Raw genomic sequence first — 57,671 nt, 5'->3', positions numbered from 1 at the left:
GCTGCTGTGATTCAAGAACACGGGGTCTGAGCGCTCTAAACCATTTACGTAATTAAAAAACCGACCTGTTCGCTAACGTGAGCAGGTCGGTTTTTTGTTTTTTCTTCATATGATGTCAGTTATACTCTTTTGCAAGGCCTAATGGAGTGGCTCGGTATAGCTGGTTGTTATCTACTGGAAGCTGTGGTAGAATAAAAATAGTGTTTTGCGTTAATTTCCGGCTATTTATAACATGATATGATCATGTTTTTATAAAAGAGGCTGTGTTGTTTTGCAAAACAGATGATTAGCTCAGGAGGTGGGATTTTTCATGGAAATCTTTTTGAAATTGCTGCTCATTGTATTCTCGATTGCTGTTATTGCGGTTGTTTTACTGCAAAAGGGGAGAAGCGCAGGCTTGTCCGGTGCCATCTCTGGCGGTGCTGAGCATCTGTTCGGCAAGACAAAAGCTCGCGGTATGGATTTGATTTTGCAGCGCGTGACTGCTGTTTTGGGTGCGGGCTTTATGATCGTTTCTGTTGTGGTTGCATTTTTTTCAAAATAAGTTAAATAATAACCTTAGGCCTTCGTTTCACGGGAAACGGGGGCTTTTTTGGATTTTAGACAGGCGGGGATGCCGTCGATTAAATACGTGTATACTAGGAATGAGTTATATGAAGAGCCTTGTATCACAAACAAGGACCATGCGGATTATTACTGAAAATTAAAGGTCACCCGAGGTGGACGATATTATGATAACAGAGCAACAATTACTTGATTTTATGCGCGAGACCGCATACAAACCTATGACTTACCAGGAGCTTGAGCAGCATTTTGAAATTAAGGACGCGGCCGATTTTCGCGAATTCCTTAAGCTTTTGAACGCGCTGGAGGAAGACGGTAAAATTCTGTTGACCCGCACAAACCGCTATGGTGTGCCGGAACGGATGGATTTGCAGCGCGGACGTTTGCAGGCTCATGCCAAGGGCTTTGCTTTTCTGATCCCAGAGGACCGGGAGCACCCGGATGTGTACATTCATGCTAATGACTTGAAGAGTGCAATGAATGGAGACACGGTACTGGTAAGAGTGACGTCGAAGGGACCTTCGGGTGGTCGATTGGAAGGCGAAGTCGTGCGGATCGTGAAGCGAGCAGTGCTACAGGTGGTAGGCGTGTTCCAGAGCCATGAAGCGTACGGTTTTGTTTTGCCGGATGATAAGCGCATTAACCGGGATATTTTTATTCCAAAAGCCAGCTCCAATGGAGCCGTAAACGGTCAGAAGGTCGTTGTGCGCATTGTGAGCTATCCAGAAGGACGAGCTGCGGCGGAAGGCGAAGTGTTGGAGGTACTGGGTCACAAGGATGATCCGGGCGTCGATATTCTGTCGGTCATTCGCAAGCACCAGCTTCCGGAAGCTTTTCCCGATGAAGTGACAGAGGAAGCGGAAAAGGCTCCCGATGCAATTACGGAAGAAGAAATCGTACGTCAGGGGCGGCGCGATCTGCGCGATAAAACGATTGTTACGATTGATGGCGAGGATGCCAAGGATCTGGATGATGCGGTTAATGTAGAGCGTCTGCCGAACGGTAACTACCGTCTGGGCGTTCATATTGCCGACGTAGGGTATTATGTGCGCGAGAGTTCCAAGCTGGATCAGGAGGCGTATAACCGCGGTTGTAGCGTGTATTTGGTCGACCGTGTTATTCCTATGCTTCCGCATCGGCTTTCGAACGGGATTTGTTCCTTGAATCCGCAGGTGGATCGACTGACTTTGTCCTGTGAGATGGAATTCAATGAGCATATGAAGGTCGTAAAACATGATGTTTTCACTAGTGTCATTAAAACGAAGGAACGAATGACGTACACCAACGTTCGCAAAATCCTCGAAGAGGAAGATGCTAAACTGATGGAACGGTACAAGGATCTGGTGGAAGACTTCCGCACGATGAAAGAACTGGCGTTGAAGCTGCGAGTTAACCGGATGCGCCGGGGCGCGGTTGATTTTGACTTTGATGAAGCAAAAGTGATTGTGAACGATGAAGGCAAGGCCGTGGATATCGTTAAGAGAGAGCGTACCATTGCCGAGCAGATTATCGAAGAATTCATGCTGGCAGCCAATGAAACGGTAGCCGAGCATTTTCATTGGCTCAAAGTGCCGTTCCTGTACCGGATTCATGAGGACCCGGACCCGGAGAAGCTGCAAAACTTTATGGCTTTTGCCGCCAATTTTGGACACCAGATCAAAGGTCGGGGCAATTCTATTCACCCGCGTGCACTGCAAACGTTGCTGGAAGATATTCAGGGTACGAAGGAGCAAACGGTGCTTAGCACCATGATGCTGCGTTCGATGAAGCAAGCGAAGTATGATGCGGAGTCGACAGGACATTTTGGACTGGCTGCGGAGTATTATTCTCATTTTACATCGCCGATTCGTCGTTACCCTGACTTGGTGATTCACCGTGTCATTCGTGAGGTATTGGAAAATGGCGGGGCTCTAACAGCGGAGCGCCAGGAGTATTTGACTGCACGGATGCCAGATATTGCGCAGCAATCTTCAGAACGTGAGCGTGTGGCTGTGGATGCAGAGCGCGATACGGAGCAGATGAAAAAGGCTGAATACATGCTGGACAAGGTCGGCGAGGAATTCGAGGGGATCATCAGCAGCGTAACCAGCTTTGGCATGTTCATTGAGCTGGACAATACGGTGGAAGGTCTGACACGCCTGAGTGCGCTTACGGACGACTATTACCATTTTGACGAGCAGCATATGGCGTTGATTGGTGAACGTACGTCCAAGGTGTTCCGCATCGGGGACGAAGTTAAGGTTCGCGTCGCGCGCGTGAATATGGAAGATTACACGATTGATTTTGAACTCGTCGATATGAAGCAGCAGCAACGCCGTGAGCGCACGGGTGGTTCAAAGCCAGGCGCTGGCTTTGCGCGTGGCGGTGAGGGCCGAGGTAAAGGAAAGCCCCATGAGGGGCGCGACCGTAAGGGCGGCAAGGGCAAGGCTGGCAGAGAGCGTAAAGGCGGTCGTGATGCTGCTGGGAAGCCTAAAGAAGCTGGCACAGGGGTTGTAGGCGGCGGAATTAGCACCGCAGGTCGTGTGGGCCGTAGCGGCGGAAATGGAGCAGGAGCGGGCTCAGCCAGCGGTTTCGGTTTTGGCAGCGGCAAGGGCGGTTACAATTCGCCAGCATCAGGTGCGAGTAAACGTAAGAAGAAGACGTCTGCCAGCGGTGTTTTTATCGGCGGAGCCGCTACACCAGGTAGTGATGCCAGCCCAAGCGGTGATGGCGCTGCACGCCGTAAGCGGAAGAGCAAGGGGAACGGTGGTGGCGGTAATAGCACCGCTGGATTTGTGCGGAAAAAGAAGAAGTAAGTGAAGGTAGCTTGCTTGTTGAATAGATGGAGCTTTTGAGTCAGTGTATTAAGCTGGTCGGGGGCTTGGGTTTTCGGCGGTTTCTGTCTGATGTTTTGGACGGAGGCCGCTTCGTTTTAAAGACTTGACCTTTCTTGCTTTTACCGTCTGGATTTTGTTACAATGTAGTTCTAAGCCGCTCATTTGCAGTTCTTTAGTGAACGGGCTGGAGTTTTCTTTTTACAAATAGATTACATTAGGAACAAGGAGTGGTATTCATGGGTAAGAAGGCAGACGGGAAAGTGCTCGCCCAGAACAAAAAAGCTTCCCATGACTATTTTATCGAGGACACCTACGAGGCGGGCATGGTGTTAACGGGAACGGAAATTAAGTCTTTGCGCAATGGTCGCTCTAATATCAGTGATGCGTTTGCTACCATTCGTAATGCTGAAATTCACATCCACAACATGCATATTAGTCCTTTTGAACAAGGCAATCGTAACAATCCGACCGATCCGACGCGTACACGTAAGCTACTGCTGCACAAAGAGCAGATTCGCAAGCTTATTGGTTTGTCCAAACAGGAAGGCTACACGATTGTGCCGTTAAAGATTTATGTTCGCAACGGCTATGCCAAGCTGTTACTTGGACTCGGTAGAGGTAAAAAGCAGTACGACAAACGTGATGCTGCGGCTAAACGCGATGCTCAGCGTGATATCCAACGCGTTTTGCGTGAGAAGCAGAAAATTGCGAGATAACGTAGCTTGAGTGGGCAGACGAAGTGAAGCCAGCGCGTGTTTGGGATAATTGAGCTAGTTTTATAGCAGATGCTTCGTTGTCACTTGAATTATAAGACATGGTACAAATTACGTGAATAAGCTACTTGTTCCTGTAATGGTGCTATTTTATACAGCTTTAATGGCTTCATTTCGTTTCGTTATAAAGTGTAATATGGTATACTAATGAAGTAGTAAGTTTTAATGTTTTTGTTCTTCTGAGTTTGTTCGACTGTTGAGTCTTAGGATTCAGCTTCCGATATAGTATCATGCATGCTTATGCTCCGGTATTTCCGGATTTATCCGTGGAGCCCTTTTATAATAAGGGGGCGTTTATGGATTCGACGGGGATAGTTCGAGCATGGGTAGCGGGTAGTGGGGACGCGTCCGCTTCATCAACGCTAAAGCCTATTAAACGGCAAACAACAAAACAACTACGCTTTCGCAGCCTAAGAAACTGTGTGCGTGCTTCTACCCAGCATCGTCCATGTGACTGGGATAGGGGCTAACAAATAGTGGAATACGCTGTCTCATCTCCGCCTGCGGTGAGCTGAAGAAGACAATCAGGCTGACCCGAAGGGAATCCGGTGACAGGGAGTTTCTAGGGTGACATCAAAACTGTCACTACACCCGTAGAAGCTTATGTGTCGTTATCTTCGGACAGGGGTTCGACTCCCCTCGCCTCCATTTAAAAAACCCGCTCACTGAGCGGGTTTTTGCTTTTTATTACGCAAAATTGCAGACCGAATGTAGACATGAAATGATTAAGTGTCAAATTGTACTAGGACTTGTAGACATTATGCCTACAAACTCGGCTTATAAATTTTATGCACTGGATACAAATCATTTGGTATTGACCTTTCATTTGTACAAGCTAAATTTGAAGGGGAATAGAGCAGGTAGAAAGAAGGCTTGGCAAGCAGGTTGACATGGTATTGACTCCATTTCTATAGAAAAATAGCGACGGTATCGACGTTGGCGTAGGATGACGCTTTCGTCGGTACCGTCGTTTTTTAAAGTTCAAGGGGTGTGATTATTTGCCCTTAAAGAGAAAAAGAAGCATCTGGTGTGTGCTCTACATGATGATTTCTTTTTTGGCTAAGACGGATTTAGTTTGATCGGTAGTCCGTTCCTATCCATCCTTTTTTCCATATTAATTTCAGGAATATACATTGAAAATAACGCATGGGATGGTTCTTTCTGTAAACAAAATCTCTATTCTGGCCGATACATACATAAGATGGGCTATTGTTAAATATGCCCTCTTACTTTTGTGTTTTAAAGTAAACTTTCATCTTTTCAAGAAGAAGGGACTACCTCTATGAACTATATGGACGAGCATATCCTAAGTCTCAAAAATAAGTTTAATCATGATGTAGCATCTAATAACGTAAATACGAATCGATCTCAAGCTGATGTACCCGATCAGGACAACTCCGCTGCTGAACAAAACAGGGTGCTGCGGATGGGGGATGAGCTGATCCCGTTGGAATGGAAAACGATTTTGGATGGACAAATGGCGGTTAGCATCCCCCAATTTTTTATCTTGATGCCACTGGAGCAAGCCCGATTTAAATATCCTTCGGAACATCGTCCACAGATCATTTATACCTCTTTGGACGGCACGGTAAATGTCACCTTTAATCCGACAGAATCAGCTTTGGAGGTGGACGGGCTTCCAGGGTTTGTAGAACAAATGGCGGAGGTACTGCGGTCTGTACAACCCATTCGTAACTGGATCGGTACGGAAATGATCGTGAATCGTTCCGGGCTGTCCATCGGAATCATCCGCTTTGTAGCCGCAGGTGTGGATACAAATTTGTACAATGAAATACTGCTGTTTATCCATAAAGGACAGGTGATGATGGGCACATTTAACTGTATGGAATCGGACTTGGAAGCGTGGTTGCCTGTGGTAGAAAATACAGTGCAATCGCTCCAGAGGCTGCCGATTCCCTCGAGTTCCACATTTGAGAAAGGAGTGGATTCGCTATGAGTCTGGGCTACGATAATATCCAAATTCACCCCTACGAGCTGGTTGATCTGGAGCAGCTTACCCTGATAAAGAAAATCAACGAGCATACCCGGCTTTATTTTACAGGAATCATCCCCGAGGATATGCAGGACAGCTATGTGGAAACGACGGAAAAGAACACCGTCATCGAGGTGAGCCAGCGGGATGAAACGGGCGAAAGCAAGCCGCTGTTCAGCGGAATGGCTCTATCGGTCGAAGTGAGGGTCGTTCGGGATGTGTACTATCTGGAGGTGGAGGCGATTTCCCATACCTACCGAATGGACATCCAACAGCGTACCCGTTCTTTTCAATATACGAAAATGACCATTCCTCAGATGCTGAAGCAGATTGGCAAGGATTACGAAGGGCTGGATGTGATTGATGGAGCGACAGGTGGAGAGCAAATCGGAAGGCTGGCCATCCAGTATCAGGAGACGGACTGGGCGTTCTTGAGACGTATGGCCTCCCGGTATCATACGAGCCTGATGCCTGTGGCTCGTTTTGACAGTCCTAAATTTTATTTTGGCATTGAGGATAGCCCTGCACAGGTCGTGCTGGATCATACTCGTTATACCGTGCGCAAGCACATGCTGCCTTTCCGTTATTTTCAGAAAAATGAGCAGGCGAAGGTGACGGAAAATGACTTTATTTTCTATGAGGTAGAAACGGACGAGGTACTGGATTTGGGAGCTCAGATGACCTTTCAGGGACACAGCTTGTATGTAGTGGAAGCCTATACCGAAATGAGGCAAGGGCTGCTGCGGCATCAATATGTGCTTGCCTCGTACAAAGGCTTACGGCAAAAAAGCTACTATCAGGAAAAGCTGGCGGGAGCCTCGTTAAGCGGTGTGGTTGTGGACGTGCGTCAGGATCAGGTGCGAATCCATCTGGATTGCGATAAAAAGCAGGAAGTCCCTAAGGCGCATTGGTTCAACTACTCGACGGTGTATAGTGCTGGAGGTCATACAGGCTGGTACGTCATGCCAGAAAAAGGAGACCCCGTATCGTTGTATTTTCCGGGCAGTCGTGAAGAAGATGGGATTGCGGGGAGTGCGGTCCGACGTGCAGGCAGAGGGAATGGACACAACAAGTTTTCCAATCCGCAAATGAAAATATGGCGAACTCCCCATGGCAAGGAGATTCGTTTGGGGCCGGATGAGCTGGTCGTGACGGGCAAGGATGGCGCTATTTTTATCAAGCTGGATGACAAGGAAGGTATTCATATCGTAAGCAGCAAGCAGGTAAGTATCTCGGCGGGTGGCAACTTGAATCTATCTGCTGGTAAAACGATGAGTCTGTCCGCAGGCAGTGAGCTGCGTATGAATTGCAACGGCAGTCATATTCAATTGAGTGGATCAGCGGATATGAAGGGTAGTGAAGTGAAGTCGAATTAGGCTGTGGTGTGGCGGCTGAATGGCGGCAACATGATGATACGAAATATGAAGAGTTTTAGGCGGTGGATGAAAGCAGATGGAGAAGCCCATAGATGAGCTGGACACGCAGCAACAACAAGCCATCTTGAAACAGGCGTGGTTTTTGATCCGTAGAGACTGGGCGCTGAAGTTCAAGGCGACGCAAGAACGACGGATTCAAGCGTGTGTTGAAGCGTTCCGAGGATACTGTCAGAAGATTCGTCAAGAGCAGCAGGAAGGAAGAAAAGGAAAGATCGGTTATATCACATACTCCATGCTACGCACCACATGGTTGGAGGAACAGCCTGCCTATTTGGTGGAGGCAGCGGACACCTTATGGATGCTTGATCCTGAACCGATTCGATTCGAATATGATGCAGAGTGGACGTTCTCTTATTGGAGCGATTTGCAGCGGAAATTGCGAACGGAGGTGGAGGAACAGCAAATCTCTCTATCAGAGCTAGAATGGGAGCAGGTCATGCTGGAAGCAGCGGTACATATTCATGCGCTAGTAGTGAATGTGATGCGTCTGGCGATGAAACAGGCGGTGTGTTTACCGGAGTTTCAGGAGCTGGAGCGGGAAGAAACATTTGAGATTCGTATTGGAGAGTATCTGGATCAGAGTGTGTCTGTGTATAAAGAAGACCGCAGACCGATGGATGCGAACGTAATCAAGACGTGGCTGAAGGAAAAAGAAGAACAAGCCTACAGCTATCAGGCGTTGGAGGGTAACCAGCTATCGGACGGGGATTATAGACAGTTGGATTTTCGATATACAGCCTTTCGCCAGATCGGGATGGAGCATAGTCGCTTGCATGGCTGTGTCTTGGTTGGAACAGTGTGGGAGGAAAGTCAACTCGATGGAACCGACTTAACGTACAGCTTGCTTCATGGAGCTGATTTTAGCCGATGCTCGATGAAAGGGGCGATATTGGATGTCGTTATGGGCAGCGCCGGATATGGCTCGGATGCTTCTTTAGATTGGGAGCCATTGGGGTTTGCTGGCGTAGATTTCACAGGGACGAGCTTGCAAGGGGCTCGTTTTCAAGATGCACAGTTGCGAGGAGCTGTATTTCAAGAGGCGTTACTACAAAGGGCGTTCTTGAACGGGGCGGATCTAACGGATGCCTGCTTTGCTGGAGCAGATGTGTCAGGTGCTTCCTTTGAGGGAGCTTGTTTGCTCCGGGCCGATTTTACAGACGCAAATGTGCAAGGGGTCATTTTTACCGATGAACAGCGCAGGGAGGCCATTGGATTGAAATTTGTATCCACTGAGGTATCCCATTCATGGGGGGAGCCTTCTACCTCTGCACAGGCGAGGGATGGCGTTAGGAAAAGGGGGTGGTTGCATTGAGATATTTCCGACTGATGATGGACGAGCGTGTGAAACATCGGGTGGAACCTGCTGCGCTGTCTCCCTTGCAGGTGGAGGCCATCCTGTCGAATGCCCCGATGAAGGAACCGCAGGATGCTCCTCTTTTTTTAGATGTACATACTGATCAACGAACGATATACCCAGATTTTTTGGAATTTCCTATGCCGCTGGTGTCGGATCGGCTGAAAGTATTATTGGAGAAATATATGCCGGGACTGGAATGGGAAGCCGCTATTCTCACTGATTTTCAGCAGGCCAGACAGGACGTGTACTGGGTGCTTCGTCCGCCGATGGTTGATTGCCTTTCCGCACAAACGGAGTGGTATCCCAATGATGTGTTGAAGCATTTGGTGCTCAAACAGGGGGATATCCCATCGCCTGTTTTTCGGATTGCGGGACTGATCGAACCCCATATCTATATCCATCTGTCGGTGGCAGAAAGTCTGCTGCGTCGATCTTTTACAGGCATTCGAGTACAACGAATCGAGATGGAGCACTAAGGAGGATGGAGCAAGGTGGAAGAAGCCCAAGTGAAACCGGGAACGGGTGCGAAAAAGAGCTATGTCGTGGCAGGAGCAATTTTAAGCTGTAGTTATGGCACGCAGCCAACCCGTTTGAAACGGCCTTTTAGCCATGGGGTCTACGTGAAAAACAAAGCACAAATGAACATTGGAGATTATGTACCGGGTGTGAACATCAAGTCTTTTGGGAACTGCTCCAGTCTATTAAACCCGGCTGTGCAAGCCAGTGAAATGGTGGACATCTATGGCGTGAAGAAAGCCCCGTGTGTTCCTGTTCTGACCATGCCATGGCTGAACGGGAAGAGCGACATGAGGATTGAGGGCCAACCTGCCTTGACACAAAACTGTACCCATCAGTGTCTGTATTGTGGTCATATCCGAATTGAAAATGACGGGCAGGAGCTGGATTAATGCCCGTTTCATGACTGCTATATTTCGGGCACCACCTCACGGCTTTATGCCGCCCGAAAGGAGAGATGGACTCATTTGAGTGTATTACAAAACGGAATCGGGTTCCACATACAATCTCGATGTGGGAAAGGATGTAATTTTTAGCTGGGCAAGTTACAACTATCATTTCATTGTATGCTAAATATGGAAAATTTACTATAACTACTATAATTATTATTGGGGTATGGATGAGAAAATGCCTACTCATATTTTTGGTTTATTAGAGCAAAAATCTACTTGTTTTTGCAGGGGAGAAATAACTTGAAAAGAAAAATTTATTTAAATAAGAATTGTTAGATGAAAATGAATGAGTTTACAAGAAAAATGGGTCTGTTGAAAATGGGGGATTATTATTTGGGAGAATGAATCCTCTCTGGGTTGAAATATATGACATATCGGATGCCGGGCCTAAAGCAATGAGGAGCAAGGAAATTTGCCCGTTTAGGGATTATCAGGCCACCTTTTCAAACAACCTAAGCATCACGTAGCGGCGGATTGTGGATTTACCGTGCCACGGTTCGCCTCCATCGATCAAATCCACAACTTGTAGCTTAAAGATGAATTCTACGTGTTCCTTGTAGACGATCACCTTTTCTACATAGCTGCCGATGAACTTCTTGATCTCAGGAAGGTTCCGGCTGGTGATGTGGTCCTGAAAGCCAGAAAGCAGTTGTCGCAGAGCATCCTCTGTATTGACTGCTTTTTCTTTTTCTCTGTAAGCAACCCAAGGGTTGATCTTCTTTTCTTTTGAATAAGTATTGACACGGATAGAAAAGTATTATATCTTTATATCAAGATAAACAAAATAAAGATATAACCGATCAAAAAAATTAAATATGGAGGTATAGATATGATTACAATTTTAAAAAGAATTAATCAGCTTGCAAAAAAAGAAAAAGAAATCGGGTTAACTGAAATTGAACAAATTGAACAAACTGATCTTCGCAAAGAATACCTTCAAATATTTCGGGGTTCTATAAAAAGCATTCTCCTGAATGCTACTATTTATGATCCGCATGGAGACGACATTACTCCTGAAAAACTAAAAAGAGAACAGGCTCAAATAGTACAGCAATGGACTTAATTTTATCAAATATCTTTAATTAAATAATCTTAAAATTAATAATAATATGGAGAGTGATTTTTATGTTGGCAAGTGGATTGTTACTGGTACGTTTGGTGGTTGGATTGTTGTTGGTCGGGCACGGAGCTCAGAAACTGTTTGGATGGTTTGGCGGCTATGGTCCAAAAGGCACCGGCGCTTGGATGGAATCGGTCGGAATTAAACCGGGAGTATTCATGGCCGTATCTGCTGGGTTGATGGAATTGCTGGGAGGAGCACTATTCGCTTTGGGACTACTCACTCCATTGGCTGCATTGTTCATTACGGTGACTATGCTCGGAGCGATTTTCAAAGTACATGGCCAAAACGGGATTTGGGCAACAGCTAATGGCTATGAATATCCGCTAATCCTCATTGCAGTCGTAGTTGGTATTGCATTGACAGGGGCGGGTCCATATTCCATCGATGCAATCCTTAAATAAAAGTTATGAACCTTTAGAACACAACATCCCCTATTCGCCGTATGTATCTCTAACTACTTAGACGAATAGGGGTGATTGTTTTGTTGTATGGTTATTCTGCCGAAGGTTTCTTTTGTACGTCTCCACTCGTTTCTTTCTCAGTGAAAAAGTAAAGTAAAGCTAGCAGCGGCAGGGCGACTCCAATGAGAGAGCTGAAATTCCAACCTCCTTGTGCATAGGACCAACCGCCTAACGATGATCCAATGGCTCCGCCTACGAAAAAAATAGACATGAAGAGTCCGTTTAGACGCCCCCTCGCTTCACTTCCTAAGGAGTAAATCACACGCTGCCCAAGTACAAGATTTCCCGATACGGCCATATCCAGTGTAATCGCTGAAAGAAAGAGCAGTATGAGAGCAACAGTCGAATGGTTTTGAAAAAGATAGATTAGCAAAAAAGACAAGGCGGCAATGATCATGGCTAGCCCGGTTAACAATCTGCTCCAGCCTTTATCAGCCAGTCTTCCGGCAATCGGAGCTGCTACTGCTCCGCCCACACCAACTAAAGCAAACAATGCAATACCTTGCTGGGACATTCCGAAATCATCTGCCAATCGTAGAGGAACAACAGTCCAAAATAAGCTAAAGGCTCCAAATAGACAGGCTTGATATAAGGCACGACGGCGCAATACGGGCGTTTGTTTTAAAAGAGTGCCTAGAGAGAAAATTAATTTTCCGTAAGATACCGTAGGCGCAGGCTTGCGCTCAGGAAGAGCTCGCGAGAGCAGAACCGTCAACAGCGTCACGACAATCGCTGACAAAATAAATACGGCTTGCCACCCCCAGATGCTGGTTATAAAGCTTGCCACCGGTCGTGCGAACATAATTCCTAGCAACAGTCCACTCATTACATTCCCGACAACGCGGCCGCGCTGCTCTTCAGAGGCTAAATAGGTGGCATACGGCACCAGGATTTGGGCTACCACAGATCCAATTCCAATGAACAGAGATGCGGTCAGGAACAACGGGGCATTGGAGGCGAATGCGGCTGTGAGCAATGCACCGACTGTAATGATTAGCGATACGACCATGAGGCGTCGATTTTCAATAATGTCACTGAGCGGTACGATAAATAGCAGCCCCACAACATAACCGATTTGAGTTAAAGTGACAATGAAGCCTGCCGTTGTGGAAGAAAGGCCCATGGCAACATGGATAGGTCCTACAAGGGTTTGAGCATAATAAAGATTGGCAACGATCAGGCCGCATGCGGCTGCCAACAGAAACATCATCCCATTTGAAATACGGTTACTTTCTATTGTTTGTTGTTCTCTTTGCATGATAATCCTCCTCGTAATTGTTTAGTAATTGTGCAACAACATTCATTATTTCAGTGCTACCAGCAAAAATAAATACTGAACGTATAGTTCATTAATTCGATAATCAAATATTATACTGAACGTTTGGTTTTGTAAATAGGTAAATTCGGTTTTATTTTTACTCGTCATTTGATATACTGAACGTACAGTTTTTTTGATTATCTATTAAAAAGGGGCATTCCAGTGCAGAGTAAAAGAGGACGTCCGCGTAATGTCGAGACGCAAAAGTCTATCCTTACCGCTTCCTATGATCTACTGTTGGAGCATGGCTTTGGAGCGGTTACGGTAGAAAAAATTGCTGAACGAGCCAAAGTTAGCAAAGCGACCATTTATAAATGGTGGCCTAACAAGGCTGCTGTGGTGATGGATGGTTTTCTATCAGCTTCCATAGCAAGATTGCCCGTGCCCGACACAGGTTCTGTATTAGATGATATTCTCATTCATGCCACGAATTTAGTACGGTTCTTGACAAGTCGGGAGGGTAAAATCATTACGGAGTTAATAGGTGAAGGGCAGCTTGATTCAGGATTGTCGGAGGCATACCGGACCCGATATTTCCATCCTCGGCGGCTTGAAGCCAGGCTTCTTATGGAGCGGGGGATTGAGCGTGGCGAATTGAAGAACAATCTTGATATTGAATTAAGCACAGATCTCATTTACGGACCGATTTTTTATCGATTGCTGGTAACAGGTCATCCATTAGACGATTCCTATGTGCAACAATTAGTAATAAATGCGTTCGAAGGAATTCGCTCGGACTGAATCGCGGAGTCCTCTGGGCCATGGTCATAGTATGCAGGAGAATGAAGAGATTGGAAAAATTGCTGCCGCCCATAGCAAAACCATTACACAAACGATTTTGCGTTGGCATATCCAACTGGGCGCGATTCCAATCCCGAAAAGAGCTTTGGATGAATGCAGAGCCGAGATCAAAAAGCTTCAGAATTATGCTATGAAGGCAGTGGAAGCTGGCAGTGACGAGGACGCTCGAAAGTTTCTGGAGAGAAAGGCAACGCAGGTGGAGAAACGGGAACAATTCGAAACGGCTTATGACTTGGCTTCCTCAAACGCCGCAAGTATGAAACAAATGCAGGATAAACTGGTGTCCGATATGGACCAATTGGAAGCACGGCGCATCAAACTAAAAGGAAAAATGGCGGTTGCCAAAGTACAGCAATCATTGAACGCCATGGGCGACAAGGATTTCGTTGTCGAAGCTATGGAAGAGAAGGTTAATCGGGTTTATGATGAAGCGATGGCTATAGCCGAGCTTAGAGCAGGGACGCAGGACGATCTGGATGATTTATTCGCACAAGTTGAGAAAAGCACGAACGCAGAGGACGAATTGGCTGCGATCAAAGAAAAAATGAAAGATCAGAAATAACAGTTCTTTATGATAGAGGTGAGCAGATGCCGGTTATCGAATACAAATGCCCAAACTGCGGCAGTGGCATGGTCTTTGACAGTGAAACAGGGATGTTATCTTGTCACAGTTGCGGAAGAAAGGACAATATCGAGAATTTTCCTGATCCTCTGACGAATCATGTTTTTCTAGAAGACGAGGCTCAGGAGTACCATTGTACTAGCTGCGGAGCAATTATTATGACCGAAGTAGAGACAAGCGCGACGGTTTGTAGCTTTTGCGGATCAGCGGTTGTGCTCGGCGAACGACTGACCGGGGAGCTGGCTCCGGCGCAGGTCATTCCTTTTTCGATCAGTAAGGAAGAAGCAATACAAGCATTCCGAAAATGGTGCAAGAACGGCCGTCTGACGCCAAGTCGGTTCATGACAGCAGACCGAATCAAGGGAATCACCGGGATGTATGTGCCCTTCTGGTTATATGATTTACATAATAAAATTGAGGTTCAGGGTCAGGGTACCAAGGTGAGAACCTATACGAGCGGCGACTACGAGTATACGGAAACGCAGCATTTTGATGTATACCGGAAAATCCGTCTGAATTATGTGAAGGTTCCGATTGATGCTGCTGAGAAAATGAACGACGAGCTGATGGATAAATTGGAGCCTTTTCCTTACGAACAGCTGAAAAGCTTTAAAACCCCGTATCTCGCCGGCTACATTGCGGAGAAATACAGTTATAACGACGAGGAGCTTTTCCCGCGAGTGAAAGAAAAAGTGAAGGAATATATGGATGCTTATATTCAGTCTTCGGTGTCAGAGTATACTGCTGTGGACTATACGGATAAGCAAATTGATACAGCATTAAAGAATGCCGATTATGTCCTGCTCCCGGTATGGGTAATTCACTATGACTACAATCAATTGGAGCATACGTTTGCCATGAACGGTCAGACGGGCAAGGTAGTCGGCAAGCCTCCGATTAGCAAGGTCAAAGTGACTGCCTGGTTTGCGGGTATTTCCGGTATCTCTTTCCTTTCATTGAAGCTAATCACTTGGGTGATCATGGGGGGGATGTTTTAATGAAAAGGGTTGGACTGATCCTGGCAATCTTGTTTTCCTTCGCTGCTTTTCTAGCTGTTCCGATGGAAGTGAAGGGCGAAGCGGCTACAACGGAATGGAAGTCATTGATTTATGATGAAGCGGGTCTGCTTCATCAGACAGAGTATGATGAGCTGAACACGATGGCTAATCAATACGGGGCCGAAAGAGGGACGGACATTATTATTTTTACCTCCAACAACCCCGACAATATGGATGTTATGAAAATGACGCAGGACTTTTATGATGATCATGGACCTGGATATGACAGGTCTCATGGAAATGCGATTATTTTAACGATGGATATGAGAAATAGAGAGATTTATTTGGCCGGTTTTTACAAAGCGAAGCGGTATCTGGATGACGACAGACTGGATAAAATACGTGACGAGATTAGCCCGTATCTGACGAGCGGTAACTATGAGCTTGCATTCCAAAAATATATTTTAAGTGCGCACAGGTATTTGGGAATCCGACCAGGAGTGAACCCGGACAGTATATTTTTTAGTACGGCGTTTCAATTGGTGGTTTCACTGGGATTGGCGGGGATTATCGTGGGTAAGATGGTTTCCAATTCCGGTGGCCGAGTTACGGTAAATCGGCAGACCTACGAGGATACGGGCAATTCAGGGATTCTGGAGCATCGGGACCAGTACCTTCACACCACGACAACGAAACGGAAGATTGAAAAGAGCAGCAGCAGTAGCGGCTCAAGCGGGGGCGGAACCACCAGTGGCGGTCATTCGCATAGTGGCAGCAGAGGATCATTTTAACTGAAGGGATGGATGCAGAGTGGGGTTCTTTAGAAATCAATTTGCGAATGTGGTAGAATGGGAAGAATTTAGAGATGATATGATTTTTTGGAAATGGAGCAATCGGGAGATTAAAAAAGGAAGTAAGTTAATGATCCGCTCCGGTCAAGACGCGATTTTCATTAATAACGGCAAGATTGAAGGGATTTTCGAGAATGAAGGATCTTACAATATAGATTCTGAGATTATCCCGTTCCTGTCTACGCTAAAAGGGTTTAAATTTGGCTTTAACAGCGGCATGAGAGTAGAGGTTTTATTCGTCAATACGAAGGAGTTTACTGTCAAATGGGGGACGCAGAATCCGGTTTTGATCCCGACTCCCCAGCTTCCGGGCGGTATGCCTATTCGTGCGAATGGCACGTTTAATTTTAAAGTGGACGATTATGTTAAGCTCATAGATAAGGTTGCCGGGATGAAAGACAGTTATCTGGTGGAGGATGTTAAAATCCGGATTACTTCTGTGCTGGACCAGTTGTTAATGAAGTGGATCAGTAGAGAAGGGAAGGACATGTTCAATCTGCAAGCGAATGCTTCTGATATTTCCAAAGGCATTCAAGAAGATCTGGATATGCAAGTGATGGACAACGGGATGACGATTACAGGCTTTCATGTGATGAGCTTCAATTATCCTCAAGAAATTCAGGATATGATTACGAAGACGGCTTCTCATGAAATGATCGGTAACTTGCAAAAATATCAACAGGTCACGATGACCGATGGTATTGCATCTGGCAACGTAAAAGGTGGCGGCGCTGCTTCGGATATGGCGGGTATGATGATGGGGATGAATATAGCGAATGAAATGATGAAAAATTTGAACCCCAACCAAAAGCCTTCGGTCGAGAACCAACCTGAACCTGCTGCTCCTTCCCCTTCTGGAGACCATACAAAGCTCAATTTCTGCCCTAACTGTGGCGTGAAAAACGAAGGAGCTAACTTCTGTCCGAATTGTGGTCAGAAACTATGATGGAAGCCAACGTTAAAAAAGCTTGAAAGGTACACGCTAATTTTCCAAATCGTATAGCGATTCGAAGATAATGCTTAATTCGATTGAAGAAACATTCCACCTCCGTGACGTTCTTTATAGAGCTACCCATCACAATCACGTTGAACTTTACGGGATTTTTACTGGGAATTACGGGGGTGGCGTTTTCTTCCTCAAGAAGATTCAGGATGGCATTCGTATCGTATGCTCGATTGTAAATAAAGGCGAGTGAAAAACATGCTAACATAAACCCCTGTGTAATCCAAAGGCAATTTAGTTCAAATGGCATGGAAAACGACAAAAAAGGCCGCCGAGAAGATCTCGACAACCTGAGTAAACCGGGCTACCTTTACCTTAAACGGTACCCCATGTCCGATCACCTGCCAAATATCTTTCCGTCAAAATAGATAGCAGTTGAATGCCAACCTCATTGTGTCCTCCCTCAGGGAGAATCAGGTCTGCGTATTTTTTGGAAGGCTCAATAAATGCCTCGTGCATAGGCTTAACGGTACTCAAATAGTGATCGTGGATCGACTGAATGGTGCGCCCTCGCTCCTCAATATCCCGAAGTACCCGGCGAAGTATACGCACATCCGGATCGGTGTCGACAAATACCTTGATGTCGAGCAGTTGACGTAGCTTTTCGTCGGACAGTACGTGCAGTCCTTCCAGCATGACGATATGATTGGGCAGAAGCTCTACCGTCTCGTCTGTAGAACGCGCATGAACTGTGAAGTCATATACAGGCGCATGGGTCGCTTGTCCTTCTTTCAGACAATGGAGATGCTCAATAAGCAATTCGTTGTCAAAGGCAAACGGATGATCATAATTGACCAAAGCACGTTCAGCATGGCTCAGATGTGAATGGTCTTTATAGTAGTTATCCTGAGATATGAAAGTCACTTTGTTTGATCCCAGACGTTCAACGACAGCGCGTGCTACCGTTGATTTACCGGAGCCCGTACCGCCGGCAATACCAATAATAAGCATGGCGTTTCACTTACCCTTCCCTGTATGTATCCCGATACAACTCAAGTATTGTAGCACAACGCGCACTTTTTTTCATCAATGCAGAGCTTTGTGTTTCTTCCATTGTGATTTTATGAAAGAGCATTTGCTGTGTTCGCGAAAAGGGATGAAAAATTAATAGAGAATTTAAGTAAAAAATAAGTAATTAGACATATTTTAATATTAAACCGTATAAAAGTAGTAGCTTCGAAAGCTGTAGAAGCGGTGGAAGATTCCGAATAAGTATATTGGACAAATGTCAGAAGAAAATAAAGTTCTAGACTGAAAAATAAAGTATTAGACTGCCGGTGTTTGATTAAGCTAACGGGCAGGTTTCTTCAATAAGCAAGATGGATTACTTTATAAATACAAGTTATTTTTTTGTTAAAATATTTATTCAAAAACTTATATGGGGTGAAACTTTTTGACAACATAATATACCGAGTGGTATATTGTAGGTATGAATACAAACAAAGCCGAAAAAACAAAAGCTTATATAATTAAAAAAACATCACCCATATTTAATAAGAAGGGGTATTACGGAACATCTTTATCGGATATAACCAATGCGACGAAGCTTACAAAAGGTAGTATATACGGTAATTTTAAAGATAAAGATGATGTTGCGGTGAACTGCTTTTTATTCAATGTCAACAATATAACAGACGAGATTTATAACAACATGCAAGGAGCTAAAAATTCATTAGAAAAACTGTTGTTTTTTCCTAAAATTTACAGAAAAATGTATAAGGATATTATTGCTAATGGTGGTTGTCCGATTGCAAATACTCTTATAGAATCTGATGATACACATCCTATGTTGTTAAAGCTCGCAATAGATACATTACATGGTTTGGAAAATTACTTGGTTTCTATAATCGAAGAAGGAATATTGTATGGGGAATTTATTGAAACCACAGAATCACATAAAACAGTACAAACTATTATAACTTTATGTGAAGGTGGAATGATTTTAACAAAATCAACGAAAAAAGAGAGCTATTTAATAAATGCAATCGAAACAATTGAAGAAATTATATACTCTCTGAAAAAGTAGCTTTTTTTGGAATAAAATATACCGAAAGGTATATTTTATATGTAAAAACTTAGGAGGATATTTAGAATGCCAATCGCAACTATTAAAACATTCAAAGGTGCGTTATCAAAGGAACAAAAAGTTGAACTTCATAAAAGGTTTGCTGACCTAATGGTTGAAATTGAAGGTAAGGGAAATGAAGAGTTTAGAAAATTTGTTATTTTAGCTATAGAGGAGGAAGAACCGATTAATATGGGCATTGGAGGTATTGGGGCAACAGAAGATATTGTAAAAAGAATAACTGGAATTAAAGAATAAAGTTGAATTTTCTTATCTTTTTTGACTACATAAAACGGAGTAGTTCAACTAACGGGGCAGGATAGTTCGATAATCACTTGGGTAAAATAACCAAAAATGATGGAGGTTATTTCTCATGTGATGGATATGATGACTATCTCATCGGCGGTGCTCATATCATATCGATTAGCAAATCCGATTCTTATCCTCGACAAGAGTTCGTACTTGAAGGGAAAGTTACGACATCAGATTCTACCTTGGATATAGTTCGAATTACTTTCAAAGCTAGTTCAGACGGATACAAAGTGAGTAATTTTCATGCTATCCGTAATGTAAATAACTAAAATTCAAACTTCCATTACGCTAACGAGAAACGTTAGTTCAATGAAACAGCGACAGTCTAGGACTTTATTTTCTGCTGACAACAAATAGCATTGGAATGAGAAGTAGCCAGGACAGATATACTCTGTTCCTGGCTGCTTCTTTTCGTATACACTTTCAGGACGCGTTCGGCAAGCACTTAACCGATAACGACAAACGAGGATACGCCGGCAGGTACTGATCTAATCCGGAATAACGTTCCGTCGTCTCTAAAGGTACGCAGAGTATAAGGCTGGTTCGTAGGTGTACGGACTCTGCTGAATCGGGCAGTACCAAAACTGTCGAAGCCTACAGCTTGCACAAAGCTTCCATCTGCACGCCGGAGTGTAGCAAAAAATCCGGTCGTGTTAAAAGGCACACCATTAGTATTAGCCCAGATGACTGTAAACCGACGAAGGGTTTGCGTAGGACTTACATTACGATATTTTGTAACAGGAACCTTTCTGCCCGTAGATTTCAGGGTTTGAGGAGGACGAATGGCCACTTCATATCAACTCCTTTGTTGTGATGAGATAGTAGATGCACACAAAGGAGTTTAGGACTGTGCTATAAACTACTTCCTAAAAATTAGGCTTATATACCTCATCATGCCCAATCGCGCCGTAGCGTAAAGAGTTCTTTCAACGCATCTGTCGACAGCTCGGTAATCCAGCCCCCGGTGCTGGAAATGATCTGGTCACTAAGCTGCTGCTTGCTCTCCAGCATTTCGTCAATGCGTTCCTCCAGCGTGCCCAGCGAGATGAACTTGTGCACCTGTACGTCTCTCGTTTGTCCCATCCGATAGGCGCGGTCTGTGGCTTGATTTTCAACAGCCGGATTCCACCAGCGGTCGAAGTGAAAAACGTGGTTGGCGGCTGTCAGATTCAAACCCACCCCCCCGGCCTTGAGCGACAAAATAAATACGGACGGCTGCTCGTCTGGCGGCAGTGTGTGAGATTGGAACTGATCAATCATCCGGTCACGGGCCGTTTTGGACGTACTGCCGTTGAGGTAGAGCACCGGCTCTTGCAGCTCTTGAGCAAGCACCTGCTGGAGCATACGTCCCATGCCAATATACTGTGTAAAAATAAGGCAGCGCTCGCCTTCCTCCCGTAGCTCCTTGACCATGGCCAGAATACGCTCTAGCTTGGATGAACGGCTGATGACCGCTTCAAAATCGGGCTGACTATAACCGGAAGCCGTGGCATCCGGGGCCGCCTCCTTGGTTAAGAGAGCAGGATGGTCGCAAAGCTGTTTCAACTGGGTAAGGGCAGATAAGATAGCACCTTTTCGCTCAATCCCCTCCAGCTTCTGCATCCGTTCCATGAGCTCTTTGACAATTTGGTCATAGAGCGCTCCCTGCTCGGAGGTGAGATGAATGTACGTTTTCATCTCATTTTTTTCGGGCAAATCAAGCTGTATAGCCGGGTCCTTCTTCTTACGTCGCAGCATGAAGGGCTGCACCAGCTTTTGCAGGTCTATCGTTCGCTGCTCGTTATGTTCTTTCTCGATAGCATTGATGAACCGATTGCTGAAGGCGCGTGAGCTGCCCAGATAACCGGGATTGATAAAATCATAAATCGACCATAGCTCGGACAGCCGATTTTCAATAGGCGTCCCGGTTAGCGCTATACGATGTCGGGCAGGGAAGCTGCGAACGGCAGTGGATTGCTTGGTTTGCGCATTTTTAATATTCTGCGCTTCATCAAGGCAAACGGAGTCCCAGGTTATGCTTTGCAACAGCTCTTGATCGAGGGTTGCGGTGGCAAAGGAGGTCAGGATGACATCGGCTTGCTCGGCTTCTTCGTGGAACAAGTCCCCCTGATCCCGCTTGCTTCCATAGTGAAGCATGACCTTCAATGAAGGGGCGAATCGGCTGAGTTCCTTTTGCCAGTTGCCCAGTACCGAAGTCGGGCAAATCAGCAGCGAGCTGGAGCGGACGCCCGTCTCTGCGGCGATGTCCTGTAGATGTAGCAAATAGGCAATAAACTGCACCGTTTTGCCAAGCCCCATATCATCGGCAAGGCAGGCGCCCAGTCCAAAGCGCCGCAAAAAGGCAAGCCACGCGTATCCGTCCCGTTGATACGTCCGCAGCTCGGCTTGCAGTCCGTCCGGCACGTCTAGTGCCGGCCACTCGGACTGCCGCCCGAGCTGGCTGATCAGCTTCAGCAGATGCCCGTTCAGCTCGACTTCCAGCCGGAAGCGTGCCGCATCATCCTCTGGCTGTTCACCCGAAGCGTCGCCCTCCGCCTCATCGGCGTTACCGAGCAGGTGCAGTTGCAGGATGTCCTGAAAGGACAATCCCTGAGTGCTGTCGATCCCGGCCATCGCCCGGCGGATTTGCGCCAACAGCGCGGGATCGAGCGCGATCCATTGGCCGCGGAAGCGCACCAGCCGCTCGTTGCGGGCTACCAGCTCGGCGAACTCGGATTCGCTCAGATCGGCATCGCCAAGGGCAACACGCCAATCGAACTGGACAATCGAGTCCAGCCCGAACAGCGAGCTGCCCTTCGCGCGCTCGCCCCCGCCTTCGCCTGGGCGAACCTTGGCCCGCAGCTTCGGCTTCTTGCGGGTGGCTGCTTCCCACCAAGCGGGCAGCAGCACCTGCCAACCGCCCTCCAGCAAGCGATGGCTGTCGGTCGTCAGGAATTGCCACGCCGCCTCGTCAGAGAGCGGGCTATCCAGCACGTCATCACAGCTTCCAGCGCGCTGCCCGGCGGGTAAAATTGCGGTCAAGCGTTCCAGCCACCCGGCTGAACGCTCACGCACATGGGCCGTCCATGCATCGGGCCATGGGCCGGACGCATATCCGTCTTCGGCGAGCTGTACAGGCACCAGCAGCGCCGGGTCCTGCTTGTCCTGCAACACAAGCTTGAGCTGCCACGACGGGTCGTCGTTCTCTGGCTCTGGCTCCAACAGTTGCAGAAGCGGGCGGAAGGACGCAGTATCGGCTTTCCAGCCAATAGCGATAAGCCATGCTCGCGCATCCAGACCCGCCGCGGCCGGGCGGTTTTGAGTGAAGAGAATTGGATATTCTCTTCGCAAATCGGCGGCTTCCGCTTCGATGCCGTACCAGCGTTGAAACACGGCGGCCGAGAACGCCGCTACCAGCCCTTCGCGCTCGTCCTTCTCCAAGCTGTCAAGCAGAGCAAGCTCTGCCGCTTCGGTGCTTTTCAGCATTTTTACTGATTCTAGCGCCTCTAACGTCTCTCGCGCCTTCAGTGCTTCCGTATCCCAAATCCATTGCAGCTTCCCCGCCTGAAATGCTGTGAAGCTGGGGACATAAGATTTCGCTTCAATGCAATGAGCAAGTAGTGGGATCAACCGAAGCCACGGGGTATTGTCCTCGTCCCAGATCCATTCGATATGCTCCAGCAATTTGCGTTCTGCCAGAAAGGGAATCACCTGCTCCGAGGGCAGGAGGATAATATCCGTGTCCTGAACATGCTGAATCTCTAGCTCGGTGCCATAGAAAGAAGCCTCGTGCCAGGCAAACAAACGCTGCTTCAACATTTGGCCGGAAATGCTGTAGTTCATAGACGAATCGCCATAAATAAGCGCGTCTCCATAGGTGGTTAACTGGATGTGTACCGTAATCGTCTCCATGTATTGGCTCATGATAACAAATTCCCTTTCCGCAATTCCTCCTGTAGTGCCCGCAGGCGGCTATGACGGCTGGTGAAGGTCGAGAAGAACAGCTCCCAGCGCGGCTCTTGCTTCATTTTTTTGTATAGTTTGAACAGCCGCTTCAACAGCTTGACCGCTGCTTTGTAGCTGGATCTGTTTTTTTCCAGCACATATCGTTCCACCGCCTGATGGTAAAAGGGCAGCAGCAGTTCCGGCGCGTTCTTTTCAATGGACTGCAACACGCTCACCCGAAAACTCAAAGGTTCGCTGCGTATACTTAACTGGTAGTCGATCCATTGCCGCCATTTGTCGTGGGCAAGCAGTGCTTCTTCATACATTCCCCCGGCAAAAGGAAGCATTCGGACCAGTGTGTCCCACATTTCCTGCTCCGCTTCTGGAAGGTGCTGCAAAACCATATCCCAACCGTTCATATAATCGTGCAAATGATCGTCCCGATGGCTGTGAAGCAAGGGGCCGATATGCCGTAGTCCATCCTTGAGGCGCGACCATTCCTCGGTTTCACGCAGTGCATGCAAGAACAAAAGCAACTGACTGGAGGAGATTTTCAGCGGAAAAGCCTTCTCGGCCTCCTCAAGCAGCGACCAGGCTTTATTATCCTGCGACTGGTAAAAATACATCCAGCTTTGGGCCAGCATCCAGGGAAGCCGGGCCAAAGCTGTGCCAAGCTCACCTTCAGCCGACTGTAAATGCTGTAATTCCTCCGCATATATGCTGCAATCCAGCGAATCGGGCTGCACCCAGTGTAGCCAGAACCGATAATAAGCGTCTGGGAAATAGGTACCGTTACGCGATTCTGTCAGCATTTTTCGGCGTAAATAGGCCAAGGTCTCTGCCATGCGTGCTTCTTGCATCGGTTCATCTGTTAGGGCAAGCTGGCTCTCAAAATCACGCTCGATAGCTTCTTTAAGCTCATCTGCGGCGATTTGCGTGTAATATCCCATATAGGAATGGGTGGGATAACCTGGCATGGGTGACTGAGGCACCAGTTCTTCCAGCACACGCAGATGAGCGTGCAAGTCATACAACTGTTGCATGCCGGGTGAAAGCGGCGGTTTCACAGCATATATCGAGGCCAACGCGCTTTGGGCATATTGGGAATTTTTCGTATTCATGTGGATAAGGGCTATACACTGATCGAACAGGTCATGCCATTCTGAGATGGGCATATTCGGTATGCGGCTTGCTGTTTTGCTGAGTGTGTTCCTACCAGCCTGCTTGTGATCCGGTGAAGGAGTGGACTGGGAAAGTAGTGCAGTTCGCACGTCAGATTTGGCGCCCAATCGGGTGAAACCCGCTGAATGGGCGTTCACCAACGCATGTACGGAACGTTCCTGCATATTCGCATAATTAAGCAGTGCGGCGATCATGTGCTTGCAGTTCTTATGAACCGGACATGTACATCGACTGGCAGCAAAAGCGTTCAAGTGGAGATCCACCTCGTAAAGCTCGCTCCCATCCACGACAGCCGCGATATGGTCGGCGTCAGGCATTGTAAATTGTTTTACCTTTCCTTGCCTAAAATATTGGAACCCGCGTTTGATCGTCACGTCATTAAAATGGTCAGCTACGTTTTGGATAAGCTGCTGCCATTGTATATCATCCATAAGATAGGTTGGTTTCATATGCATTAGTCTCCTAAGAGAGAATAGTAATCCGCTGACAGTTAACTCTTCCATTATATCAGTTCATGACCGTAAATTGAGGTGAAGAGAGCAGATGGAAAGTTTTCATACGGGATGACATGCTTTCTTTTAGAGAGTTTATTACTATTATAAATATAAAATGGATATTACTAATATATTAGTGCTGATGATCCTGTTTAGGGATTGTATGAGGAGGTACGATATAGATGAACTTCCAAACAGCCAAGAAAAATAACCGCCGGGTAAAGTAAAAAGCTCTCTGTTGTAAATTATATTTTACAAATTTGAGAAAACATAAAGGAGGCATCAGTATGCAAACTGTTACCCTTATCATTGCTTTGGTCGGTCTGGTTATATCACTGGCTGCTTTATCACAAGCTATTAAGAATAGGAGGTAATTGCTTTGGCAAGGAATGCGCTATCCTTTAGATTTCCGGAAGAGTTCGCTGCGATGCTGCGTACCTGGCCATTTGTTACTGAAAAGGATCAAAGGACCATTTTGCAAGAAGCCTTCACAGAATATGCGAATAATCACCCGGACACCAAGGAGAAAGTCCTTCAAGTCATAAACACGCTAAAATGACCTGTCACAGAGACAGATCATTTTTTTATATTTGCCTCCCTTTTTCATTCCCTGAAAAAATAATCCTCCAACATCCTCAAAGACAGTTCGGCTGTAGTGGCCACCACGATATCGGCACCCTGCATTTGCGAGGGTGTTCCTACGCCGACCGCGAACATCCCGGCGCTCTTGATCGCCTGAATTCCGGCCTGCGCGTCCTCTATACCGATACAGTCGGCAGGCTGAACGCCCAGATTAGCGGCTCCGCTGAGGAAGATTTCAGGGTCGGGTTTGCCGTGCCGAATGGCTGTGACATCCACCACACTGTCAAAATAGTACGTAAGCTCCAGCCGCTCCAGTATAAAGGCTGCATTTTTGCTCGCAGAGGCCAGCGCGATGCGAATTCCGGCATCACGTAACTCCGTTAGAAGCGCGCGTATACCCGGTAGTACGTCTGCCGGGGTCAAAGCCGAGATGAGCCGCTGATATTCGGTATTTTTCTGTGCGGCCAGCTCTCGTTTGTCATCATCTGAATACGCATTGGCCCGATCACCACGCGCCAATATGTTGTCGAGTGACTCCATACGGCTGATTCCTTTTAACTGCTCATTAAATTCCCGGTCAAAAGGAATACCCAACGTTGCTGCCAGGCTACCCCATGCCTGAAAGTGATATTCGTCGGTATCTGTAATCACGCCATCTAGGTCAAAAATCACTGCCTTCATTTGGTTTCCCCCTATCTGCTCGGTTTATGAAACACCGTTCGTCATGAACGGTTGCCCATGGGTAATGTGCGTTGGCTGTCCATACAGCTCCAGCGTCAGGGGTTCTCCGTCCAACAGTGTAATGATCACTTCATTTTCCTGTACGAGAATACTTAGCAAGCGACCGCGATAGTTGATTTTAAACGTATATTTGCTCCAGCCCTGAGGCAGAAGGGGGGAAAAGCTCAACGTTTCACGATACGTTCTCATCCCGGCAAAGCCCTGCACAATCGCCAGCCAACTTCCAGCCATAGAGGTAATATGCAAACCGTCCTCGGTATCGTTATTATAATTATCCAGATCCAGCCGAGCCGTCCGTTGATACATCTCGACTGCTTTTTCCTCCATTTTAAGCTCGGCTGCCAACACGGCATGAATGGACGGGGACAGACTGGATTCATGAACGGTCATCGGTTCGTAAAATGCAAAATGGCGCGCTTTTTCTTCCAGCGTGAACTGATCTCCGAAGAAATACAGTCCTTGCAGTACATCCGCCTGCTTAATGAAGCAGGAACGGAGGATTTTATCCCATGACCATTTCTGATTTAGCGGCAGGTTGCTCGGATCAAGGGACGATACAGGCTGCAAATCCTTATCCAGAAAGGTATCATGCTGTACGAATATGCCCCGTTCCTCATCGTAGGGATAGTACATGCGGTTGATGATATCCTGCCAATGCGCAAGCTCATCCGCGGTAATCGCCAACCTCTCCGATTTCTCTAAAGAAATTTGAGGTAAGACGGATAACGTATATTTTAAAACCCATGCAGCCAGCGTATTGGTATACCAGTTGTTATTGACGTTATTTTCATATTCGTTCGGTCCGGTCACCCCGTGGATCATATACTGCTGATGGCGATGGGAAAAATGAACCCGGTCGGCCCAGAAGCGACTGATTTCGACGAGTACATCGATTCCGTAGTGATGCAGATAGGCCGAGTCGCCCGTATAGTTGGTGTAATTGTAAATGGCATACGCAATGGCCCCGTTACGGTGAATTTCCTCGAAGGTAATTTCCCATTCGTTATGGCATTCCACACCCGTAAAGGTGACCATAGGATACAATGCCCCCCGCAGTCCTTGCTGAGCCGCGTTATGCTTGGCACCCTCCAGTTGATGGTAGCGGTATAGTAGCAGGTTTTTAGTCACGTCGGGATCTGCCAGCGCCAAATACATCGGTACAGCGTACGCTTCCGTATCCCAATACGTAGCACCGCCATATTTTTCACCCGTAAAGCCCTTGGGGCCAATGTTCAGACGTGCATCTTCACCGTAGTACGTAGAGAATAGCTGGAAAATGTTAAAACGTATTCCCTGCTGGGCCTCCGTATCCCCTTCGATTGCAACATCCGCTTTGTCCCAACGTCCGGCCCAAGCCGCGATATGCTCCTGCTTAAGCAGTGTATATCCTTTGTTCACAGCTTCCACGGCGAGACGTTCAGCTTGTGGAATCAGTACATCCTTCTCCATATCACGTGAGGTGGTGACGGCCACGATTTTTTGCAGATGAGCACTGTCACCTGGAGCAACGGTATATTGATAGTGGCGTGCAGCATACAAAAAGCTCTCTTCCGTCGTTTGCTGATCCTGTCCTGCGGTAACAATACCCATGGTAGCGTTTACGGTAAAACACGGAATACCAAACCGATTATCTATCGTCGTGGTGGACAAGCTGATGAATTGTTCCTGAACCTCGCGCGCTTCCTCCAGCCAGAACACCTCATCATAGTGGGTGTCCTCATTTCTCGTATTACCGTCCAGATAGGGGACAAGCTCAATGGTTAGAGACTGGTCGCCTATATTGGTTGCTTGGTAATCAATCAGGCATAGTTCACGAGTGGTGATGCTTAGAAAACGTTCCGTGGTGATACGAACCTGACCGTTCACGGTACAGGCACGACGCAGAATACCCTGCTTCATGTCCAGTTCCTGCACAAAATCACTGATGTGTGCTGTAAATAAGTCCACTTCCTGCTGGTTCACAATCAGACCGATGCCGATGAAGTTCATGGCATTGATGACCTTGCCAAAATATTCAGGATAGCCGTTTTTCCACCAGCCGACCTTTGTTTTGTCGGGGAACCAGACACCGGAGATGTAAGTTCCCTGATGATGATCACCTGAATAGGCTTCTTCAAAATTGCCGCGCATGCCCATATAACCGTTGCCTATGGACGTTATGCTTTCCTGTAATCGCAAGTGTGTGGTATGTAGAGTGTGTGTGGTCAGCTTCCAGTTATCTACGTCAAATAATCGGTTATAAACCATGATGGCGTACCCCTCTCGGAGAATGAAATCGTTGTTTTAACGAAATCAGTATATGAGCGAGTTCAGTATATAGTGCAATCGGTTGCCCTGTCAACGCAAAAAAACTGATTTTATGGATGTCCACAAAATCAGTTTTTGTTCATTCCTTGGAAGATAACAGCGCCTGACTGGATTCGCGTTCTACGATCCGGTGGGGAACGATGATATGTTTGGTCAGCTCCTTGGGGTCTTCGATTTTTTCGATCAGACTTTTGGCTGCCTGATAACCCAGGGTGAAGATATCAATATCTACGGAAGTAAGAGGGGGGTTCATCAGCTCAGCCAGCATCAGATTGTTGAAGCTCACCATGGAGAGCTGTTCCGGCATGGACAAGCCCAGTTGGGATAGCATTTTCTGTACCGCCATCGCTACAAGGTCATCATTGACGATCATAGCGGTAGGAGGAGGGGAAACCTGCAATAGCACTCGCATGTCCTCCAGGGTAAAAGGCTCCCTGACAACGTACTCGTCCGGTAGAGGCAAATAGGCCTCCCGCAGCCCATCCTGATAACCTCTGAGTCTTTCAATATTCACGGTCCGTTCATGATCTCCGCCAACATAAGCAATACGCTGATGATTCAGATGGATTAAATAAGCGACCACGTCCTTGGTGGCCTGGTAGTTATCGTTGTCAACATGAGTGGTTTCACTGATAAATTGCTGAGGCTTGCCGATTACGGTATAAGGTATTTTTTCTCTATGAAAATACTCCACGATTTTATCCTCTTGCTTGGAATACAGGATAATGTAGCCGTCAACACGTCCAGTTCGCGTCATCAGCTTCACGCGAGATAGCAATTCATCGCTCGTTTTTCCTGTGACAATCGATAGTGTATAGTTATGTTCATTTACCCATTCGCTGATCCCGCGAAGGCTTTCCGGAAAGAACGGGTTTTGAAAGATCGCCACATCCGATTCAGGCATAATAATGCCAATCGACTGCGTGACACGGTTAGCCAGACTTTGGGCCGAATAATTGGGCTCATAGCCAAGCGCCTTCATTTCTTTGCGGACACGTGCCTTGGTGGCCTCACTGATTTTGGGGCTGTCTTGAATGACACGGGACACGGTGGAAGTAGCAACATTGGCACGCTTTGCGACATCTTTGATGGTTACTGCCATCGTCTTCTTCTCCTTTTGCTATCTCAAGCAGGAAATATTATGTTCTATCATACGACATTGGCTTAAAATCAACAAATTCGCGGCTTTTTTCCGAGGATTACTACGCCGATGTTCAAGATATTTACAATCAGGGTATCGCCAATAGAAGGCGATATCATTATAATAATGCAACCGATTGCATTCATATACGAGGTAACAAACGGAGAGTAAGCTCAGCCGACCCATTAAGGTTAGCAGAGCTTTTTACATGTATTAAATTAAAGTTACCTAATTTACATTATCCACTTTACGCCGACTCTGCCGCTTTGCCAGTTTACCGCTTAATATCTCTACTTCCTGCTGGTCTTTTCGTTTACCAGCTCTTGGCCTGACTTCTCCAGCCGCTTAATGCGCCTGAGAAGGCGATCCTCGGTTCCTTGTTCCAATGCGTCCCGGCGCTCCATGCTACTCAGGCGGTCATTTTCCGCTTGCAGGAGTTTGACTTGCTCCTGCATATATTTTATGTATGCCCTGTGCTGGTCTGCCTACTTTGCGTTTGCTTTCGCTCATACTACTACCTCCGATCAATTTAAGTTACCTTAATTGTCAAGGTATTTGAGTAACTTAATTAAATAGGCAAAACAATCCCCGCCGACCAGTTAAGGTTAGCGGGGATTGTTTTTGTTTATATTCGGTTTTAGAATCCTCCAACGACAGCTTGAAGTTGAGTAATATGGTGCTGGTCATAAGCATGATTAGCCCCATTCACGATAAACAAAAAACTAGCTGCGACGATCAGAAGAAGCATTTTTCTCAACATTGTTTATCCACACCCTCTCAATGAAATTGAAAAACTCTGCTTTGGTTTCAGGAACCGAATGATCCCGAAAGTGTAAAAACAAACCCATACAATTTATAAAATAATCCTTATTGTTTAGTGTATGATAACTTACCATTGCATACATCAAATTTTTAAAACCATCAATGTAAGAACCTCGATACAAATAATAATATGCTAGTTCATAACTAAAGAGTGCGAACTGTTCTGGTATTACTTGATTAGTGTACATGTCGGATGATGGCTGTCCCTGTTGCACAAAAGACTCAATAACCGTTTCAAAACGTTTAAGTACGTGACTCACATCTAACTCATATCGGTTAGCCGCAAATATTACGTTCAACAGCTTAGTAACCATTTCTTTATCGGCTTTATTGGTTGATGCAGCAATATATTCAACATAATCCGTAAGCACGCTTACATCTCCAGACAAAAGCTTAAATACGTAAGTATTAACTTCTGCCCAATGTTGAAACAAACCGATCCAGTGTCGGGTATCCTCGTCCGTCTCTTTGACCCAATCTAAATTAGCGTAGGCGTATGTATATTGTAGAGCTTGTTGATAATCGCCTTGAGCCTCACAGACACCCGAACATAACAGGTCAGCATAAGCTATATATCCGAATAATGGGCCTTTCGTCTTCTTTGACTCCTTGTCTTTTCGCTTATCATGGTGACTAAAATAATATTGAATCTCTGCTTTCGCCTTCATTTTTTTAGCTATTTCATCAACCGTATCCCATTCGTTCAAAGAACGATATACATTCGCCAAATCCTTCAATGCGTCAAGCTGGTCTATTTCATCTAGGCGTTCAACAAAAGCTTCAAATATTGTAGCTGCCCTGAGATTGCGTTTTTGATCGGCTCCAATCTGAATCGTGAATATACGATATTGACAGGTTGCCAAGCGATCAGAGTGCTGGTACTTTTCACTCTCGGACACGTTTTCATAAAGGTAAGCCGCTGCCTCTTGATAACCATGTTTGAAACAATTTTCGGCTAGTTCAAAGAGTAAGGGGGGATAGATTAGTTTATCTAACAACAGGCTCACTACTTTTTGCAAGCAATCCAGCCGATTAAACTGCACACATCGGTACAAAAGGGGGCCGATTCTTCGCCAGTCGAGGGGTTCATCTATAATGCACTCTTCAATATAGCACTCATAAAAATGATCCGGTGGTACCTCCATTCCTAGCGTAATTAGATCCAATTGATTCATGGAAATGGGCTTATTCCCCGTCACAATACCACTGACGGTGCCCGGATTCAATCCTGAGATATGTCCAAACTTGGTCATACTCCATCCTTTCCGTCTCAGATATTTTTCCAATTCTGCTCTTATCGTAGGTGTATGCTTCATGTCATAGCCACCTCTCACATAAAAATTACAAAATTTTTATATTATTGCATTCTATTGTTGTCCAACATTTAACATCTGTCAACAACTTTTGTAACTTTTTGCGAGGTATTCGCTTCTGGTATTTACTTGAGCTAGGCTACATTACAAAAAAAGCTTATTAATTGTAATATCACAACTTCTTTTTTTGAAATTATATAAAAAGTGGAATCTTCTGGTATGATGAAATGATATTTTAATATAAGGAGGAATAATCTATGAAGAAGAACAAATTAATTACAACAGCTTTGTCTTTGAGTTTGTTAGGAGCTGTTGCCATACCAAGTGCAATTTTTTCAGATTCAGATGCAACTGATTCTGCGAATACATCCACTACTGCGACCCAAGCTCCAGATACATCAACTACGGGTGACCATGTAGTAACGCCTCAAAAAATCGGAAATACTTTCGGCAGTAGTGTACAAGGAGGTGCAACTGTCCAAAGTGCCTTTGAGGTTCCTAGAGGATATGGTCATGTTAAACTTACTCTGAAAAATAACTCTAGTTATCCAGTTAGGGTGAGTGTAACGCACAATGATTCAGGTAGAGAATACATCTCTGGAATAAAAATCTCACCTAACAGTTCAATTACTTGGAGAAGTAGTGATGAAGGTTACAGAGGTGGTTTGCGTTCGGGGAGCTACACCCTTCAATTTCGTGGTGGCGATTATAACGTTGATGCAGAATTCAATGGAATTGCCGGTTCACGGGTTGCGGACATTTTTTAAGAGATAAGGTTAACGACTCCTAACAAATAAAGAAACTCCAGACCGATGATGGTTTGGGGCTTCTTTTTTTTGTTTCTTAGGTTCGTTGTATTTTGAGGAAATCTTAATCATTTCAAATAATAAAAAATCCCCGCCGACCCATTAAAATTAACTGGGCTTTTTATCTACTCTAAATTCAAACTCTTTCCGCATATAATATGTTCCAGAAACTTTGACCGAATCAGGCGAAAACTTTTCTATGACACCTCCATAGCCACATCCGATACCAAATCCTCTCCCAACGACTGAACCACTTATACCCTTACCTGGTTTAATGCTGCTGCAAACAGTTCTATATCCAACTTTAACACTTTATATGTATGGTTCATGCTGATCACCTCAGTAATTCATTCGGCGGATGATGGGAAATTCCTGCAAACATAAAAGCACCCCATTGGCGTATGCCAACAGGGTGTCACTTTGTAAATTCAAAACTTACTACTCCATCCAACTTAGAACAACTTATATCATACTTAACTCTTAATCTCTTCGGTTATTATAATGCTGTTTCCTGGACGATCGACCCACAGAAATACTTCACCGACCTTTTCAACACCTTGACCTGCTCCATATGTAGGAGGTTTTATCCGCTCAATAAATGTAAACTCTTTTCCGTTGAAATGGTAGTGATCCAATCCTTGTGCATAAATTTTTCCATATTCATTAGAACCATGTAGGTTAGCGTATAACTCATCCCCATCAAAAAAGATGCCTTGATAACCACCGTCAGTTCCAAAGTTTTCCGATAAAGAGTATGACCTTATCAGATTAAAACCTTTATCAAATTGTCTGATCTCATTTAAGTCATGGTAAACTACCCAGTACGTATTATTATATTCTGCTAAAGACTCTGCTGTGCCATATCCTATATCGAACTCATCTACTTGTCGTAAATCAGGCAGACTATACTTTACTATCCTACTAATTCGTTCCTTTGTTGATGGCCCCGAATTAAAATTATATACCGTTGCGTAAAGGTAACCATCTGTAATGTAACAGTCTCCAAAAGACATAAAGAGCCCTTTTTGATCTGTTTCTGTATAAGCATTCGTTTTTTCAGTTACGAAAGCACCGTCCATAGTGTAAACAGATATCGTATTGGAAAGTTTGAAATTCTCATCACGATCAGATGTAATGTAAATATGTGTTCCGTCAGAAGCGACACCTTGCCATGCCCTATAATTCTTTTCAACCTTTAATACTCTCACTCCTTGGTGAAAATCCCCACTTGTTGAACTAAATATGCCTGTTGGAGAATTATGTAACCCTAAGATTATGACTATGACACTTAGTATATTAAACACCATTTTATTCAGCCCACCTTTAAACTTCAATTAACAACAATGAAATGATAAAATGGTATGCAAATAATTCATCTTTTCTAATAAAAACATTTTTAAATACCCTGCCAGCACACACCGGCAGGGTATTTGTTTGATCCTTTTATTCGGTAGTTACAGGCGACAGCTCTTCGAAGTATACCTTGTTTATCCCACAGGAGATCACCGAGCAGGTACTGAAGGAGCATGCGAGAAAACTGGGCGTTGTGATCCGGCGTGGCGAGGGAGTGGTGTCTGTACGGGAATAGGATTAGGGTGTAGAGATGGTCAGTGTCCGTGCTGAGAACCATCGGAGAAGGTATCGCGGGCTGGTGTGGTGGAGAACCGATATCCACGTTATGGACTGTATCGGAAGGTATGAGCCGATTAATGTTATGACATTAGCGGATCGGATTGAACTGAGCAAAGGTACAGTTTCGAAAGTCAGCACCAAGCTGCTCAAGGAAGGCTGGATTCGCAGAAACCAGCTTAACGATAACAAAAAAGCTCTTTCTTGTGCATGAGCGGCTTCACGTTAAAGTATAGCATCAGTTGCTTCAATTTTTAGATCGTTACAGTATGGAAGAATGAAATGAACTGGAACTCCATGACAAGAGTGTGGAACCAAAAGACCAGAAGATTATCAGCATTTTTTAACAAAATAGCATCTGCGTAACCCGTCTCATGTGGTAGACACATTAGGGATTATGCAGGTGCTTTTCTAGTGTAGTAACCTTTTGGCCTCCATATAGAACACTTGTACAAATTTCTTCGTATTAATACGGGCTTGAGACAGCGAGGGCTCCACATTATTTTGCAGCTCCAGCATTTTTTTGCGGATTTCTGTAAAATCAAAAAATTTGGACGCATAATTCTCAAATTTAGGATGGGTATAGTCAGTCAATCCGAGCGATACGATATGGCTTAGCGTCTGGAAAATGGCGCGGCGGACACGCTGCTCCGATGCCTTGATTTCCTTGCTCAGCTGTGCCGCAGAAGCCGAGCTTCCCAGCCGTTTCAACGCTACATTAGCGAATATATCCTTCAGCGGCGGGAGCAGATGAGGGGATAGATGGCCTGTTTCCTCCTCATACTGGTCCAGATATTCCAGCATGTCCAGCAAATCCATACTTCCCGCTTCACCGATCATTCCCATTTCGGAGAGCAGAAACTGTCCGGAAGTCACGATGTTTCGGGTCGGTTCTATCGTTGCTGATGGGCCATTCGATGTGAACATCGACAACCCTTGCAGCGTGCGCTGGATATCCGTAATCGACTGCTGCATTCGCAGACGTTCGGCCACCTTGTGAATCACTGCAATAATTTCCAATCGGTTCAAGGGTTTGGCAACATAGTATTCAATACCGAGCGAGTAGGCCTCGCCGATCATATTTTTGGATTCAATACGAGAGATCATAATGATTTTCCCACTGAATTGATCACCGAGTGCGCGCACCGTCTGAATACCGTCACGAAGCGGCATTAGCAGATCAATCAATAATACATCAATCCGGTTCAGGTCCAACAGGCCGCTATTCACATAGAAACCGTCCTCTGCTTCCCCGACGACCTCCCCTAGACCTTCGTCTTCAATAATGTCTGCCAGCATAGAACGTATCCCCTGATCGTCATCCACAATATAAAAACGCATTCGGACTATCTTCCTTTCTCCGTCAGTTTCCGTAAAGGCAATATGACCCTAAAAGTGGTCTGTGCCCTACCTGTATTCTCTTCTTCATCCTGTTGTAGTTCAATCGTTCCTTCCAGGCTCTCCGCGACCTCGCGCACATAAAACAATCCCATACCGGTCGAAGGCTGTCCTTCCTTATCATACTTGGTCGTATACCCCGGTGTGAAGACCATTTCACGTTTACGCTGAGGAATACCTAGGCCGTTGTCGGTGACACTAAAGGACACTACATCCTCTTTTCCCGGCAGAAAGCGAATGGAAACGTCAATCCTTCCGCTGTCTTTCAGCGCTTCAACCGCATTGGATGTCAGGTTATTAATAAGTGTCAGAACTGTATAAACATGCAGCTTGGGCAACAAAGGCTCGAAATTCAGGGTGAAACAGATGGACTTGCCCAGCGATTGGGCATATTTGCTGTTCGTTCGGACGATCAGCTCGCCAAGCTCTTGCGAAGTCATATAATGCACTCCGCTTTCCGCATCAATTAGCTTGGACAGCCCGGCAAAAATCCGCTGACTGTCTTTTTTGATCTCATGAACCTGTCCGGAAATACGAAGTGCCTGTCTGGCGTAGCGGTCCCTGTCTTCCAAGGATTCAGCCTGGTGCAATTCCCGATATAGCTCGTAGCTTTCACGGGTGATCTGCTCTGCGTGCGACAGGGTCTTGCTGAGCTGGACGGACTCCTCGTACAGATCCGATACCAGGAGCAGAATCCGCTCGGTCTGCTGTCTCTGCGCCTCTTCATGCTGAACGGACTGCTTCAGGCGAATGATATTGTAGAACCCGAGCACGAAGAAGCTGCGGATTATGGCGACGAGTACCACCTTGCCCATCTTGACGGTGTCCCAGAATTCCCCGTCAATGCTCCGCCGGACGGTAAGTTCCGCCACGCTTGCCGCAACCTCTATACCCACGGAGAGGATGCCCACCCGGAGAGCGCGGTAAGGTTCGGCATTAATGTTAAGGATCTGAAAGAGCAGGCCGTAACCCATGTAAAAAAAAAGGGTAGGCCCATGCAATGTCATCAACTCTTCAAAGGAAGATCCGGGGTGGAGGTAATGATTAAGTAAGATGCGAAAGGCGACTACAGCTATTCCTGTAAGCACTCCCGATAATGCAGGCGGAATATAACGAATGGATAGAAGAAAGAAAAAAAATACAGGCGTACCGCAGCTGAGACGAAATGTATTAGAGAACGGGTGAACATTCAACTCACCTGCCAGCGGTACAAATATAAGCATCAGCAGGAAAAGAAGTCTATTCAGCTTCATCCATATTCACCTCCTAGGTATTCGGTCAGAAAGGGCAATGTAAGATAAATTCACAGGATTTTGATTAAATTTTATGAATTTATAGAAAAATACAAAGGTTTATGTAGATAATTGTCTTTTTTTATAGATCAGATTGTAGTATAAATAACATCATTTCAATATTAGGAACAGCATACTGCAAGAATATACAAATTATCTAGGGGGGAACAAAGTGAAGAAGATTAATTTGACAATGCAAATCTTTATTGGACTGACTTTAGGTATTATTATTGGCGCCTTATTTTACGGCAATTCAGGGGTGGAAGTCTACTTAAAGCCGATCGGCGATATTTTCATCCGTCTGATCAAAATGATTGTCGTGCCAATTGTAATTTCAACGCTCATTATCGGTGTAGCTGGCGTCGGGGATATGAAAAAACTGGGCAAGCTCGGCGGGAAGTCTATTCTTTACTTTGAAATTGTGACGACCATTGCCATCCTTTTCGGATTGCTCGTTGCGAATCTGGTTCGTCCCGGAGACGGTGTAGACATGTCCCACCTGGCCAAGAGTGATATCAATAGCTACGTGGAGACGACTGAAAAGTCAGGCCACAACTTTATGGATACGATTGTACATATTGTTCCCACTAATATTATTCAAGCGCTGGGCGAAGGGGATATGCTGGCTATTATCTTCTTCTCCGTCTTGTTCGGACTAGGGGTAGCGGTGATTGGTACCAAGGGCAAGCCTGTGCTGAATTTCTTCGAAGGCGTAGCCGACGCCATGTTCTGGGTGACCAATCAGGTTATGCGCTTGGCTCCGTTCGGTGTATTTGCACTGATTGGAACGACAGTAGCAAAGTTTGGGCTGGCCTCATTGTGGCCGCTATTGAAGCTTGTTTTGTCGGTTTATGGCTCCATGCTGCTGTTCATTGTAATTATTTTTGGAATTATCGCCAAGCTTTGCGGTACTCGTCTCTGGACCATGATTAAAATTTTGAGAAGTGAGCTGCTGCTTGCCTACTCAACGGCCAGCTCGGAAAGTGTCCTGCCTAAGATCATGGAGAAAATGGAGAAGTTTGGATGCCCGAAAGGAATTACTTCCTTTGTCATTCCGATAGGATATTCCTTTAATCTGGACGGTTCCACGTTGTACCAGGCGCTGGCTGCGGTCTTTATCGCCCAGATGTATGGTATTGACATGCCGATCACTACACAGATCACGCTGGTGCTGGTGCTGATTATTTCTTCCAAAGGTATCGCAGGCGTACCTGGCGCTTCCTTTGTCGTTTTGCTCGCTACACTGGGAGCCGTGAATCTTCCGCTGGAAGGCTTGGCCTTTATCGCTGGTATTGATCGTATTCTCGATATGGCGCGTACGGTAGTCAATGTATTAGGCAACTCACTTGCCGCAGTGGTTATGTCCAAGTGGGAAGGCGAATATGATAAGGAAAAAGGCGAGAAATACGCCGCTTCCTTAAACAACAGCCAATGAGTTGAATGATTGACGAAAAGAACACCCTTGCGAAGAATGCAAGGGTGTTCTTTTCGTGACCAGACTTGGCTGTATAACGGCTTTTTGGCAGCTGGATTGGTGTGGGACCTGTGCTACCCGGACGCAGTGATAGGCTGGCAAATTCAGCTGTTCTTTGTCCTTTGCATGGTGGTGGCTGCGGTATATGGTGCATTGACATCCAATAAGTCTATTTTATTGAAACAAGGATTACCCGCCATTCTGGCATTAATCAGTTTGCTTGTCTTCTAAAAGACACCCTTAACGGGTGTTTTTTTGCTGAATTCGATCACATAATGTCTGAACTGCGGGTGGAATGGATATGGACAATTTGGCGACGGCGCCGCTGTCAGCAACAATGTGCCTGTATTCGCCCAATATGATAAGCCTTCTATTTTGTATAGCACAAACACAGTCAAAGAAACGGCAACCAATGACGGGACCGTTGCTGGGACTTTAACCGTTGCTTTAACCGGAGATGAGTTCAATGACAGTGTAATGAGTGATGTTTATGTGGGTAACTTGCCTTATGTCAAAGTGCTCGTACTCGCCTTGGGGGAATCTGCCGAGGTTGCACAGGATAAAACGTCGGATTTTAAGGATGTAACCAATCCTGATTGGTATTACAGCTATATTAAACTGGCCAGAAACATGGGGCTTGCAAAAGGAGATGTATATAATTATTTTTATCCAAATAAAGAAATAACAAGAAAAGAATCCTTTGCGATATTGGTTAGGGCTTTACAGTATCGTAAATCCATTTCAAAAAGCGAAAACCCGGAAAATCAATTGAAGAAGTTTAAAGATACGGCTTCATTGAGAGATTGGTCTTCCAATGAAATTGCACTTTCTATTGAAAATCATCTGATAGAGGGATATGAGGACAATACGTTGAGACTAGAACGTCAAATAACTCGTGCTGAAGTGTGCGTATTGGTTGCTCGACTGCTGGACCGTCTTCATGACAAATAATCATAAATGAAAAAGGGCTGTTTCATAAGTCATCGGAGATGATCTGTGAACAGCCCTGTTTTACAGTCGCTTGTCGGCTGGATACACGCCCATCTCTAATTACATAGGTGCCCGCATAGTGGAAATCCGGGGGAGATTAATGTAGTGGAAACTACATGTACTAGGTATGGGGAAAACGATTTTTTATGATATAGTTTTCATAGACCATGAAGAGAGTTGAGGTGCAGCATGACAGCATTGACTATTGTTGAATCATCCGTCAAACCAGGACTAGCAGCCTTTCAGGCCATCGCCGAAGATCAGGAAGAGGTTCAGGAGTTGATTTTAAAGACAGCCAGATGGCTGCACAGCAAAGGCTCCACGCAATGGGGCAACCTACTCAAAGGAAAAGATGATCACAACCTGGGCGGCGCTATTGCGCGGGGAGAAGTGATTATTTTCCGGACATCAGAGGATCATGCATTGGCAGGCGCTGTGATCTTGCAGCAGCCCAGTGCCTGGGACTGTAATTTGTGGGGGTTAGACGATGCTGATGCTGAAGGAGGAACCTCAGTATATTTGCATCGTTTGGTTGTAGATCGGGATAGAGCCGGGAAGGGACTAGGCCATGAATTGATGCAATGGATTGAACAAAGCATCCGTTTCACAGGCAAGGATCGAATCCGGCTAGATTGTATTGCGGGGAATGACAAGCTAAGCCAGTTTTACAAGCAATGCGGCTATACGCATAGAGGTGAAACGGACGGCTTTAATATTTTTGAAAAGAAGCTGACAGAGGTATAGGAAAATAAAGCATGGACTGAGACAGGGGCTGTCCCGGAAGTCATCAAAGATGACGGTGGGGCGGCCTCTTTTGTTTTTTTTTAGGATCAGCTCGCTCTATTCGAATATACGTCTAATCAAGAATTAAAGTGTTTTATAAATAAGTTTATTCATTAATTAAAACATCATAAACAAATGTTATGAGTATATATTACGTCATAAATATTGAAATAACCTTCTGCTTTGTGTTACAATTTTTTTAGACATAACTGACTAATCCAGACATGCATCTCAATAAGCGGAGGGAATGAATTCAATGTTGTTGAAAAGAGTGTATTCATTTAGTGAAGGTAGGTTGGGGATGAAAGCGCTGTTAGGAGGAAAAGGCGCAAACCTCGCGGAAATGACGACACTGGGTCTTCCAATCCCTCCCGGTTTTACGGTGACCACTGAGGCGTGCCGAGCCTACTTTACTTCCGGCGGCAAGCTTCCGGAAGGGTTATTGGGGGAAATTGTAATCGCCCTGCACGACATTGAGGAAGCTCAGTCGGCTATATTCGGAGATACGAAGCGCCCCCTGCTGGTATCTGTTCGTTCAGGATCAGTCAGCTCGATGCCCGGTATGATGGATACGATTCTGAATCTGGGTCTTAATGATGGAACTGTGCGTGGATTGGCCGAGCAGACGGGAAATGAAACCTTCGCCTATGACTGTTACCGCAGATTTATTCAAATGTTTGGCAACGTAGTGCTGGGTATAGACTCCATTCATTTTGAACAGCTCCAGGAACAGAGCAAGCACACCAACGGGCGTGCCAGTGACCAGGAGGTTAGCGCGGAAGAATGGAAGGAACTGATCGCAAATTATAAAGGTCTTGTCGCAGAGCGGAGCGGACAGCCGTTTCCACAGGATGTATATCAGCAATTGCAACTGGCGGTAGAAGCTGTATTCCGTAGTTGGAACAATATGCGTGCCAAGGTTTACCGCAAGGCTTACGGTATTCCAGATGAACAAGGAACAGCAGTGAACATTCAGGCCATGGTGTTTGGCAATCTCGGCAACGACAGTGGAACCGGGGTGCTCTTCACCCGCAATCCCTCCACAGGTGTGAAGGAACTGTACGGCGAGTATATGGTGAACGCTCAGGGGGAGGATGTCGTAGCCGGAGTACGCACCCCGAACCCTATTGCGCAGCTCCAGAAGGAGCAGCCGCTAGTCTACGATCGTCTGGAAGAGCTAGCTTCCTTGTTGGAGCGTCATTACCGGGATATTCAGGATATCGAATTTACGATTGAAAAAGGAAATTTGTATCTGTTGCAGACGCGCAGTGGCAAAAGAACGGCGCAGGCGGCAGTAAAAATAGCTGTGGATTTGGTGGAAGAAGGGATCATTAGCAAAGAGGAGGCTATCCAGCGGATCGAACCGTCTCACATGGATCAACTGCTGCATCGCTCCATTGATAATTCCACGCCGCTGGTGGCGATTGCTCATGGTCTGCCAGCCTCGCCCGGCGCAGCGAGTGGGCGCATTGTATTCGACGCCGATACGGCAGAGAACTGGACAAAGGATGGGCAGAAAGTCATCTTGGTCAGTGTGGAGACCTCACCTGACGATGTTCACGGGATCATTGCTGCCGAAGGCGTGCTGACAAGTCGAGGTGGGATGACCAGCCATGCTGCTGTGGTTGCAAGAGGCATGGGTAAACCTTGCATTTGTGGCTGTGACACGCTGAGCATTGATCTGGACAGTCGGAGCGTCAGCATCGGTAACCTGACCTTTCAGGAAGGGGAGGATATTTCGCTCGATTCGACCTCCGGACAAGTGTACCAAGGAAGTCTGTCGCTCAACGAGCCGACCATTACACCGGAATTACTGAAGCTGCTGGAGATTGCGGACGGAATCCGAACGTTGAAGGTCTACACCAATGTGGATACGCCACTCGACGCAGTCAAAGCCCGGGAATTTGGGGCCGAAGGCATCGGGCTTTGTCGGACGGAGCATATGTTTTTCTCGGGCAATCGTCTGCCTATCGTTCAGGCGATGATTTTGGCCAATAATCAGGAGGAGCGGGTTCTGCATTTGGATCGTCTGCTCCAAATGCAACAATTTGACTTTGAGGCTATGTTCACTGCAATGGACGGCTTGCCGATGACGATTCGTCTGCTGGACCCGCCGTTACATGAGTTCCTGCCGAATCTGGAACAGCTTCAGGAGCAACAGCGGGAGCTTGAGCTTTTGGGGGGCCATGTAGAGGAGCTTCAACGTCTTAAAGCTACCATCTCTAAGGTGCACGACCTACGAGAAGTTAACCCTATGCTGGGTCTGCGCGGTGTTCGGCTGGGTATTCTGTTTCCAGAGATCTACGATATGCAGATTGAAGCAATTTTTAAGGCTGCGGAAGCGGCACTGCGCAAGGGCGTGGATGTGAGACCGGGGATTATGATTCCGCTGGTCGGTCATTCCAATGAACTCAAGCAAATGAGGGAACTGGTTGATGAAGTAGCCGTTCAGGTGCTTAGCGAGGAGTTCAAGTGGTTCAAGTATCGGGTGGGTACCATGATTGAGGTTCCAAGAGCCGCCCTGTTGGCAGACAGTGTGGCCCAGTACGCCGACTTTTTCTCCTTTGGAACCAATGATCTGACACAAATGACCTTTGGTTACAGTCGGGATGATGCCGAAGGTAAATTCCTCGGCTCCTATATGGAAAAGAATATTCTGGAAGCCAACCCTTTTCAGGTGTTGGATCAGGATGGCGTAGGCAAATTGATCGAATGGGCTGTTATCAAAGGTAAGGAGAAAAAGCCTTTTCTGGAGACAGGTATCTGTGGTGAGCATGGCGGGGATAGAGAATCTATTGTCTTTTGTCACCGCAGCGGACTGGATTATGTCAGTTGCTCACCGTACCGGGTGCCATTTGCCCGCATTGCCGCCGCCCAAGCAGCTTTGCTTGTCAGAGCGGAGCAACCTGAGGGAGCATTGTCCGTTTTGTAGCTGAAAGTAGTTTCTACATTTCAATAACACATTTAAGGCAGCCTTGATCCAAAGGCTGCCTTGTTTGTTTTGCACCACATTTTACATACACATATCTCGTTGGGAAGAAAAAAATTTAGATATACATGAAAATGGGGACATCGCGTCTCTCCTCCTACATATGATGATAGGGGAAGTTTTTGTGAGCGCTTTAATAAAAGGATGACATACAACTATGCGAAGCTACAGGAGGTGGTTAAGGTGGATAATTATATGAGCTGGATAGAAATTGGATTTTTTATCAGCGTTCTGTTTTTACTTGCAGCGGCAAGCAGTACCTCTCCCAAACTGGAGAACACGGAGGGGCAAAAAGTGCGGCTGACCATGCAAGTCTGGGGTAATCCTGCGGAGGTGAAGGTGTACCAGCGGGCACTGGATGCATTTGAAAAGGAAAACCCGAATATTAAGGTTAAGCTGATGCCTGTACCGGGAGACCAATATGAGCAAAAGCTGCTGACACAGCTTCAGGGAAGCCGCGGACCGGATGTGTTTTATTCGTATGAACCGACGATTGCGCGTTTGATTGGGGCGAAACAGGTACAGCCTTTGGGTGAATTTTTAAAAAGTGATGCGAGTGATGTGAAGGCTGAGGATTTTCCGGAAGGATTATGGGGACCGGCGAAGCGTGATGGCGAAATCTATGGGATCACTCCTGACTCGAATCCAATGGTGATGTACTACAATAAGAAGGTTTTTAAGGATGCCGATGTGAAGACACCGCAGGAATATTATGACGAGGGCAAGTGGAACTGGGACGCCTTTGAGGAAGTCACATCGAAGCTGAAAGCTGCCGGAAAGCAGAGCTATATTGCGGAAAACTGGTGGGCTCACTGGTATTCATGGGTGTGGTCGAATGGTGGCCGGATTTTTAATGAACAAGGCAAGTATGTACTGGATCACAATGAAAAGGGCAAAGAAGCCTTTGGCTTCATGTACGATATGGTGAAAAAGGGAAATGCGGTATATCTCGGCTCACTTCCCAAAGGGCAAGGGGCTGACGCAATGTTCATGTCCAACCAGGTCGGTATGCTGGCGGCGGGAAGATGGCTGGAGCCGCTGTTTAGCCAGAATAAAAGCCTCGATTTTGATTATATGTACTGGCCTTCCAACACGGGCAAAAATGAACCTGTCGCCATTCCGGTCGCTTACGTAGCTGTAAACAAAAACAGCCCGCATCTGCAAGAGGCCATGAAGCTGGCGGCATTCTACGCCTCGGTGAAGGGGCAGGAGGCGCGACTGGTTGAAGGTGGGAATGCCATGGGTACGCTTGCCGCCGCAGATGAGAGCATTATGAAAAAGGCGACGATTGCGCATTCCAACTATTTGACCGAAGGACGGGACAGAGGGCATGCGCATGGTTCCGCATTGGCCTACGACGCTCAGGTACCGGGATTAAATTCGGATATCACGGAGACGATTGACCTGATGTTCCTCGGCAAGCAGGATGCTGCGACAACGATTGAGAAGCTGAATCAGATCATATCGAAGGCGGTCAAGTAAGTGTCGGAGGGGATTACGACCGGGGAGGGAAGGACACAAGATGCAGAGAAAGCATCAAGCGCTGTGGGGCTATCTGTTCATTGGCCCCCAGTTTCTTGGTCTGTTATGTTTTTCACTGCTGCCGCTGCTGTATGCGTTCTATTTAAGCTTTGTGAATTGGGATGGCTTTGGCGTGCCTGTATTTGTCGGTTTGGATAATTTCAGAGGCCAATTAGCTGATCCTGATTTCTGGAAGGCACTCGTCAATACGATGTACTATATGGTGCTGGTGATTCCGGCGGGTATTATTCTGGCTTTGCTTGTAGCGACTGTTCTCAATAAAGTGAAGGGCAAGGAAATATACCGTTTGTTCTTTTTCATGCCTGTTGTGACCAGCTCAGTATCGGTCGGGATCATCTGGATGTGGATACTGAACGGCGAATTTGGCATTTTAAATCATCTGCTGCGAGCGATTGGGATTACAGGCCCGATGTGGCTTACTGATACGCAGTGGGTATTCCGTCGATTGCGCTTTGAGCATATGGCTGGGGCTGGGATATAATATGGTCATTTTCCCATACACCTCTAACGAATGGCACTTAATTCAAAAAAACATTCGTTACTTTACATTTCTTTGTAAAAGATGGATTACCTTTCGCAATAATTGTAATTCTAATAAAATTTCAAAAAAATTTTTCAATAGTTGTGGTCAAGCTGACACCACAAAAAGAGCGATTTACATCGCTCTGTAACTCTCTTCGGACAATAAAGTTGTGTACCAAAATCCAATATTTGTGTTTTATCAAGATTATAAAAATATGTACGTTAAAATCTTTAACTTTACTAACATTGCCTTACCATATTACCGCTCTATATTTAAACCAAAGCAGCCGTCCCCTGATTTTAACATAAGACTGATGACACTTGTTCAACGCTCTTGTTTTCAATAAAGAGCGTACTTTTTTTATGTTTCATTAATACTTAGAACACAACTTCATATACGTAAACAACAAGCTGAATATATGATAATTCAACGATCATTTTCATAATTAGTGAGAACTCATTGACTCGAAGTTATTCGGTTCACCCTAATTTTTCAAATTTTATGAGAATATACGCAACTCTAAAAATGCGTATTTATACAATTAATTTGTTCTACTTCTTCATTGTCAATTGTTAGCGAATAATAATGTTTTAGACTAAACAATAAAGAACTAGACTGAGATAATAAAGTTATAGACTGGCGACGCGTGGCCCGCATGCGCGGCTGCAGTTGCGCTCCCCAGCTCTTCCGGAATGAAGTCCAGCTTTGCGATTGGTGTGCCGGCGACGGCGGCCGGCATGCGCGGCTGCAGTTGCGCTCCCCAGCTCTTCCGGAATGAAGTCCAGCTTTGCGATCGGCGCTCTGGCGACGGCGGCCAGCATGAGCAGCTGCAGCTTGCTCTCCCGGCTCTTCCGGAATGAAGTCCAGCTTTGCGATCGGCGCGCTAGCGACGGCGGACGGTGTAATTAGAAAATATAGACTTATACTGGAAAATAAAGTATAATGATATAAACTACGAATATGCTTTTTTCTTGAGCCCTCTCATATGATGAGAGTAATTCAGTATTCGAGGAGATGATCTTGATGAACAAGAACATAGGGATTAAGGATATTTTGGTAAGGTTCGACGAAATTTCGAAGCATTATGTTCGGGAGCTGGATAAGTATAGTCTGGCGGAACTGTGTCGCAAGCCAAGCGAGAACGAATGGTCGCTTGGGCAAATGTACCTGCATCTGCCCCATTCCACGCTGAACTTGCAGCTCCGTCTTGCGGAGCAGTGCATGGCGCTCGGTGGCGGCAGCGAAGAGGGCGGCGGGAAGACGGAGGCCGGCCATGCCGTGTTTGAGCAAGGGAGCTTCCCACCGGTTCGCATTCAGGTACCGGCCGACTTGCAATATACGCCTCCTCAGCCAGAGAGCAAGGAGCAGCTTGTCGCCAAGCTGGAGGAAGCAATGCGCCGCATGCATGAGATTGGGGCGTCGCTGCAGAACATAGACCCAGAGCGGCTGCAGCGAAAGGCGACTCATCCGGCTGTAGCCTTCGGCGCGTTAAACGCGGTCGAATGGTTCACGATGGTGGAGATGCATTACCGTCATCATCTTCTTCAAAAGGAGCGGCTGGACGCTTTCTTACAAACTGCAGAGTTATTAGGCTAACAGGACACGATAGTTGAATGTTGACCACAACAGCGGCCAGTCTAGAATTTTATTTTCGCGTCCTTATCTGCCGCTGTTGCATTTGTCGGATCAGTCTAAAACATATTTCTCAAAAGCTGACGACCTTTGAAATGGACAATCGCGTAAAATCAGCAACTCCAGTCTACAACTTTATTTTCTTCGAACATCAATTATGATAATTTTTCTCGTTCAACCTGTAAATTTTCTCACTAATTATGACACTATCTTCGATCAATAAAGTTGTGTACTAGCGAGTCAACTACAAATATTTTCACCTTTGCGATACACAATAAAGTTGTGTACCAAAATCCAATATTTGTGATTTATATTTTTTTAATAAAATTCTAAAAATATGTACGTTAAATCCTTATAAATATGTTCTCCTGTCTTTAATTTTTCTAATATTTCTTTACCATAATATCGCTCTCTATTATTTAAACCAAAGCAGCCGTCCTGATTTTAACAAAGCCTGATGACACTTGTTCATCAGGCTTTTGATTTTACTAAAAGTGATTCTTTTATTATGTTTCATTAATATTTAGTACATAACTTTATTGTCTATTTCTTGATTAGTACACAACTTTATTGTTTAGTACATAACTTTATTGTCTGTAGACAGTAACATTCATCTATGTATTCAGTTGATTTCCTGGCCGTCTGCCCCCCGCCTCTCCAATTTTGAAAGGCAGAAGCAAACAACGGACTGGTTTGACCAGGAAACGAACAAGGACGCTTTTGGGTCGATCCAGGCACACATATAAATAGCTCCCTGAACAAAGGGGAGGGAGCTTCTATATGTTTCTTTAGACCGCCGGCGGCTCCATCCCCATCTGAGACCATTCTTCCCGGGCAGGTCCGAATACGCCAGGAACCTTCAGCCCGGCTTGACGCATCAACACGGTCATCTGACCCAGGTGGTGCGTCTGATGTATGATCAAAACGGACAAGGTGAATCCGTTAGGCCACTGCTCACCGTACATATCACACGTCTCAGCCAGCGTGGCATCTGTCCAATGTGTTTGAATAGCTTTTAACACATTCTGGCTTGCTTGGCGGTAATGATCCGCAATCACTTGTGCGGAAGTCTGTAGCGCTGCATCATGATGAGGGGCTTCAAACTCCAGGCCTGTACGGGACATCATTTCGTGGATGGCGGTCACAATATGCCAGGCGATCCGCCCCAAAGTACGGTCCTGCGGGGATACTTCTTGAGCCAAAGATGCGTCGGTAAGGGTATCGAAAATTTTTTGAGTGGAACCACTCACTTTTTTCCAGTGTTCAGCAAACACTTGAACAGTTGTAAACATGTAAAATCCTCCTAGATTTCAATTGGAATTATTTAAAGATCTTAATACATATTCGACACGAACATGAATTCCCCTTTTCCCTCTTTACAAAGCTGTTTAATTATCGTCAAAACGCTACTTTATACCGGTGTTCGCGTGAGCGAGCTTATTAATATCAAATTAACTGATGTCGATTTTCATTACTGTCAAATCTGGATAAATAAAGGCAAGGGGAGCAAGGATCGGATCGAATCGTACCCTTCCCTCAATCATTCAAGGAAATGTTGGCCATTCTATGCGAAAAAAACAGGCGCTCTATTTGTTTGAATCTTCATGGAAGAAAAAGTACACAGATCGGGGAATCCGAAAGATTTTGGTCAAATATTCCGAAGAGGCAGGATGGGTTCAAAATCTATCGCCGCACAAGCTGCGCCACTTCCTATTAACCTGGCTTAAAAAGCAGGGCATTGATGACGCGCTTATTCAGCCGTATTCCGGACATGAGGGCCGAAAATCATTGGAGGTTTACTCCAAACTTGCAATCACCGATGCCCAGCAGGAATATAACGAAGTAATCAATAAATTCCCCATTTAATTACATCTACTTGGTTTCGCTGTTGCTCAACAATTTCAAAGGGCTGTATACCTCCGATTGGTCGCTAATGATGGCGGGTACCACCATTTCCGTCGTTCCGGTGCTGATCGTCTATATGATTGCACAAAAACAAATATCGAAGGCGTAAATGGATAATAATATATAATTTGATGATGAATTTACAATAATGCGAAAAATTCGCTCTTTCGCGTTCTGTGACGTCAATCAGACGAGAGTGGACTATGCCAATCGGCTGTTGCAGGAGAAATACGACTATGAGCCGATTCCGACCTATAAAGCTCATGAATTTGAACGGATGATTGCAGAAACGAAGCCGGAGACGGTGTACGCGATGGGCGATCTGAAATTTTATGGACGGGAAAATGCGGAACAGCGCGGCGTGACTGAATTCTACCAGCGTGCGTACGGCAGCAAGGCAGCGGAAAATGCCCCATTTGCGGGCGCACGGTCCATTTTAACGGGCATTGCCGTCAATCGCTCTATCCGTACGGGCCAGCCAGTGAAGGTGGAGGAACTGGTGCGTTTGTAAAGAATGGCAACAACTAAAATAACCAAGAAGCTCCCTGTTTATCTTATGGACAGAGGGGCTTCTTGGTATTTTACTGTCAGCGGCGGCAGAGTTTCTGTTAGCTGTCGTAGGGTACTTATTTTATTATTTATCGGCAGTCAGTTTACGGGCTCCAAGCTGTTGCACAGGACGATGGTTATCAGGAAAAATGGTAGCGAACCGACTGATTTGGTCTGCTGACATTTCGATAGGCTGTTCCAGTACCGTCCAGTTCACATGCTCCGTACATGGCGGGGTAGTCAGAGAGCCGTTGTAGCGAACCGAATGCAGGTCCTTCGGCAGGAGCGCAGCAAGATTAATTCCTTCCTCCAGAGCCGATTCTTGGGTGGTAGTATCTTTCGGCAGTTGGGACCAAATACTGTTGAAGGCTTTGTTTTCCTTGCCCTTTTGAATAAGGACGCCTAAAACTGCTGTGCGGCCGTTGTCGCTCTGATGAACAAAGTGAAGCTCCATCTCGGCATTTTTACCATCAATCTGGTGCTCGCTGGGATGATGGAAATGAAACTGCTTTAAAGTATAACGAGTCCCGTCTACCACAATAGTATTGTCGGGGCTTGCTGTGTTGAGTTGAATCGAATGTCCGTTATTCAAAATGGATACTTTCGTGTTGGCGTAATGAACCTGCAACGGTTGCTCCGTATGTGAAGCTTCCAGACGAGTATGTTCTATGTTGACGGGGGATTGTTCCTGGCCGTTACCGCAAGCAGCAAAATCTTTTTCCAGCTCTCCCCAATGCTCCGGTCCCTGATCTCCCTCATAGGACCAGTGTGGTTTTTTCTGAACAACCGCATGGGCGCTACTAGTTGATGAAGATAAAGTGTTGGTGGTCTTAGAAGTGGCGGGCTGAGAATTACATCCGGTTGCCGACACAACCAGGAAAATAGCAAACATGCTGGACAAGCAAACTCTCCAGTTTTTTTTCATTGTGCATGATCCTTCTTCCAAAGTAGAGTGTGTGAAACTTTTTACATTGTAAATTATTGTACAAAGTTCTATCAAGGGTACAAGGACTTAGAAAGAAGGAAAGGATGCATTCTTTTTTTACAGCTTATTCAAAATGTTATCCTCCAGTACAGCGGATTTATCTCCGTACTCTTTAATAATATGCTTTTCTCCCCAGGCACATAGAGAATTCAAAATGCCTTTCAGACTACATCCATATTCACTAAGCTCGTACTCCACTTTGGGAGGCACCTGATTGTAGCTAATCCGATTGACAATGCCATCTTCCTCTAATTCCCGAAGCTGCTGCGTCAGCATTTTTTGTGTAATCGAAGGCATGATGCGCTTCAATTCGCTTGTCCGCATTTTTCCATGTGTCAAATGACACAGGATCACACACTTCCATTTCCCCCCGATAACCTCCAAAGTCGCCTCAACTGAGATATTGTATTTTTTCTGACCCAATGCCGATCCCTCCGTGTGTTTCACTTTTTGTTTAGGGTACTTTTTGGTACCTATATCACTAAAAAGTACGTACTGTTTATACTTGCCTGAATAACTCATAATAACATTTGCTGGTCGAAGATTTCTATAGATAGAAGTAAAGAGAGGAGTGAAACACATGTCGCCAGAAAGAAAACGAAGTATCTGGCCATTATTGGCTTTAGCCGTAAGCGCCTTTGCGATTGGGACAACCGAGTTCATTAGCGTGGGGCTGCTGCCCCTGATCGCTGAGGACTTGCACATATCCGTAACCATGTCTGCCTTAACCGTCACGTTGTACGCATTAGGGGTAACCGTCGGGGCGCCTGTCCTGACCTCGTTAACATCCAGTGTTCCCCGTAAAACGCTGCTGCTGTGGATCATGATTGTATTTATTGCAGGCAACAGCCTCGCTGCGTTCTCCAGTGGAATTGTCATGCTGCTGATTGCACGCGTGATCTCGGCATTTTCCCATGGGGTGTTCATGTCCATCGGCTCCACCATCGCAGCCGATCTTGTGCCTAATGACCGCCGAGCCAGTGCCATTTCCATTATGTTCTCCGGGCTGACCGTAGCCACGGTCACGGGTGTACCCTTGGGAACCTTTATCGGACAGCAATGGGGCTGGCGAGCGGCCTTTATGGCGATTGTGATCGTCGGTGTGGTGGCACTTACCGCCAATCTGATTTTGCTGCCATCTAATCTGCGCAAAGGGAACAGACCCCCCTTCCGCGAGCAGGTCAAACTGGTTACCAATGGTCGCTTGCTAATCGCATTTATCATTACAGCTTTGGGGTATGGAGGCACATTTGTGGTGTTTACTTATTTATCTCCATTACTTCACGACATAACCGGATTTAAGCAAAGTACGGTAACGTTTATTCTTTTGCTGTATGGAATCGCGATTGCCATCGGGAATGTCATTGGTGGAAAAGCAGCAAACCGCAAGCCGCTTTCAGCTTTATTTTACATGTTCCTGATTCAAGCGATTGTCCTGCTCGTCCTGCTGTTCACCGCTCCTTTTAAAACCGCCGGACTGATTACGATTTTCTTCATGGGATTGCTTGCGTTTATGAACGTGCCCGGCCTACAGGTATATGTGGTGATGTTGGCTGAACGTTTTGCCCCCAAAGCCGTAGATGTCGCTTCTGCCGTCAATATCGCTGCTTTCAACGCGGGAATTGCGATTGGAGCTTATGTAGGTGGAATGGTGACGGATGCTCTGGGTCTCATTCATACGACCTGGATCGGGGCGATTATAGTTTTCGCTGCGGTTCTACTCACAGGCTGGAGTCGCACGCTGGAAAAAAGGGATACAATCACCGCAATAGATTCACAATCTTAAAAAATGCAGAGAGGAAGATAAACAATGACTCAAAACTTACAAAGCACAACAACATTGCACAACGGAGTTCATATGCCTTGGTTCGGAATAGGGGTATTTAAAGTGGAGGAAGGCGCAGAGCTGGTCGATGCCATCAAAGCGGCTGTGAAGCATGGTTATCGCAGTATAGATACAGCTGCAATCTATGCGAATGAAAAAAGTGTAGGACAGGCCATTCAGGAAGCCCTTCAGGAGAATAACCTGTCCAGAGAAGACCTTTTCGTGACGTCCAAAGTGTGGAACGCCGATCTGGGGTATGAAGAGACACGGGCAGCCTATGAAGCAAGCCTGGACAAGCTGGGTCTGGAGTATCTGGATCTGTATTTGATTCATTGGCCGGTTCAAGGGAAGTATAAAGAAGCCTGGAGAGCTTTGGAGTCCTTGTATAAAGAAGGGCGGATCAAGGCTATAGGAGTCAGCAACTTCCAGATTCATCATTTGGAAGACCTTATGAAGGATGCAGAGATCACACCAATGATAAATCAGGTGGAGTTTCATCCACAATTAACACAAGCCGAGCTGCTGCAATTCTGTCAAAAGAACAATATTCAAATGGAGGCCTGGTCCCCGTTAATGCAAGGTCAATTGCTCAATCATGCGGTACTGCAAGACATAGCGGACAAGTATGGCAAATCGGTGGCACAAGTGATTTTACGCTGGGATGTGCAGCAAGGAGTTGTTACCATTCCCAAGTCTACCAAGGCGCATCGGATTGCTGAAAATTCCGACATTTTTGATTTTGAATTGACGCAAGAGGATATGGATGGAATTCAGGCGTTAAATGCGAATCATCGGGTAGGTCCCGATCCGGATAACTTTGATTTTTAAACTCAATTTCCAAGATACGCCGTTTCTTTCTTCAATGAAGGGAACGGTGTTTTTTGTCCATGATGGGTCTGGAGCCACAGCATTCCAACCCCACCATATGTTATTATAGGGGGATGAAAAAAAAGACGTTTTGGAAGCTTGTGAAAATGAAGACAATCCGGGGGAGCTCATGAATAAGACGATTGCAGATATAGCCCAAATGGCTGGCGTATCCAAGAGTACGGTATCCCGTTTTTTGAACGGTGGAGCAGTCAGTTTGGATACAAGACGTAAAATTGAAAAGGTGGTCAAGGCTACGGGATACGTGCCTAATACTTTTGCCCAGAGCCTGAAAGCGAAGCGGACTAACATAATTGGAACCGTTGTGCCACGTCTGGATTCTTTCGCGACATCCCATACGCTGATGGGTATAGATGAAGAGCTGCGGGCCCAGCATTATCAGATGCTGATCTCGAATACGAGCCAGGATGTGAAGCGTGAAATCGAAGCCATTTACGAGTTGGGTCGGCAAAAGATTTCCGGTATTATTTTGCTGGCCGCTGAAATTACTGACGAGCATCTGACTGCAATTCGCGACATTGCCATTCCGGTTTTGCTGGTGGGACAGCAGCACACGCAGCTTCATAGTCTTATCCATGATGACTACCGGGCGGGATATGATATCGGCGCGTATGTTCTGTCACAGGGCCACCGTGAAATTGCCTACGTCGGCGTTACGGAAAAGGATGTCGCTGTTGGTGTGCGGCGCAAGGAAGGTTTTAAGCAGGCTGTTCGGGATGCATTGCCCGCTCAAGCTTATACGGACGATGTGAAGCAACTGGAGCAAGCAGCCGGGTACGAGATCAGATACTATGAAACCGGATTTAAAATGTCCGATGCACGGGTGGCTGCGTCTGCGATTTTAGATGGATTTAAGCCGTCGTTAATGGTGTGTGCTACGGATAATATAGCACTTGGCGTGATCAACGCGGCGTATTCCAGAGGGATTACCATTCCGTCGGAATTGTCGGTGACCGGCTTCGGGGGATACGATATTACGGAGGTGATTCATCCCGCGCTGACAACCGTGCAATATCCGTACATGGAAGCAGGACGCGTAGCGGCGCAAAATATTGTACGGCTGGTAGAACACAAACCGGTAGAGAAAGTGACTGTTATGAATTATTCTCTGATAGAGAGAGAAAGCGTTGACAAACGCTGAACAGGTGGATTATAATTTCTACGAAACCGGTTCCACGGCACTCGGGCACAAGTGGAATCGGTTACAAATCCATGGATGAGTAATCTTTTAATCGCATGGGAATCGGTTCCTGTATATTATTTTTTTCATTGAATTGGAACCGGTTCCCAAGACGAAAGTTTTAATAAAAATGAGGTACACCTATGAAAATGACAAAAGAACAAAAGTATCGACTGATTGAGCAGGCAGAGCCCGGTGAAATAGCCAGCTTGGAGAAAAAGGTGGAGCAATGTCACTGGCGGCAGGAGTTTCATATTCAGCCATCGACAGGCTTGCTCAATGATCCCAATGGCTTTTCGTATTATCAGGGTGAATACCATTTGTTCTATCAGTGGTTCCCGTTTGGAACCGATCATGGAATGAAATACTGGTATCATTTGAAGTCCAGAGATTTGGTCACATGGGACGACGCAGGCATCGGTATCGCACCGGGTGATTACTTTGATTCACATGGTGCTTATTCAGGTAGCGCGATGGAGCATGAGGGCAAGCTGTATATGCTGTATACGGGAAATACGCGTGACGGGGACTGGATCAGACATCCTTATCAATGTATGGCCGTTATGGATGAGAGCGGTCTCATTACAAAATGGGAGCATCCCGTTATTCCAAATGTGCCGGAAGGATATACGGATCATTTTCGTGATCCCAAGCTGTGGAAGGACGGGGACAGCTTTTACTGTGTGATCGGTGCCCAGAGAGCGAATGCAACAGGCTGCGCCGTCCTTTATCGGTCAACCGACCTCCATACGTGGAAGTTTGAGGGAGAACTGCGCACAGGGCTGGAGACGTTTGGATACATGTGGGAATGCCCGGATTATTTTGAACTGGACGGCTCGGGTGTATTGGTATTTTCTCCTCAGGGCCTGGAGCCTTCCGAGGATGAGTATCACAACATTTATCAATCGGGTTACGTGATCGGCAAGCCGCTGGATACCGAGACCAGAATATTGGAGCATGGGGCATTCCGCGAGTTGGACCGAGGCTTTGACTTTTATGCACCGCAGACGATGGTTGACCCGCAGGGGCGGCGTATTATGGTGGCGTGGATGGGATTGCCGGATATCGACTATCCGACAGATCCGAACGGATGGGCGCATTGCCTGACGCTGCCGAGGGAGCTTACGCTTCATGAGGGTAAACTCATACAAAGGCCGATACCTGAGCTGACTACGCTGCGTAGAAAGCGTGAGGAGCGGGTAGCCGACACATTAACGTCGGAGAGCAAAACCTATACGGGCTTCAAGGGTACGGCTTATGAGCTGATTTGTGAGTTTGATCTTTTGAGCGCCAAGGCGTGCGGTATTGAATTCCGCGCAAGTGCGACCGAGAAAACGGTGATCCGATATGATGCCGTCAGCCGCAAGCTTGTGATGGACCGTTCGCAATCGGGTGAGCCTGTCGCTGCTTCGTATGGTGAGATAAGACAGTGTGCATTGAATGGGGACCGTATCAAGCTTCATCTGTTCGTGGATACGTCTTCGGTTGAAATTTTTGTCAATGATGGGGAAGAGGTGTTCACCAGTCGTATTTTTCCGCACCCAGAGAGTGACGAAATACGCTTTTTTGCCGACAAGGGAGAGGCTCTCTTCCAAGCGGTAAAATGGGATTTTACATGAATATTCAAATCATCAAGTGGATCGTTAATCATCAATAACATAACGGAATGAACGAGAGGATGAACATCATGACGGAGAACCGGGAAATAGCCAAAGAAGTGATCCAAGCAATCGGTGGGAAGGAAAATATTGCGTCCTTTGCTCACTGCGCGACACGCCTGCGGATTATGGTGCATGACAAGGAAAAGATCGATCAGAAAAAGGTCGAAGAAATCGACAAGGTCAAAGGAGCTTTTTTCAACTCAGGTCAGTATCAGGTTATTTTTGGTACAGGTACGGTCAATCGAATTTTTGAAGAGGTCGAGAAGCTCGGAGTGACCGGATCATCTAAAGAAGAAGTGAAGAGTCAGGCGAAAAAGGAAGGCAACATCTTCCAACGCTCCATTCGTACCTTTGGCGACGTATTTGTACCGATCATTCCGGTGCTGGTTGCTACAGGGCTGTTCATGGGATTGCGCGGCTTGCTTACCCAGCCGCAAATTCTGGCCCTGTTCGGCATGACGCCGCAGAATATTTCACCGAATTTCCTATTGTTTACCCAAGTATTGACGGATACGGCTTTTGCTTTTCTACCTGCGCTGGTCGCGTGGTCAGCCTTTAGAGTATTCGGCGGTAGCCCGGTGCTCGGTATCGTTCTCGGTCTGATGCTGGTGAACCCGGCCTTGCCCAACGCCTATGCTGTTGCGGACGGCTCAGCTCATCCCTTGACGATGTTCGGCTTCATCCCTGTGGTGGGTTATCAAGGCTCGGTATTGCCAGCCTTCTTCGTGGGCTTGATCGGAGCCAAACTGGAACGGGGGCTGCGCAAACGGGTACCCGAAGCGCTGGATCTGATTCTTACGCCATTTTTAACACTGTTGATCATGATTACACTCGGGCTGTTTGCCATCGGTCCGGTTTTCCATTCTCTTGAAGAATGGGTACTGCAAGGAACGACGCTTGTACTGGATTTGCCTTTCGGTATCGCAGGGATTGTCATCGGTTTTCTGCATCAGATTATCGTAGTTACAGGTGTGCATCATATATTTAATTTTCTGGAAATTCAACTACTTGAAAAGAATGGCGTAAACGCCTTCAACGCGATCATTACTTGCGCTATGGCTGCCCAAGGTGCGGCTTGTCTGGCGGTTGGACTGAAAACGAAGAACAGCAAGCTGAAAGCGTTAGCGCTTCCTTCCTCGTTGTCCGCTTTTCTGGGGATTACGGAGCCGGCTATTTTCGGGGTTAACCTGAGATACATGAAGCCTTTTGTCATGGGGCTGATCGGCGGAGCGGTCGGCGGCTTTATCGCTTCGATCTTCCATTTGGCAGCTACGGGTATGGCGATTACTGTAATTCCGGGTACATTGCTCTACATGAATCATCAACTTCCGCTTTACATTTTGGCGAACTTGTCTGCCATGGCTGTAGCTTTTGTCCTGACTTGGATGTTTGGCTATAACGATAAAATGCTGGAGGAAGTTAAAACAGCGGGTTCCTCCAATTAACACCGCTTAGGTGATATGAGTACATGCAGACACATGCTCATGAGTAAAAATGTAATGGTCGCTCCACGCGGGGCGGCCTTTTTTGTGTGTATGCAGGTTTACTTCAGAAATGGAACTAGGGCGTGTATTCAAACCTAAGCAAGCCAGATCATAATCGAGGCCAACGTCAAAAAAGCCTTGAAGGTGCATGTCAATTTATCAAAGCGAG

General features: G+C 46.2%; 50 protein-coding genes, 1 other RNA gene and 4 pseudogenes. 38 read left to right on the top strand and 17 right to left on the bottom strand.

The window, feature by feature from the left end; translation table 11 throughout:
* The first annotated feature begins 310 nt into the window (after positions 1 to 310).
* The 11 genes from secG to ACWGOO_RS18555 all read left to right on the top strand — a co-directional run bounded on the left by secG (position 311) and on the right by ACWGOO_RS18555 (position 11,431).
* Positions 311 to 544 carry a preprotein translocase subunit SecG gene (gene secG, locus ACWGOO_RS18605; RefSeq protein WP_452485841.1) on the top strand — a complete coding sequence of 78 codons (234 nt, stop codon included), beginning with the start codon at positions 311 to 313 and terminating at the stop codon, positions 542 to 544.
* Between the two features lie 187 nt (positions 545 to 731).
* Positions 732 to 3,359 carry a ribonuclease R gene (gene rnr, locus ACWGOO_RS18600; RefSeq protein ID WP_452485839.1) on the top strand — a complete coding sequence of 876 codons (2,628 nt, stop codon included), beginning with the start codon at positions 732 to 734 and terminating at the stop codon, positions 3,357 to 3,359.
* Positions 3,360 to 3,616: 257 nt separating this feature from the next.
* Entirely contained in the window at positions 3,617 to 4,096 is a 480-nt protein-coding gene (gene smpB / locus ACWGOO_RS18595) for an SsrA-binding protein SmpB (RefSeq protein ID WP_134911630.1), read from the top strand.
* A 343-nt stretch (positions 4,097 to 4,439) separates the two neighbouring features.
* Positions 4,440 to 4,804, top strand: a transfer-messenger RNA (tmRNA) gene (ssrA, locus tag ACWGOO_RS18590).
* 631 nt (positions 4,805 to 5,435) lie between these two features.
* A complete protein-coding gene (locus ACWGOO_RS18585) occupies positions 5,436 to 6,110 on the top strand; it encodes a hypothetical protein (RefSeq protein WP_452485837.1) in 675 nt (224 codons plus the stop codon).
* On the top strand, positions 6,107 to 7,522 hold the full coding sequence (locus ACWGOO_RS18580; RefSeq protein ID WP_452485835.1) for a hypothetical protein: 1,416 nt from the start codon (positions 6,107 to 6,109) through the stop codon (positions 7,520 to 7,522). Before ACWGOO_RS18585 ends, ACWGOO_RS18580 begins: the two co-directional genes overlap by 4 nt.
* A 76-nt stretch (positions 7,523 to 7,598) precedes the next feature.
* Positions 7,599 to 8,894: a pentapeptide repeat-containing protein gene (locus ACWGOO_RS18575; RefSeq protein ID WP_452485833.1), complete on the top strand. Its 1,296-nt coding sequence runs from the start codon at positions 7,599 to 7,601 to the stop codon at positions 8,892 to 8,894.
* Between the two features lie 14 nt (positions 8,895 to 8,908).
* Positions 8,909 to 9,415 (top strand): hypothetical protein, encoded by a 507-nt coding sequence (locus ACWGOO_RS18570; RefSeq protein ID WP_452485900.1) that lies wholly within the window; start codon positions 8,909 to 8,911, stop codon positions 9,413 to 9,415.
* A gap of 15 nt (positions 9,416 to 9,430) precedes the next feature.
* Positions 9,431 to 9,847 carry a DUF4280 domain-containing protein gene (locus ACWGOO_RS18565; protein WP_452485831.1) on the top strand — a complete coding sequence of 139 codons (417 nt, stop codon included), beginning with the start codon at positions 9,431 to 9,433 and terminating at the stop codon, positions 9,845 to 9,847.
* A gap of 889 nt (positions 9,848 to 10,736) precedes the next feature.
* Complete coding sequence (locus ACWGOO_RS18560) at positions 10,737 to 10,970, top strand: DUF896 domain-containing protein (RefSeq protein ID WP_452485829.1); 234 nt, start codon at positions 10,737 to 10,739, stop codon at positions 10,968 to 10,970.
* Positions 10,971 to 11,032: 62 nt separating this feature from the next.
* Positions 11,033 to 11,431, top strand: coding sequence for a DoxX family protein (locus ACWGOO_RS18555; protein ID WP_452485827.1), 399 nt, complete (start codon positions 11,033 to 11,035; stop codon positions 11,429 to 11,431).
* Between the two features lie 91 nt (positions 11,432 to 11,522).
* On the opposite strand, the gene ACWGOO_RS18550 is transcribed toward ACWGOO_RS18555, so the two are convergent.
* Positions 11,523 to 12,749 (bottom strand): MFS transporter, encoded by a 1,227-nt coding sequence (locus ACWGOO_RS18550; RefSeq protein WP_452485825.1) that lies wholly within the window; start codon positions 12,747 to 12,749, stop codon positions 11,523 to 11,525.
* Between the two features lie 222 nt (positions 12,750 to 12,971).
* Here ACWGOO_RS18550 and ACWGOO_RS18545 point away from each other — a divergent pair, with 222 nt between their 5' ends.
* The 5 genes from ACWGOO_RS18545 to ACWGOO_RS18525 are packed head-to-tail and all read left to right on the top strand — an operon-like array spanning position 12,972 to position 17,027.
* Positions 12,972 to 13,550 (top strand): TetR/AcrR family transcriptional regulator, encoded by a 579-nt coding sequence (locus ACWGOO_RS18545; RefSeq protein WP_452485823.1) that lies wholly within the window; start codon positions 12,972 to 12,974, stop codon positions 13,548 to 13,550.
* A 31-nt stretch (positions 13,551 to 13,581) separates the two neighbouring features.
* Positions 13,582 to 14,172: a PspA/IM30 family protein gene (locus tag ACWGOO_RS18540; RefSeq protein WP_452485821.1), complete on the top strand. Its 591-nt coding sequence runs from the start codon at positions 13,582 to 13,584 to the stop codon at positions 14,170 to 14,172.
* A gap of 26 nt (positions 14,173 to 14,198) precedes the next feature.
* Positions 14,199 to 15,230 (top strand): TFIIB-type zinc ribbon-containing protein, encoded by a 1,032-nt coding sequence (locus ACWGOO_RS18535; protein ID WP_452485819.1) that lies wholly within the window; start codon positions 14,199 to 14,201, stop codon positions 15,228 to 15,230.
* Positions 15,230 to 16,021, top strand: coding sequence for a TPM domain-containing protein (locus ACWGOO_RS18530; RefSeq protein WP_452485817.1), 792 nt, complete (start codon positions 15,230 to 15,232; stop codon positions 16,019 to 16,021). The genes ACWGOO_RS18535 and ACWGOO_RS18530 overlap by 1 nt, the downstream gene beginning before the upstream one ends.
* Before the next feature lie 19 nt (positions 16,022 to 16,040).
* Positions 16,041 to 17,027, top strand: coding sequence for an SPFH domain-containing protein (locus ACWGOO_RS18525; RefSeq protein ID WP_452485815.1), 987 nt, complete (start codon positions 16,041 to 16,043; stop codon positions 17,025 to 17,027).
* Between the two features lie 372 nt (positions 17,028 to 17,399).
* On the opposite strand, the gene udk is transcribed toward ACWGOO_RS18525, so the two are convergent.
* Positions 17,400 to 18,035 (bottom strand): uridine kinase, encoded by a 636-nt coding sequence (gene udk, locus ACWGOO_RS18520; RefSeq protein ID WP_452485813.1) that lies wholly within the window; start codon positions 18,033 to 18,035, stop codon positions 17,400 to 17,402.
* Positions 18,036 to 18,513: 478 nt separating this feature from the next.
* On the opposite strand from udk, the gene ACWGOO_RS18515 reads away from it, so the two are divergent.
* Positions 18,514 to 19,110 (top strand): TetR/AcrR family transcriptional regulator, encoded by a 597-nt coding sequence (locus tag ACWGOO_RS18515; protein ID WP_452485811.1) that lies wholly within the window; start codon positions 18,514 to 18,516, stop codon positions 19,108 to 19,110.
* 66 nt (positions 19,111 to 19,176) lie between these two features.
* A complete protein-coding gene (locus ACWGOO_RS18510; RefSeq protein WP_452485809.1) occupies positions 19,177 to 19,407 on the top strand; it encodes a tautomerase family protein in 231 nt (76 codons plus the stop codon).
* A gap of 499 nt (positions 19,408 to 19,906) precedes the next feature.
* Here ACWGOO_RS18510 and ACWGOO_RS18505 read toward each other — a convergent pair whose 3' ends face one another.
* From ACWGOO_RS18505 to ACWGOO_RS18495, 3 genes are all read right to left on the bottom strand, one after another.
* Complete coding sequence (locus ACWGOO_RS18505; protein ID WP_452485807.1) at positions 19,907 to 20,251, bottom strand: hypothetical protein; 345 nt, start codon at positions 20,249 to 20,251, stop codon at positions 19,907 to 19,909.
* Positions 20,252 to 20,352: 101 nt separating this feature from the next.
* Entirely contained in the window at positions 20,353 to 23,364 is a 3,012-nt protein-coding gene (locus ACWGOO_RS18500; RefSeq protein ID WP_452485805.1) for a DEAD/DEAH box helicase, read from the bottom strand.
* Complete coding sequence (locus tag ACWGOO_RS18495) at positions 23,361 to 25,016, bottom strand: SWIM zinc finger family protein (RefSeq protein WP_452485803.1); 1,656 nt, start codon at positions 25,014 to 25,016, stop codon at positions 23,361 to 23,363. The genes ACWGOO_RS18500 and ACWGOO_RS18495 overlap by 4 nt, the downstream gene beginning before the upstream one ends.
* A gap of 424 nt (positions 25,017 to 25,440) precedes the next feature.
* Between ACWGOO_RS18495 and ACWGOO_RS18490 the strand changes: the two genes are divergently transcribed.
* Positions 25,441 to 25,620: a hypothetical protein gene (locus ACWGOO_RS18490; RefSeq protein WP_452485801.1), complete on the top strand. Its 180-nt coding sequence runs from the start codon at positions 25,441 to 25,443 to the stop codon at positions 25,618 to 25,620.
* Positions 25,621 to 25,664: 44 nt separating this feature from the next.
* Here ACWGOO_RS18490 and pgmB read toward each other — a convergent pair whose 3' ends face one another.
* The 5 genes from pgmB to ACWGOO_RS18465 form a co-directional block, all read right to left on the bottom strand.
* Entirely contained in the window at positions 25,665 to 26,324 is a 660-nt protein-coding gene (pgmB, locus tag ACWGOO_RS18485; RefSeq protein WP_452485799.1) for a beta-phosphoglucomutase, read from the bottom strand.
* Between the two features lie 24 nt (positions 26,325 to 26,348).
* Complete coding sequence (locus ACWGOO_RS18480) at positions 26,349 to 28,631, bottom strand: glycoside hydrolase family 65 protein (RefSeq protein WP_452485797.1); 2,283 nt, start codon at positions 28,629 to 28,631, stop codon at positions 26,349 to 26,351.
* Between the two features lie 139 nt (positions 28,632 to 28,770).
* The gene (locus ACWGOO_RS18475; protein ID WP_452485795.1) at positions 28,771 to 29,793 is read right to left on the bottom strand and encodes a LacI family DNA-binding transcriptional regulator; all 1,023 of its coding nucleotides are present in this window, start codon (positions 29,791 to 29,793) and stop codon (positions 28,771 to 28,773) included.
* A 329-nt stretch (positions 29,794 to 30,122) separates the two neighbouring features.
* The gene (locus ACWGOO_RS18470; RefSeq protein WP_452485793.1) at positions 30,123 to 30,287 is read right to left on the bottom strand and encodes a hypothetical protein; all 165 of its coding nucleotides are present in this window, start codon (positions 30,285 to 30,287) and stop codon (positions 30,123 to 30,125) included.
* Positions 30,288 to 30,554: 267 nt separating this feature from the next.
* The gene (locus tag ACWGOO_RS18465; RefSeq protein ID WP_452485791.1) at positions 30,555 to 31,970 is read right to left on the bottom strand and encodes a helix-turn-helix domain-containing protein; all 1,416 of its coding nucleotides are present in this window, start codon (positions 31,968 to 31,970) and stop codon (positions 30,555 to 30,557) included.
* Positions 31,971 to 32,224: 254 nt separating this feature from the next.
* On the opposite strand from ACWGOO_RS18465, the gene ACWGOO_RS18460 reads away from it, so the two are divergent.
* Positions 32,225 to 32,734 (top strand): hypothetical protein, encoded by a 510-nt coding sequence (locus tag ACWGOO_RS18460; protein WP_452485789.1) that lies wholly within the window; start codon positions 32,225 to 32,227, stop codon positions 32,732 to 32,734.
* A gap of 147 nt (positions 32,735 to 32,881) precedes the next feature.
* Here the strand turns inward: ACWGOO_RS18460 and ACWGOO_RS18455 are convergent.
* Both ACWGOO_RS18455 and ACWGOO_RS18450 read right to left on the bottom strand, forming a co-directional pair.
* A pseudogene (locus ACWGOO_RS18455) lies at positions 32,882 to 33,102 on the bottom strand (hypothetical protein).
* Between the two features lie 144 nt (positions 33,103 to 33,246).
* Positions 33,247 to 33,981 carry a hypothetical protein gene (locus tag ACWGOO_RS18450; RefSeq protein WP_452485787.1) on the bottom strand — a complete coding sequence of 245 codons (735 nt, stop codon included), beginning with the start codon at positions 33,979 to 33,981 and terminating at the stop codon, positions 33,247 to 33,249.
* Between the two features lie 395 nt (positions 33,982 to 34,376).
* On the opposite strand from ACWGOO_RS18450, the gene ACWGOO_RS18445 reads away from it, so the two are divergent.
* Positions 34,377 to 34,616 (top strand): MarR family transcriptional regulator, encoded by a 240-nt coding sequence (locus ACWGOO_RS18445; protein WP_452485785.1) that lies wholly within the window; start codon positions 34,377 to 34,379, stop codon positions 34,614 to 34,616.
* 197 nt (positions 34,617 to 34,813) lie between these two features.
* On the opposite strand, the gene ACWGOO_RS18440 is transcribed toward ACWGOO_RS18445, so the two are convergent.
* Both ACWGOO_RS18440 and ACWGOO_RS18435 read right to left on the bottom strand, forming a co-directional pair.
* Positions 34,814 to 35,743 carry a response regulator gene (locus tag ACWGOO_RS18440; RefSeq protein ID WP_452485783.1) on the bottom strand — a complete coding sequence of 310 codons (930 nt, stop codon included), beginning with the start codon at positions 35,741 to 35,743 and terminating at the stop codon, positions 34,814 to 34,816.
* A 5-nt stretch (positions 35,744 to 35,748) separates the two neighbouring features.
* A complete protein-coding gene (locus ACWGOO_RS18435) occupies positions 35,749 to 37,053 on the bottom strand; it encodes a sensor histidine kinase (RefSeq protein ID WP_452485781.1) in 1,305 nt (434 codons plus the stop codon).
* A 211-nt stretch (positions 37,054 to 37,264) separates the two neighbouring features.
* Between ACWGOO_RS18435 and ACWGOO_RS18430 the strand changes: the two genes are divergently transcribed.
* From ACWGOO_RS18430 to ACWGOO_RS18395, 8 genes and pseudogenes are all read left to right on the top strand, one after another.
* Positions 37,265 to 38,527 carry a cation:dicarboxylate symporter family transporter gene (locus ACWGOO_RS18430; RefSeq protein ID WP_452485779.1) on the top strand — a complete coding sequence of 421 codons (1,263 nt, stop codon included), beginning with the start codon at positions 37,265 to 37,267 and terminating at the stop codon, positions 38,525 to 38,527.
* Between the two features lie 69 nt (positions 38,528 to 38,596).
* A pseudogene (locus tag ACWGOO_RS18425) lies at positions 38,597 to 38,797 on the top strand (DUF1304 domain-containing protein); the annotation flags it as partial.
* A gap of 108 nt (positions 38,798 to 38,905) precedes the next feature.
* The gene (locus tag ACWGOO_RS18420) at positions 38,906 to 39,517 is read left to right on the top strand and encodes an S-layer homology domain-containing protein (protein ID WP_452485777.1); all 612 of its coding nucleotides are present in this window, start codon (positions 38,906 to 38,908) and stop codon (positions 39,515 to 39,517) included.
* A 228-nt stretch (positions 39,518 to 39,745) separates the two neighbouring features.
* Positions 39,746 to 40,300 (top strand): GNAT family N-acetyltransferase, encoded by a 555-nt coding sequence (locus ACWGOO_RS18415; protein WP_452485775.1) that lies wholly within the window; start codon positions 39,746 to 39,748, stop codon positions 40,298 to 40,300.
* 295 nt (positions 40,301 to 40,595) lie between these two features.
* Positions 40,596 to 43,271 (top strand): pyruvate, phosphate dikinase, encoded by a 2,676-nt coding sequence (gene ppdK, locus ACWGOO_RS18410; RefSeq protein ID WP_452485773.1) that lies wholly within the window; start codon positions 40,596 to 40,598, stop codon positions 43,269 to 43,271.
* Between the two features lie 240 nt (positions 43,272 to 43,511).
* Entirely contained in the window at positions 43,512 to 44,810 is a 1,299-nt protein-coding gene (locus ACWGOO_RS18405) for an ABC transporter substrate-binding protein (RefSeq protein WP_452485771.1), read from the top strand.
* A gap of 40 nt (positions 44,811 to 44,850) precedes the next feature.
* A complete protein-coding gene (locus ACWGOO_RS18400) occupies positions 44,851 to 45,351 on the top strand; it encodes a carbohydrate ABC transporter permease (RefSeq protein ID WP_452485769.1) in 501 nt (166 codons plus the stop codon).
* A 1,065-nt stretch (positions 45,352 to 46,416) separates the two neighbouring features.
* Positions 46,417 to 46,989, top strand: a complete 573-nt coding sequence (locus ACWGOO_RS18395; RefSeq protein ID WP_452485767.1) for a DinB family protein — start codon at positions 46,417 to 46,419, stop codon at positions 46,987 to 46,989.
* Between the two features lie 824 nt (positions 46,990 to 47,813).
* On the opposite strand, the gene ACWGOO_RS18390 is transcribed toward ACWGOO_RS18395, so the two are convergent.
* A complete protein-coding gene (locus ACWGOO_RS18390; RefSeq protein WP_452485765.1) occupies positions 47,814 to 48,317 on the bottom strand; it encodes a DinB family protein in 504 nt (167 codons plus the stop codon).
* 63 nt (positions 48,318 to 48,380) lie between these two features.
* On the opposite strand from ACWGOO_RS18390, the gene ACWGOO_RS18385 reads away from it, so the two are divergent.
* From ACWGOO_RS18385 to ACWGOO_RS18370, 4 genes and pseudogenes are all read left to right on the top strand, one after another.
* The gene (locus ACWGOO_RS18385; RefSeq protein WP_452485763.1) at positions 48,381 to 48,623 is read left to right on the top strand and encodes a tyrosine-type recombinase/integrase; all 243 of its coding nucleotides are present in this window, start codon (positions 48,381 to 48,383) and stop codon (positions 48,621 to 48,623) included.
* Positions 48,592 to 48,891, top strand: coding sequence for a tyrosine-type recombinase/integrase (locus ACWGOO_RS18380; protein ID WP_452485761.1), 300 nt, complete (start codon positions 48,592 to 48,594; stop codon positions 48,889 to 48,891). The genes ACWGOO_RS18385 and ACWGOO_RS18380 overlap by 32 nt, the downstream gene beginning before the upstream one ends.
* A gap of 7 nt (positions 48,892 to 48,898) precedes the next feature.
* Positions 48,899 to 49,039: pseudogene (locus ACWGOO_RS18375) on the top strand (carbohydrate ABC transporter permease); the annotation flags it as partial.
* 60 nt (positions 49,040 to 49,099) lie between these two features.
* Positions 49,100 to 49,351 (top strand): annotated as a pseudogene (locus ACWGOO_RS18370) (gfo/Idh/MocA family oxidoreductase); the annotation flags it as partial.
* A gap of 213 nt (positions 49,352 to 49,564) precedes the next feature.
* Here ACWGOO_RS18370 and ACWGOO_RS18365 read toward each other — a convergent pair.
* Complete coding sequence (locus ACWGOO_RS18365) at positions 49,565 to 50,404, bottom strand: carbonic anhydrase (protein ID WP_452485760.1); 840 nt, start codon at positions 50,402 to 50,404, stop codon at positions 49,565 to 49,567.
* Between the two features lie 117 nt (positions 50,405 to 50,521).
* The gene (locus tag ACWGOO_RS18360; RefSeq protein ID WP_452485759.1) at positions 50,522 to 50,887 is read right to left on the bottom strand and encodes a winged helix-turn-helix transcriptional regulator; all 366 of its coding nucleotides are present in this window, start codon (positions 50,885 to 50,887) and stop codon (positions 50,522 to 50,524) included.
* Positions 50,888 to 51,044: 157 nt separating this feature from the next.
* Here ACWGOO_RS18360 and ACWGOO_RS18355 point away from each other — a divergent pair, with 157 nt between their 5' ends.
* From ACWGOO_RS18355 to ACWGOO_RS18335, 5 genes are all read left to right on the top strand, one after another.
* Positions 51,045 to 52,250: an MFS transporter gene (locus ACWGOO_RS18355; protein WP_452485757.1), complete on the top strand. Its 1,206-nt coding sequence runs from the start codon at positions 51,045 to 51,047 to the stop codon at positions 52,248 to 52,250.
* 24 nt (positions 52,251 to 52,274) lie between these two features.
* The gene (locus ACWGOO_RS18350) at positions 52,275 to 53,117 is read left to right on the top strand and encodes an aldo/keto reductase (protein WP_452485755.1); all 843 of its coding nucleotides are present in this window, start codon (positions 52,275 to 52,277) and stop codon (positions 53,115 to 53,117) included.
* Positions 53,118 to 53,286: 169 nt separating this feature from the next.
* Positions 53,287 to 54,318, top strand: a complete 1,032-nt coding sequence (locus ACWGOO_RS18345; protein WP_452485754.1) for a LacI family DNA-binding transcriptional regulator — start codon at positions 53,287 to 53,289, stop codon at positions 54,316 to 54,318.
* Between the two features lie 182 nt (positions 54,319 to 54,500).
* Entirely contained in the window at positions 54,501 to 55,976 is a 1,476-nt protein-coding gene (locus tag ACWGOO_RS18340) for a glycoside hydrolase family 32 protein (RefSeq protein WP_452485752.1), read from the top strand.
* Positions 55,977 to 56,044: 68 nt separating this feature from the next.
* Positions 56,045 to 57,463, top strand: coding sequence for a sucrose-specific PTS transporter subunit IIBC (locus ACWGOO_RS18335; protein WP_452485750.1), 1,419 nt, complete (start codon positions 56,045 to 56,047; stop codon positions 57,461 to 57,463).
* Positions 57,464 to 57,671 lie beyond the last annotated feature (208 nt).

The sequence above is a fragment of the Paenibacillus sp. NPDC055715 genome, assembly GCF_053617595.1.
The sequence above is the reverse complement of the archived record's forward strand: the minus strand, read 5'-3'. Positions and strand labels throughout refer to the sequence as shown.

Bases quoted from the DNA above. Each gene is read 5' to 3' on its own strand.
- ACWGOO_RS18340 (WP_452485752.1), top strand. From the start codon at position 54,501: ATGAAAATGACAAAAGAACAAAAGTATCGACTGATTGAGCAGGCAGAG.
- ACWGOO_RS18510 (WP_452485809.1), top strand. From the start codon at position 19,177: ATGCCAATCGCAACTATTAAAACATTCAAAGGTGCGTTATCAAAGGAA.
- udk (WP_452485813.1), bottom strand. From the start codon at position 18,035: ATGCTTATTATTGGTATTGCCGGCGGTACGGGCTCCGGTAAATCAACG.
- ACWGOO_RS18350 (WP_452485755.1), top strand. From the start codon at position 52,275: ATGACTCAAAACTTACAAAGCACAACAACATTGCACAACGGAGTTCAT.
- ACWGOO_RS18445 (WP_452485785.1), top strand. From the start codon at position 34,377: ATGGTCAGTGTCCGTGCTGAGAACCATCGGAGAAGGTATCGCGGGCTG.
- ACWGOO_RS18390 (WP_452485765.1), bottom strand. From the start codon at position 48,317: ATGTTTACAACTGTTCAAGTGTTTGCTGAACACTGGAAAAAAGTGAGT.
- ACWGOO_RS18335 (WP_452485750.1), top strand. From the start codon at position 56,045: ATGACGGAGAACCGGGAAATAGCCAAAGAAGTGATCCAAGCAATCGGT.
- ACWGOO_RS18580 (WP_452485835.1), top strand. From the start codon at position 6,107: ATGAGTCTGGGCTACGATAATATCCAAATTCACCCCTACGAGCTGGTT.
- ACWGOO_RS18475 (WP_452485795.1), bottom strand. From the start codon at position 29,793: ATGGCAGTAACCATCAAAGATGTCGCAAAGCGTGCCAATGTTGCTACT.
- pgmB (WP_452485799.1), bottom strand. From the start codon at position 26,324: ATGAAGGCAGTGATTTTTGACCTAGATGGCGTGATTACAGATACCGAC.
- ACWGOO_RS18555 (WP_452485827.1), top strand. From the start codon at position 11,033: ATGTTGGCAAGTGGATTGTTACTGGTACGTTTGGTGGTTGGATTGTTG.
- ACWGOO_RS18575 (WP_452485833.1), top strand. From the start codon at position 7,599: ATGGAGAAGCCCATAGATGAGCTGGACACGCAGCAACAACAAGCCATC.
- ACWGOO_RS18355 (WP_452485757.1), top strand. From the start codon at position 51,045: ATGTCGCCAGAAAGAAAACGAAGTATCTGGCCATTATTGGCTTTAGCC.
- ACWGOO_RS18440 (WP_452485783.1), bottom strand. From the start codon at position 35,743: ATGCGTTTTTATATTGTGGATGACGATCAGGGGATACGTTCTATGCTG.
- smpB (WP_134911630.1), top strand. From the start codon at position 3,617: ATGGGTAAGAAGGCAGACGGGAAAGTGCTCGCCCAGAACAAAAAAGCT.
- ppdK (WP_452485773.1), top strand. From the start codon at position 40,596: ATGTTGTTGAAAAGAGTGTATTCATTTAGTGAAGGTAGGTTGGGGATG.
- ACWGOO_RS18535 (WP_452485819.1), top strand. From the start codon at position 14,199: ATGCCGGTTATCGAATACAAATGCCCAAACTGCGGCAGTGGCATGGTC.
- ACWGOO_RS18570 (WP_452485900.1), top strand. From the start codon at position 8,909: ATGATGGACGAGCGTGTGAAACATCGGGTGGAACCTGCTGCGCTGTCT.
- ACWGOO_RS18465 (WP_452485791.1), bottom strand. From the start codon at position 31,970: ATGAAGCATACACCTACGATAAGAGCAGAATTGGAAAAATATCTGAGA.
- ACWGOO_RS18515 (WP_452485811.1), top strand. From the start codon at position 18,514: ATGAATACAAACAAAGCCGAAAAAACAAAAGCTTATATAATTAAAAAA.
- ACWGOO_RS18365 (WP_452485760.1), bottom strand. From the start codon at position 50,404: ATGAAAAAAAACTGGAGAGTTTGCTTGTCCAGCATGTTTGCTATTTTC.
- secG (WP_452485841.1), top strand. From the start codon at position 311: ATGGAAATCTTTTTGAAATTGCTGCTCATTGTATTCTCGATTGCTGTT.
- ACWGOO_RS18460 (WP_452485789.1), top strand. From the start codon at position 32,225: ATGAAGAAGAACAAATTAATTACAACAGCTTTGTCTTTGAGTTTGTTA.
- ACWGOO_RS18400 (WP_452485769.1), top strand. From the start codon at position 44,851: ATGCAGAGAAAGCATCAAGCGCTGTGGGGCTATCTGTTCATTGGCCCC.
- ACWGOO_RS18435 (WP_452485781.1), bottom strand. From the start codon at position 37,053: ATGAAGCTGAATAGACTTCTTTTCCTGCTGATGCTTATATTTGTACCG.
- ACWGOO_RS18345 (WP_452485754.1), top strand. From the start codon at position 53,287: ATGAATAAGACGATTGCAGATATAGCCCAAATGGCTGGCGTATCCAAG.
- ACWGOO_RS18530 (WP_452485817.1), top strand. From the start codon at position 15,230: ATGAAAAGGGTTGGACTGATCCTGGCAATCTTGTTTTCCTTCGCTGCT.
- ACWGOO_RS18550 (WP_452485825.1), bottom strand. From the start codon at position 12,749: ATGCAAAGAGAACAACAAACAATAGAAAGTAACCGTATTTCAAATGGG.
- ACWGOO_RS18470 (WP_452485793.1), bottom strand. From the start codon at position 30,287: ATGCAGGAGCAAGTCAAACTCCTGCAAGCGGAAAATGACCGCCTGAGT.
- ACWGOO_RS18380 (WP_452485761.1), top strand. From the start codon at position 48,592: ATGCGAAAAAAACAGGCGCTCTATTTGTTTGAATCTTCATGGAAGAAA.
- ACWGOO_RS18480 (WP_452485797.1), bottom strand. From the start codon at position 28,631: ATGGTTTATAACCGATTATTTGACGTAGATAACTGGAAGCTGACCACA.
- ACWGOO_RS18540 (WP_452485821.1), top strand. From the start codon at position 13,582: ATGCAGGAGAATGAAGAGATTGGAAAAATTGCTGCCGCCCATAGCAAA.
- ACWGOO_RS18560 (WP_452485829.1), top strand. From the start codon at position 10,737: ATGATTACAATTTTAAAAAGAATTAATCAGCTTGCAAAAAAAGAAAAA.
- ACWGOO_RS18415 (WP_452485775.1), top strand. From the start codon at position 39,746: ATGACAGCATTGACTATTGTTGAATCATCCGTCAAACCAGGACTAGCA.
- ACWGOO_RS18585 (WP_452485837.1), top strand. From the start codon at position 5,436: ATGAACTATATGGACGAGCATATCCTAAGTCTCAAAAATAAGTTTAAT.
- ACWGOO_RS18495 (WP_452485803.1), bottom strand. From the start codon at position 25,016: ATGAAACCAACCTATCTTATGGATGATATACAATGGCAGCAGCTTATC.
- rnr (WP_452485839.1), top strand. From the start codon at position 732: ATGATAACAGAGCAACAATTACTTGATTTTATGCGCGAGACCGCATAC.
- ACWGOO_RS18385 (WP_452485763.1), top strand. From the start codon at position 48,381: ATGAATTCCCCTTTTCCCTCTTTACAAAGCTGTTTAATTATCGTCAAA.
- ACWGOO_RS18395 (WP_452485767.1), top strand. From the start codon at position 46,417: ATGAACAAGAACATAGGGATTAAGGATATTTTGGTAAGGTTCGACGAA.
- ACWGOO_RS18500 (WP_452485805.1), bottom strand. From the start codon at position 23,364: ATGAGCCAATACATGGAGACGATTACGGTACACATCCAGTTAACCACC.